Origin of the sequence: Chitinophaga sp. H8, from assembly GCF_040567655.1 — a bacterium.
Classification (GTDB): Bacteria; Bacteroidota; Bacteroidia; order Chitinophagales; family Chitinophagaceae; genus Chitinophaga; species Chitinophaga defluvii.
The window spans coordinates 2,803,920-2,861,590 of sequence record NZ_JBEXAC010000002.1 but is presented as its reverse complement, the minus strand read 5'-3'; the positions used below and the strand labels follow the sequence as shown (position 1 = coordinate 2,861,590).

The window sequence follows — 57,671 nt, the reverse complement described above, 5'->3', positions numbered from 1 at the left end:
AATTACAAAAGTCGTACGATAAAAATAAATCCAATGTTATCAACGGCTACTTCCAGATAAAAATGAATATCCGGAAGTTTGATTTCTCCAGCCGGCTGGCCTTTGATTATAATGAGGACCTGCGCGATGTTTTTTATCCTTCTACTATATTGGTGGGTAACAACTACGTTTCCAATTATTTTGGGTTCAGCCAACGGGTCATTTTTGACAATACCCTTCACTTCCGGCAAAACTGGGATAATCAACACTTCCTCCATCTGGAAGGCGGGCAATCTTTCCAATCTGATGCTAATAAATATAATTACGGCTATGCTTACAGAGGCCCTAATGACCTGATTAAGCTCAATGTACTTAAATCAGATCCTACCAAAACAGATTATCTGGAGCCCAAAGGGTTTAGCCGGTTTATGATATATAAATTCCTGGATAAAGAAAGACATCGCCTGCTTTCGTTCCATGGAAAAGCAGATTATAGTTACCAGCATAAACTGGACTTCTCTGTATTGCTACGTGCAGATGGCTCCTCCAATTCCCAACCCGACAACTGGTGGTTCGTATCCCCTACCTTCTCTGCAGGCTGGAATATCAAAAACAGCCTCCTGGAAGATAACAACACCTTTAGCGCGCTCAGGCTCCGTGCCAGCTGGGGACGCTTACCCAGACTCAACGCTTACGACCGCTTTGCCCAGGGTCCGCAATATACCGTAGACATGGGATGGAGTACGGAACCAGCTATCTCTTCCTACAATGCCATGCCGGGATTAAGCAGGCCCTATAACCTGGGTTATATCGGATATGGGCTTACCTGGGCTTATGCCGACCAGTTAAATGCCGGTGTTGAGATGGCCCTGCTGAAGAACCGTGTTCAGATTGGACTGGATGTATACAGTAAAACGGATAAAAATATGCTGCTGGCGGTTCCTGCTTATGCCGAATATGGTTATAGCCAACAATATCTCAATGGTATGACCGTACGGAACACCGGAGTAGATGCCACTATCAGTGCAAGTATACTGAATGAAAAAAGTGCATTGCAATGGATCCCCGCCCTGAATTTTAACTACAATAAAAACCAGTTGGTAGCCTTACCGGAAGGTAGAAGTGAATTAACCATCGGCAACCGTCATCTGCAGGTAGGTAAATCCATAGACCAATACTGGCTGTTGCAAAATGAAGGCATCTATAATACAGATGCAGAAATACCTAAAAACCCCAATAACGGTATGCCATTGAGTTATAAAGGATTGGCATTGAAAGGAGGAGATCCAAAATGGAAAGACACAAATGGCGATTTTGTGATAGATGATAAAGACAAAGTGATGACAGGGCATACTTTGCCCCTGATGTCGGGAGGTTTCAATAACGATTTTACCTACCGGAATTTTACCCTTAGTGTAAACCTCTATTATGCCTTAGGCCGTAAAATTCTCAACCAGGAGATAGCCAACCGGTTTGACTTTATAAACAGGGAAGCCACACTGGATATGAATGGTGTGAAAGAAATTACTTTCTGGGCCAAAAATGGTGACTATTCAAAATATCCTGTTTATAACCCCTGGAGTGATGTAGTACCTTATCAGCTCAACCAGGACCTTTTCCTCGAAAATGGTTCCTTCCTGAAGCTCCGGACCCTGTCTATCGGTTATGATTTTGCAGGAGCAGACAGCTGGAAAAAAAGTAAAACCAAAAAGACTTTCACCCGCCTGTATGTATATGTTACTGCTAACAATCTCTTCACTATAACACCATATACTGGCGGAGATCCTGAACTGGTAGATTTTAACGGGTATGATACCGGCTATGGTTTTCCTATTCCTAAAACATATACCGTAGGGGTGAAACTGGATCTTTAATACTGAACTAACTGTTATGTATAAACTCAATATTATGAAGAAAGCAATATTATGTGCTGGATTCTTTGTGATGACAGTATTATCTGGTTGTCAGAAAATGCTGGATATCAATTCTACTAAAACAGTAGGTGAACAAAACTTCTGGCAATCCTATAAAGATACCCGTGCCGCGCTTATCGGAGCATATGGCCTTACCCGTGCAGCATTGTGTGACAATACCGCACACTGGATGTATGGCGACCTGAGAATGGGAGATTTTAAATCTGTTATGCGTCCGGACCTGGGAGCTTTAATAGACAATAAGCTGAATGCGTCTTATCCATTATTCAACACGTTAAGTAACTGGCGCAGGTTCTATGCTGTTGTAAATGCTACGACTATTTTCATGGAAAATGCAGGTGTAGTAAGAGAAAGAGACCCTAAATATTCTGAACAGAATTACAAAGTGGATATGGCACAAATGCGTTTTTTAAGAGCATTCGCCTATTTCTATATGGTACGGTTATGGGGTGATGTTCCATTTACTTCCAGCTCTCATGATGGCAGCTTTGAAAACAAGCCCCGGGAAGATCAGCACAAAATACTGGACTTTGTAGAAGATGAAATGGTGAAGGCCGCGAATGACCTTCCCTATAATTACAGCAGTGGGGATCCTCAGCAGGACGGGCCTTATTACAATGAAGATGCAGGACGCTGGAATAGTGCGCTGGTAAGAAAGCTGGCCGCCTATGCGGTGCTGGCACATGTGGCCGCCTGGAAAGGCAACTATGCCAACTCTGCTGTGTACTCAAAATTTGTGCTGGATAATTATTCAAAATCCGGGATGTATTATGAACCGGATACCTACTGGATTTCTGCTCCCAATGGCATGTTTCAGGGCCGTAAAACCAATCAGATATTTGCTTTGAACTTCCTGTATGAGCACGTGGAAGCTACTTTTACCGGCCATATTGAAGAGCTTACGCTTGCAGAACCGATCGTACGTAAAGCACTACCAGACATCTATGTGCCCAGAGACTCCATTCTGTCAATATTCAATCAATATAATGATGGTCGCTTTTATCTCGATACCATTACCGGCCAGCCTAACTATAATGACCGCTGGTTTGCCAATTTTAACAGCAGCATTCCCATCTTCTGTAAGATAAAAGTGATCCAGGGAGGTAACTCAGAACCTGAATTCCGGCAGTATTCCAGTTGCATGGTATTTACCAGACTGGAAGACGTACAGCTGATGCAGGCGGAGGCACAAGCTGCATTAGGCAATACGGATGAGGCCATCGCCAACCTCAACAATATCAAGTCGCTCAGAAAGGTGGAATTATTTGATCCAGCAGATGGTAAAGACCTGGTCACTGAAATTTTTGAAGAAAGAAGGCGGGAATTAATAGGAGAAGGTCACCGCTGGTATGATCTGGTGCGCTATAATAAGATTAAGCAGAACAACCCTGCTTTCATGAAAATGATCAAGGAGGGGGGCATTTACTGGCCGGTATCACAGGACATTATTGCCCAGAATAGCTTGATTACGCAAAACCCTTATTGGAAATAATTTAAAACAGATTTATATGCGCTGTTTCAAAATAAAACATGCTGTCTGCCTGCTGGGTATTGCTGGCCTTATGCTGGGGATAGGCTGCAAAAAAGACTCCGGATACTATGATTTTAAAAATGAGGCCCAGGTATTTAACGGTAGTACTTACGAATACCTCCAATCCAAAAAGGGCATGTTTGATTCCCTGCTGAAGGTACTGGATATTACCCCACTGGGCGATAGTCTTAAAAAAGGCAATAATACTCTTTTTGCGCCCACTGATCTGTGTTTTAAAGCTATGATGGAAAATCTGAACGCTATCAGACAAGTACAGGGCAAAGAGGCATTGCATCTGGGCACGGTAGACCGGGACGAGCTGGACTCCCTGCTTGAAAAATATATTATCCGTGGCGTAATTCCCTCCGACAGCATGACCTATGCTGACGGGCTGATGATATACAGCATGCAAACCGGCTATCCTATGCATGGCAAACAACGTGCTACTGATGCCACCGGATACGTAGGAGGAGGTCCACATTACATCAACTTCAGCGATACTAAACGTACCCAGTATATCATTTCGTGGGTTACCACAGTGACCAGTTCCATTAACCTGAAAACGAAGAACGGCGTGGTGCATGTATTAAAAGATGATCACGTAATAGGATTTAATGAATTCATGACCCGTTTAAATAACTAATGCAATGATAAAAATCACCAGATATCACCTGCTACCGCTGGCATTAGCTTTACCATTATTATGGGTAGGAGGATGTAAAAAAATGCTGCCGACAGATGTGGACCCGTTTAGTCCAAAGGCTACTTATACTACTACTACTTTTATGCCGATATTAGGAAGAACCACAGTATTCACGGGTATATTCAATCCGGATAATTCTGGCCTTCCCTTTAATTTCAAAATTGTAAATGTAAGAACTGCCGACGGTCATCCTTCAGATGCGCCCACTAAAAAAATGCCCGTGCTGGTATGGAAAAAAGGATATACCGGTCAGGAAAAAACAGTGGCCGAAATAGAAGCCAAACGCGAAATGGAAGAACATCCGCTCTGGGAAGTGCGGCCTAAATCCGGTGAGTTTATATTGTGGCAAATGGCAGATAGCCTGCTACTGAAACAACAACCCGACTCCGGTTACCTGTTTGATGTAGAGGTCCGGAATTCAGGCGGCGGAAAAGATTTTAAGAATCTCCGGTTAATGCCCTACCGCATGCAGGCATATAGCCCCTATGAGTTTGATCAGGTTACAGGCATACAAAAAACAGAGACCGACGGGAATATTACACAATTATTCTACAATCATCCCGGGTTATCAAATGTAATAAGTGCTGCCACTGAAAAAGGTATCAGGCCTATTGATACCAGGGTTTATTTCCACAAGGTTGGAGATGGCAACACACTTTCCTTCAAATTCCTGGACAAGGATTCAGCCGTAATAGATCCTGCAAAATTCAATCTTACCAAATGGGATGAGCTATTACATGGCTTTAACAAAAAGCAAACACCCGAAAAAGTAACCTATGATGTTGCCTTTCCTATCCCGCTGGTAAAGCTCATCACAAAATATACCACAGGCGACGGTGCAAGTGCACAGGTAGTATTTGGATATAACAGAATAGGATATGGCGGTATACGGCAGGATGCATACATCAGTTATGCCTTTAACCTGTACCAGAAAGGAGATTGGGAGATGGTCATCCATTTTACCAAAGACAATCCAAAATTCGAGAACGACTGATCCGGTTTCTTAAAACTAAAAAATGATCTTCTGATATGAAAAAAGTACTTGCATTATTTTGGATCTGTTGCAGTTTGCTACTGCCGCCATATCTGGCACATGCACAAAATAAAGTAGTAATAAAGGGAGTAGTACGGGATGCAGAGAGCAATGAACGTATGATCGGTGTGAGTATCATGGGCGGCACTCCTCCCAAAGCCATCGGGGTAACAGATGCCAACGGGGTATTCTCTGTTACTGTGGATGCCGGCAGTATACTTGTATTCCGCTTTATAGGATATACAGACAACAAGATAAAGCTTACCGGCAAGAACGATATTTCTATCCGTATGCGGGTAAACGAAAACAAACTCAATGAAACAGTGGTGATCGGTTACCAGAAAAAGACAAGGGAAGTGGTAACCGGCTCTGCTATTATTGTAAGTGGAAAAGAGCTGCAGGATATTCCGGTGAGCAATGTGGAGCAATTATTACAGGGTAAGGTACCAGGGCTGAATATCCAGAACAATACAGGGGCTCCCGGTTTCAGGGGTTCTGTATTTATCCGTGGTATTTCTTCAATTGGTGTTTCCGGTGCGGGTAATGATGCCTTCCTGACACCAACTTCACCATTGTATGTCATTGACGGGGTACCTATCGACGCTACTACCAGTTTTGAATATGGCTTCCAGTCGGCCGGACCCAGTGTAAGCCCGCTTTCTTTAATCCCGCCGGAAGATGTGGAAAGCCTGGAGGTATTAAAAGATGCACAGGCTACTTCCTTGTACGGCTCCCGTGGTGCATATGGGGTAATTCTCATCACTACTAAAAGAGGTAATTCCCCCGTTCCCCTGGTACGGTATACAGGCAATTTTTTCATGAATACACCTCCTAAATTACGCCCAACTATCGGAGGAAGAATGGAGCGGGACGTAAGGCTGTCGCAGATCTTTGCAGGAGGCCGTATCAATGATATATACCGGATTTCCAACACACCCTTCCTGGCAGACAGCCTGAACCCTTATTACAATAATTCTACCAACTGGCAGGATATATTTTTCCGTACCACTTACAATCAGACGCATAACGTATCTATCAGCGGAGGTGATCCTACCTTTAACTATAAGGCAAACCTCGGCTACTACCATGAAAATGGGGTGATCCGTAACACGGGTTTCGACAGGTACTCCCTGGGGATGAACATGGAGTATAAACCCAGCAAGCGCCTGCGTGTATTTGGTACTATGAATGCAGGATTAGGGCAGAAAAGCAAAGGAGCGGGTAACGGGCTGACGCAGTCGGGCGTAGCAGAAAATGGGAAAACCTCCTCTCTCCTCCCCGCACCTTCATTCTTCCTCAGTAGTAATAGTGTACTGGCATCACTGAATACCAAAAATGATAATAAGGCAGCTAACCTGCGTACCAGTCTGGATGCAACGTTTGAGATCACCAAAGGCTTCAGTGCAGCTTCCAGTGTGAGTTACGAATATTCTTCCAATACGGAAGATAACTTCACGCCTGCAGCGGCTAATAAAGACTTTTCCCGTGTGTATGCTTATAGCGACCGTAATTACACGCTGTACAACAGGAACAGCCTTTCCTACTTCCAGTCCATCAAAGAAAAACATAATTTCTTTATATCCGTATTCAATGAAATCTATTCCAAAGGATTTCAGGCCAATGTGGTAAGGCAGGAAAAAACGCCGAATGATCAGTTTCAGGGCCCACTGGGATTTGATGGCTGGTATTCACGTGGCGGAGGGGTACTGGATAACTACAGTAATGGCAGGATCGCGTCTTTCGCCGGTACATTCTCCTACGACTATAAAAAGAAGTATATCCTGGATGTAAGTTATCGTATGGACGGTTCTTCTACCAGCGGGTTTGAAGATCCCTATGCCAGAAATCCTTCTATTGGATTGAGATGGAATTTCAGCAAGGAAAATGCGCTGGCAGAGAAACACTGGCTCACCTATGGTTCCCTTCGTAGCAGCTGGGGCCGGAACATTGTTCCTACAGGCGACTTATTCTCCATCTACGGTCAGTACAACATCAATGGTACTTACAACAATATTCAACGTATAGGGCTTGATTTTGGACAACTGCCCAATCCTTTCCTGAAACCTTCTACTACTACCCAATATAACCTGGGTTTTGAAGCGGGTTTCTTTGACAGCCGGGTAGAAGTGATATTTGATACTTACTATAAGGATGTTTCCAATCTGTTAAAATCCAAACCGCTTCCGGACATTTCCGGTTTTGACAATTTCAATTCCAATGAGGTAAGTCTGATCAACTACGGTTATGAACTGATGCTTACTTTCCGGCCATTGTCTAAGAAAAGTGCTTTTCAATGGACTATCAGCCTGAATGCAGCCATCAACAAAGATATCCTCACCAGGCTGCCGGATGCAGAAAATCAATTTACATATGTGGATGGTGGCACTAACCAATATATTCTGTTCCGCAGAGGACGTAATAGTTTCAGCAACTACATCTTTAAGAATAATGGCGCCTTCCCTACCAATGATGACGTGCCACTGGATCCTGCTACCGGCAGATATTACAGTACTGCCTGGGGCATTCCCTATCAAGCAGGAGACCCTTATTATGAAGATGTAGATGGTGATTTTGTAACAACGGACAGAGACCGTATGCCGGTTGGTAACTCTATGCCTACCATTACAGGTGGTATCAGTTCCTACCTCAGCTATAAAAACTTTTCTCTGAATATTCAGGGTTCATTTACCATTCTGCGTGATATCCTGAATAATGCACTGGCAGAGCGCATGCAACTGATCGCTAATCCTTTTGATGAGAAGTCTATGATTATCTATGATAATCTGGATTACTGGAAAAAATCCGGGGATGTAGCCAAGTACGCGAATCTCTTTGATTACTATCGCGCAGCACAAACCTATCCATTCCGTTTTGATCAGACTACTTTCCAGGAAACAGGTACCTACTATAAACTCAATACAATCTCTTTATCCTATAACCTGGACCGGAAATTTGTGAAACAATTCGGGATGAATTCTGTGCGGCTTTATTTATCCGGCAATAACCTGATCACATTATCCAAATATTCCGGACCTAATCCTGAAAACGTGACAGACCTTGGTAAAGACCGTTCAGATGGTTATCCGGTACCACGCACTTATAATTTTGGTCTTAATGTAGAATTCTAATGCAATATCACAGACATATAAAATGCACTATCATGAATCGTCAGTTTTTTTGTTTTGTTGCCTTATTGCTATGCACCACTTTATCAGGATGTAAGAAATTCCTGAATATAAAGCCATTGGATAGGTTGGCAGGAAATGCCTTCTGGCAATCACGTGGGGATGTGGAGTCATATGTAAGTAACATATACGGGCAGTTCCGGGACAAAATTCAATCTACCTCCTTTATCCCCGGTGCAGGTGAATTACGTTCAGGCATGTTAAAAATGTCAGAAAACACAAATACTTCCGCCAGGCGCTATATAGATCTGCTGGGACAAAATCTGGTAAAAGAAGTGATGCCGGAAGGGGAAGTATGGAATCAATGGGGATTTAATTTTCCCAGTATGACCCAATGGAAGGAATTTTACCGTGTTATCCAATCAGCCAATGTATGTGTGTTTGAATTAGGTAAACGTACTATACCCGGGCTGTCGTCCAGCGATGTAAAAAGATATCAGGCGGAAGCGGTTTTTATGCGTTGCCTTACCTATCTGTTTATGGTAAGGGTTTGGGGAGATGTGCCTTATTACACAGACGCCTATGAAAACCAGGCCCTTGGGAGAGAAGATATGAAAAAAGTAATCAGCAACTGTATTGCAGACCTTGCTGCTGTTAAAGATGATCTTCCATGGACGTACGGTGATCCTGCTTTCAGAGCAGTAAGAGCTTCCCGGGGTAGTGCCATTGCCTTACTGATGTATATGAATTTATGGAATGCCGGCTTTGACAAAGCTAATAAAGAAGCCTACTATACACATGCGGCTACGCTTGGTAAAGAACTGGTAGAAAGTGGGGTACATCATTTATTACCACTAAAAGATTTTAATATCCTGTTTAAAGGCCGTTCTCCCGAAGGATTACTGGAAGTAGCGCAAAGCTCCAACTATGGAGAAACCCTGAGCGCAGTATCACCATTTTCTGATCTGGTATTACGGTATCCCAACAAAAGACCATTGGCAGGTCATGAAGTAAGCTATGGTTATTTCCGCGCAGAATTCCTGCGGGTGTTATACCCTGACGGGCAGTCTGATTTGCGAAAAGACTATTGGTTTGATCAGTATATGTATTCCAATAGCGGGATGTTCCAATTCCTCAAGTTTACCAATATCTATGCAATAGGCGAGCAGGATGTAAACCCGGATGACAACGTGATCATTTTCCGTTATGCAGGTGCTATCCTGTGGATGGCAGAAGCACTGGCAGAACTGGGCAAAGATGGAGAAGCGAAGACAGCGTTGAACATGGTACGTGAAAGAGCAGGTGTACAGCCATACAGCGGTGTTGGCGGCCCTGCATTAAAAGAGGCCATCTTTATTGAAGAAGCAAAAGAACTGATGGGCGAAGGGCTGTATTATTACGACCTCTTAAGGACCGGCCGTGTGCTGGATTCCAAATGGTGCAACAAACCACTTACTCCCGACCAATTTAATCGTGGAGGCTGGACCTGGCCATTATCTCCCAGCGTACAAAACAACAACGCAAAAATCAAACTGAACGAGTACTGGATACAGTAAAAAATATGTTTATGAACACACTAAGAAAAATATATAACAACCGTTGCTGGATAACAGGCATCTTCCTTGTTATACTGCTGGCAACCTCCTGCAAAAAAGATGATTATTATCTTGATACAGGTACCATTGATCCGCACTATAAAGGTACTATACTGGATTACCTGAAGGAAAAGCCCTTTTACTTTGACAGCCTGGTAACAATTATCCAGCTGGCAGGTATGAACGATGTATTTACGAAAGACACCGTTACCTTCTTTGCACCTACAGATCATAGTATTCAGAATACGGTAGAAATCCTGAATGTGAACCTGTATGCACTGGGAAAAGATACGATCAAAACACTGGAAGATGTGCCACCGGAAGTCTGGAAAAAGTATCTGTCCATTTATCTTTTCAAAGGCGCCAATGAGCTGAAGGATTATCCACAGATAGACTTCGATCTGCTACGCACTTATCCCGGGCAAAACTACCTGTCTTACAACAACACCGTAATGAATATCGGCGTAGTATACGGCAATGCCAACGATGTGAAATATGTAGGCTACCGGCAACTGCATCTCACTTACATTGACAAGCCTGCCCAGATCATGAAGGCATATACGAAAGCACCTGTTGCATCCAGCAATATCAAACCACTAAATGGGGTTATTCATGTGTTGAGCGATATGCACTTCTTCTTTGGATTTTCGCCTTTTGATTTCGTCAATGATTACCAGATATACAAAGGAGAATAACGCACCGCCCATACATTAATAAGTTCCATACTAATCGTTGTAACATGAAAAATTCTGTTAAAATAATATACACCTTATTGTCCGCTTTGCTGCTTTTCAGCTGCCGGGAGAAGGAAGCGATATTTGCGGATCCTTATGCAGGAGGTAAGGTACCCCTGGGTGTAAAATTTGAAGATGCAGCCCCTTCCCCTGCCCAGGGATTTCCCGGTACCAATGTCAGCTTTCAGGTAACTGGGTTATTACCGTATAAGGATAAACTGATTTTTACTTTTAATGGAGAGAAAGCCAGTGTAACTTCCCTGGATGATAAGGAAATCAAACTGAAAGTACCTGAACAGGCCAGTTCCGGTGTGGTTGCCATACAAATCGGCGATCAGGTATTTTATGGCCCTGAATTCAGGGTAAGAGGGAAACTGGAATTTGATGCTACCTATAAAGCACTTATTGGCAGTAATGGTAGTATAATAGATCAGCTGGAGCTGTCGAGCAGCCGTAAAATCATTACGGGCAGCTTCACAGATTTTGAAGCTAAAGGTATTGTAAAACCTATCAACCGCATTGTACTCACTTCCAGAGATGGTGAAGTAGATCGGTCCTTCCAGTCCGGGAAAGCCGCCAATGGTACCATCGCAAGTATAGTAGAATTGAACAACGGAAAATTCATCATAGGAGGATCTTTTGGAGCATTTGATACCCATAGTGGCGGCAACAGTGCTATTTTTTCGATGACACAGTTAAACTCCAACGGGTCACTGGATACCACTGAAATCAATACTTTCCTCAAGAAGGATACCGTTCCTACCTTCAATGGCGGTACTGATCAGCCGGTTGACAAGCTGCTGATTTACAACAACAGGGTTACCGCTATTGGCAGCTTCCGGTACTATATCAAAAAGCTATACAATATTCCGACTTATGACCAGCAGCGCGACTCTCTTGTGCTGGACAGCATCGAAATGCGGCAGTTAGCGAGGTTTTACCCCAATGGCGCATTGGATACTTCCTTCAACTATGATCTCCAGGCCCGGAAAAGTTATCCCGGACCTAATGGTTTTATCCTGGATGCACTCATGCAAAATGATGGCAAAATCATTATTGTAGGCAAGTTCACCAAATACAATAATACCGAAGTAAATAACATTGCCCGCATTAATCCGGACGGCAGCCTGGATCCCAGCTTTAATACCGGCAGTGGAACAGATGCTGTTATTTCAAGTATCAAGTATAACAGCACTACGCAAAAATTCTTACTGTCCGGCACTTTTTCCAAAGTAAATGGTGTACCCTGCTACAACATCGCTATGCTAAATGCCAATGGCACACTGGATGCCAGCTTCAGCCCCCGTCAGGTTACAGATGGCTTTGTCACCTTTGCCAAACAATTATCCAACGGGCTTATTGTAGCGGCAGGCTCATTTAAGCGTTATGATAATGTAACCAGGGGTGGTTTTATGATTCTGAACCCAAATGGTTCACTGGCAAAAGATTATAATGCCACCGGTAGTTTGAATAACGGTGACTATTCAAGCGGATATATTAATAACATACAGGAATCCATTACCTCTTCCAATGAAACAGCCATTACGGTATACGGTTCGTTCAGCAAATTTGATGGTACAGTAGTAGGTAATATCATGCGGTTAACGCTGAAGAAGTAGTAAGGCTATTCTTGGATCCACATTTATTCATTTACAAATTCAGGTTAAAATGAGCAATATTAAAAAAGGAAAATGGAAAGGGTACCTGCTTTTGCTGGCAGGGCTGCCTTGCATATGGAGTGCCTGCAATAAAGGATTTGACTATGTAAAAGCACCGGTAAACCTGGAGGATAGTATCGGCAACGATGGCCGCCCTCCCAAGATTATTTACCTCATAGTGGATGGTGCGCGGGGAGAGGCCGTAAGAGATGCTTATGTGCCCAACATTACTACCCTTACGGATAACGCCCTATACTGCTGGAATACTCTTACCGATTCATTAAATACACAGGCCTCCTCCTGGGCTGATATGCTGACAGGTGTAAGCAAAACAAAACATGGAGTGGTGAGCGACGACTATAATGGCAATCACCTGGACCAGTACCCTTCCATTTTCAAATATGTAAAAGCAGCTTATCCTACTTACCGGATTACAGCTTATACTGCCAGTGCAGGACTTTCTGAGAAATTACTGACCGGTGCAGATGAGAAAAAAGTGCTGAACAATGATGATGCGGTAACCACTTCGGTGGTAAATGAATTGAAGCAAGACAGTGTAGGGCTTATTATGGGGCAGTTTCATGCGGTAGAAACAGCCGGGGTACAAGCAGGATTTGATATATCCCGTGCTGCTTACAAACAGGCTATTGAGCATTTTGATAAGCAGGTTGGGGATATCATTACGGCCATGCAGACACGTAAAAACTTCAAAAATGAACGGTGGCTGGTAGTAATTGCATCTTCCAAAGGAGGTAAATATCCTATTGATCCTGCCAAGGATGATAAAACTATTTTCAGCGATCCGGCCTTAAACACTTTTACGATCTATTACTCTCCCAATTACAGGCTCAATTATATTGACCGCCCCTTTGGAGGTACCCGGTTTGCCGGAAAATCGGTGAGATTATTTGGCCGGGACGCGGACGCGGTGAATGCCACAGTGCCTAATACCACAGGAGTAGATGATTACAATTTTGGAGATACCACCTCCTTTACAGTAGAGATGAAAGTAAAAGTAAATCCAGGACCTAATGGCGATTATTATTTCACCTACCCTTCTATTTTGGGCAAGCGTGCTTCTTTTGACGGGGGGGTTACCGGTTGGGTAATGTTTCTGGAGAGCAGGTACTGGATGATCAACTTTGGAAAAACAGGTCGTGGTAATATTCAGGCAAAAGGTGCTGATATCAGTGATGGTACCTGGCATAGTATAGCAGCTACCATATATAGGCGGGACGGCCGGAGATATACCAAAACATTTACGGATGGAAAGCCAGGTGAGGAAAAAGACATTACTGATCATGGTGATATCAACACTACAGCTCCATTAACCATGGGCTTCTTACCCGGATCAGTAAACCAGGCAGCAGATGTAAACATTGCAGATGTACATATATGGAGAACACCTTTAGACGAAAACACGATAAAAAGTAATGCCTGTACGATAGGCATACCGGATGATCACCCTTATATAAATTATCTGATCGGGTACTGGCCCTGTACTGACGGCAGTGGGAGTATTTTCAGAGATAACGGCCAGCTGGCGCATGATTTTGAAATACATGCACCTGGCGCTTATACCTGGGATGCTTTTAGTACACTGATTTGTCCTCCGGCCTCTTCCTTCCTGGAAGTACTGGTACCTAGCGGCCGTGATATCCCTCAGCAAATATTCAGCTGGCTGCGTATTTTACCAAACGAGGCCTGGCAACTGGATGGTCATGTATGGGTGCCCAGCTTAATTACTACCAAATAATATTGTTTCATCACCATAAAAAAAGACGGGATAGTTTGAAACACTATCCCGTCTTTTTTTATCATAAGTTGATCTATCTTATGCAGCCTCTGCATCCTTTTCAGGTGTAGCGTCTTTAACCGCCTGATTATCGCGGGTATTTTTCTGTACAGCAATGGCACCAAAGATGCTCAACAGAAATGCAAATGCATAAAATCCTTTTTCACTAGGTAAAAGTGTAGCATTCCATAAACCTACTATCAGCAAAATGATAGTCAGTAGTGTGGATACCCAGCTAAGACCATAGTAAATATCCGTTACCATAATCCCTTCCAAACGGTCACGTACACACTTCTGTACCGAAACGGCAGCAAATAACCCATACATTAAAACGGTAAAATAATAACCCTTTTCATTGAGTTGCATTTCGGCATTCCAAAGCCCTACATTAAAGCCTATCACGCCAATAAACAATGCAATCCAGGACGCTGCGACAAAAGCACTTGACGTTTTTTGTTTCATTTACTTTTTATTTTAGAACTGATTAAAAGGAAACAGGTTTATTTTCAACAAACATTTATACAGTACATCACAACAGTTAACACAACACCCGCCAAATATATATAATTTATTTTTTCCAATAAATAAACTTAAAGCCATTACTATCTATGGGAATTATATTAGTCTTGTTATATTGTGTATACAAATCTTTCCCATGACCACTGCTTTTTTACAGGTAATGCTATCATTAGCAGCAGGTATTGCATTGATTGTGCTGCTGACTGCGAAATATCGTGTACACGCTTTTTTTGCGCTGTTTCTGGCTTGTTTTGTAGTAGGGCTAGGCGTTCAGTTGCCGGTGAACGATATCATCACTGCCATGAAAGAAGGGTTCGGCAATATCCTGAAATCCCTTGGATTCATTATCGTGTTAGGCACTATGCTTGGTGTAATACTGGAGCATACCGGCAGCACACAGGTGATGGCCGCTTTTATTCTCCGGCTGGTAGGCGAACGGTTTGCTGCTGCCGCTATGGGCATTACCGGCTTTATAGTAGGACTTCCCATTTTCTGCGACTCCGGTTATATTGTATTAAGTGGTTTAAATAAATCTGTAGCCCGTCGTACAGGCATTTCCATTATTACAATGTCTGTATCACTGGCCGCTGGCTTATATGCCGTACATTGCCTGATTCCGCCACATCCCGGCGCTACCGCTGCTGCCGGTATCCTGGGTGCTGACCTGGGTAAATTAATCCTCACCGGGATAACAGTCGCTATTCTGCCTACTATCGTAGGCTGCTGGTGGGCACATTATGCAGGGAGTAAAATCCAGGCAGGAGATAATGATGAGGTCCATACATCCCGGGAAATACCGGACATGCCCGTATGGAAAGCTTTTCTACCCGTATTGGTACCTATTGTGCTGATTGCTATAGGTGCATTCAGTGATATGGAAAAATCTGCCTCCGGCGCAGGTACACTTTTCCATTTGCTGGGCAATCCGGTCATTGCTTTACTGATTGGCGTAATACTGGCCTTCTTAAGTGCACCTGCATGGGACCGTCATACCACCGGACAACTGATGACAGAAGCGGTAGAAAAAGCCGGCAGTATATTAGTGATTATAGGTGCAGGTGGGGCATTTGGGGCAGTATTGGCCGGCACCAGGATTGGAGAACACTTTAGCGAAGCACTGCACCTGGGTAGTCTGGGGATAATATTTCCTTTTTTACTGGCTTCCCTGCTAAAAACAGCGCAGGGGTCTTCCACGGTAGCAATCATTACTGCGGCCTCCGTTATCCAGCCACTGCTGCCTGCCTTAGGCCTGGATAGCGAAACCGGCAGATTGCTTTGCATGCTGGCATTAGGAGGTGGTTCTATGATGATATCCCATGCTAATGATGCCTATTTCTGGGTGATTTCCAAATTCTCCGGCCTGGAAATGAAAGCTATGTTAAAAGTATACTCTGTAGCAACGGTACTGATGGGGATTACCACGCTAGTAATCGTATATGTGTTATCTCTTTTCCTGTTATGATATCTCTCCACCAGTAACTCCCGGTTATGGTTTATCTGAACAATTGGGAAGGGCTTTCTGAAACTGGGAATAACCGCACGCTTTACCGCTTTATTCTTCAAGATGCATACTTTCCAAAAGCACTTCCTGGCTGATTGCAAAAGCAGTCCTTTATAGGTAACCAGGAAATTACTATCTTATGCTGGTTGATTTTTCAATAAAAAAACCCACTCAAAGAGTGGGTCTTCTGCATGTTGCCCGACCTGGATTCGAACCAAGACAAACAGTACCAAAAACTGTCGTACTACCTTTATACTATCGGGCAATCATTATTTGGGACGGCGAAATTATACATTTTTTTTAAACGTCCAAAAAAAACCGGTGATTTTCCGCCAGCAAGCGATTATTTTTCCGCCGCTGGCTCATTCATTGCTGTGAACAGCTAAATCTTACCTTCATATTATATCCCGTTCCTGCAACTTTACCAGAAGTTTCCCAAAAGCCGGTACTATCCAAAAAGCATTAACTGTCTGATCAATAGCTACATTGTTTACGATCTGATTATACTACACACTTAAAAAAACTGATATGAAAGCATACCTTTTGCCTTTACTACTATTCGTTTTTATGGCATGTAAAAAAGGAGATCCTGGACCTGCCGGGTTGCAAGGGCCAGCAGGACCTACCGGTGCCAATGGTGCAAATGGAGCAACGGGTCCACAAGGTCCTCAGGGTATTGCCGGTAATGCCAATGTAAAACAATATACCTATGGTGTACAAAATCTGGCTGCCGGATTTGTTAATTTACAGGTAACCACTACTCTGGACACGATGAACAGATCACAATGGTTCGTATATCTTTACTATCAACCGTTGGAGCGCTGGTATTTTCTTCCCGGCTCAGGTATAGGTGGTGCAACACAATACCGTGTCAGCATGGGATATGTCAGTAATAAAGTCAATTTCTATATTGACAAAACAGGTCCCGGAGAAAGCTATGCACAAGCTAAGGTGATCCGGATTTATGCAAATAGCGTAGTTCCTGGTGGCAGGTTAGCTAATGTCCTCCCTCCTATTGATTTTACTGATTACGAAGCAGTAAGGAAGTATTATCAGCTGGCTAAGTAAGGTAGCACAATGAATATCCGGGTATCCGTTGCTTTTAACTGTATTCGTTGTAATTTAATATAAAAGTTGCTGCTTGAATTGCCTATCCAGATACTCCCTGGTTTTCCTTACCTTATTGAGTTATCAGTTATTGACAGCTCAATCAAAGGACTTGTTTTTTGAAAACTACACCTCTCAAAATGGTCTTTCGCAAAACAGTTGCTTTGCTATCACACAAGATGCCGCAGGTTTTATGTGGTTTGGAACACAGGATGGACTTAACAGGTATGATGGGAAACAATTCAAAGTTTTTTTACCGCAGCATCCGACCGGTAAAAAACTTCCTTCCAATTATATCACCTCCCTGTTTTTCGACACTTACGAAAAATTGTTATGGGTAGGTACCATCCGTGGTGCATGTATCTATCATCCGGAAAAAGATGCCTTAATAAAGATCAGTGAATTGTATCCTGCTGCCAGCCCGCTGGAAACAGTGCCTATTAAAACTATTGTCAGCTTTAAAGCACATGAATACTGGTTTATTACTTATAACAAAGGATTGCTGCAGCTGAATACGCGGACAGGCACCCTGCAAACCTTCTTTAATAATGCAGCAACCAATGCAGGCGTAAGCAGTATTGTGCTGCATAAAGGGAAGATCCTTGTATCTGTATCACAGCATTTATTTCACCTGATTCCGGAAAAAGAAAACTATCAGATACAGCCCCTGCTGCCACAACATGCTTTTCCTGAAATAAAAACATTGTTTTCTTATGATAGTACGCTCTGGATTGGCACTTTAACAGCAGGATGCTATTATATTACGGAGCCTGTAACAGATGCTGCCAACATTCATCTGTTTAAGGCAACCAGCAGCGGTGTTGGATCCTTTGCAAGAGATGCTGCCGGTAATTTATGGATAGGTACCCGGGGAGATGGCATCATACAATACAACCCTCACTCGGGTGCGATACAAACTGCCCGGCACAACAAATATGATAACCGTACTCCCGGAAAAAACTTTGTACTCAATCTGTTCCTGGACAGACAACGATTGATGTGGTGTGGACTTAGCGGCGGAGGTATTGCGAAATATGATCCACTGAAATACCAGTTCAGTTCTTTGAGCAATGAGCCATTAAATACAGCATCCTTACCGGACAATATGGTTTTTACCCTTTTTAAAACCAAGGATGGACACCATTTCATTGGCACACAGAACAAAGGGCTTATAAAATGGGAAGTGGATTCCTCCCGATTTCACAGTTATCCCGGCATTGCCAGATTTGGGGCAGCTAATAATACGGTTTACAGTATTGCAGAGGATGACGACCGTAATCTCTGGATAGCCAGTTGGGGAGGGTTGATGCAGCTGGATAATCAGTATCAGCAATTCCGCTACTTCGAAGAGAAAAATCTGTTGACCACCAAAAAGCTCTATACAGTGCATAAATTGAAATATGCAGACAGTCTTTTTATCACAGGTGAAAACGGCCCCGTATTTTTTTCCCTGAAAGAAAAAAGATGGTATTCCTGTAAGGATACACTACTTCAATCGTATGCGTATATAGGCAGGTATACTTATGAAGATGAATCAAAAAACCTGTGGATCTGTACTGAGGGAGGCGGGCTTATAAAGTATGATTATGTCAGGGGAAAATTCAAAGTAATTGAATCTGTGAAAAAGCTGGCTGCTTATACCAGGTATCTGCTACGCGATGGGACTTTATTCTGGCTGGCAACAGATAATGGAATTGTGGTGTACGATTTTGAAAAAGAAAAAGTAAAAAAACACATCAGCATTAATCAGGCAAATGCTTCCAATGTATGTTATGCAATCCAGAAAGACAGCTCCGGATTATTTTGGGTGAGTACCAACACCGGATTGTACCGGATTAATCCTGCCAATTATGTTATGCAGCACTACGATCAGGATAACGGACTATCCTTTCTTGAATACAACACTGCCTGTACACTTACCGAAACAGACGGTTCCTTTTTGTTCGGTGGCGTAGGTGGCATTACCCAATTCAAGCCATCACTTTTGAAGGAAAATACCTTTAGTCCTGACCCGCTTATAACTGCAATACTGGTAAATGGTATCCCCTGGACTTTAAATAAAGCGCCTTCTCAAATCAACACGCTTACACTAAACCATCATCAAAATTCCATCACCATACAGTTTGCAGTAAACAATTTTTCCAATCATAATAAAAACCAGTTTGCCTACCGGCTGCAAGGACTTAATGATAGCTGGGTAAATTATAAAAATAATAATACCGCCAGCTACAACAGTCTTCCACCAGGCAGGTACCACTTTCAATTACAATCCGCCAATAGTGACGGCAAGTGGAGCAATGGGACAACCATGCTCGCAATTATCATTCAGCCTCCCTGGTGGCAAACATGGTGGTTCCGCATCGGTGTATTGCTGATTGTAGCAGGTATTACCTTTTGGATCATAAGAAAAAGGATCGGTAATATCCGTTACAAAGCTGCACTGAAACAGAAAATCACAGAAACAGAAATGATGGCACTCAGAGCGCAGATGAATCCACATTTTATTTTTAACTGCATTAATAGTATTGATGCACTTATCCAGAGTAACGATAAATATCACGCCACCGTATACCTGAATAAATTTGCCAAGCTGCTCCGTAATATCCTTGACAGCTCAAAACAGCATACCGTTACACTGGCAAAAGACCTGGACACATTACAACTGTATATAGACCTGGAAAAGCTCAGGTATGAAAATAAATTTACGGCCACCATACAGGCTGATGAATTATTGTTGCAGGATGATTATAAAGTGCCTCCGCTGATTGTACAGCCTTATGTTGAAAATGCTATCTTACATGGGCTAAAAAACCGGCTTGATAATAAGGGTACCCTGTTGATTAAAGTTTCAAAATTTCCCGGATACATTGAATATATCATTGAAGATAATGGGGTGGGCAGACAAGCACAAAAGCCTACCTCCATGAACGGAAATTCCTATGGTATGCAAATGAGCCAGGACAGGGTCCGGTTTTTCAACAAAGAGGCTAATGCCTCAGTGGTGGTCACTGATCTGAAAGAAAATGGCATAGCAACGGGTACAAAAATACAGGTACGTTTAAACATACAATAATGCTGACAGCTGTAATCATAGATGATGAACAAAAAGGGCGTATTGCCCTGCGTGAAAAACTGCACGACTATTGCCCCGAAGTACAGTTAAGTGGTGAAGCCGCAGATGGGGAAACAGGCATGAAACTGATTAAAGATTTAAAACCCCAAATCGTTTTCCTGGATATTGAAATGCCGCGCATGGGTGGTTTTGAAATGCTGAACCAGCTACAGGATAAACGCTTCCACCTTATTTTCACTACGGCTTATGACCAATATGCCATTAAAGCGATTAAATATGCGGCATTTGATTATTTGCTAAAGCCGGTAGACATAGAAGAATTGAGATCGGCTATTGAAAGGGTAAAAAAAGAAGCCCAGGAACCAACAGAAAAAAAGCTGGAGATCCTGCAGCAAAACTTATTATCCAGGTATCACCTCAGTAAAATCGCCATTCCTTCCATGGATGGGTTGCTTTTTTTCAATACCGCCGACATCATTCATCTGGAAGCCCAAAGCAACTATACTTTCATTCACTTTGTGAATCATCCGCCTTTTTTAGCCAGCCGTACCCTCAAAGATTTTGAGGAATTATTACCTGCGCTGACTTTTTTCCGTACCCACCATTCTCATATTATCAATCTCAATTACATCAAGCGTTATATCCGTGGGGATGGCGGGCAGATTGAGATGCAAAATGGAAACTATGTTACTGTGGCCAGGCGCAAGAAAGAGGAGTTTCTGAAAGCCTTCGGATATATATCCTGATAACAGAAAATACCTGAATGCTTTAAATACCAAAAGCCCACTCAATACATTGAGTGGGCTTTTATCTTTTGTTGTCCCAACTGTACAAAATTCGAACCTTTTCCTTTTAGATTTGAGGAGGTTAGCGAACGCTAAATACTGATTTTGAACACATTAGACAAATAAAACGGAGATTCTAATCTATATAGGAGAGGTATTTTCTTGAAATTCCTCTCCTATTTAATACTTTTAATCTTCATTATCCTTAACAAATTGAATAATTCGTTTGGGAAAAGGTTGGTCCTCAACTCCACATTCAACTAATGTTTTAGAAAGCCTCTCTAAGTGTTCTTTTAGTTTGATACTGTAGAAGGTATTTAACTTTTGCACAAATACTGATTTTAGCTCTGACTTTTCATCTATTGATAAAATTCTTTGATGTAATAACCAAAAAGATTCAAGAATAATCATTATCTGCGGCGCCTCCTGAAACGCGTGAAATCCAAAACTTTCATTTATAATAATATCTCTGTAGCCTGGTTCGGTACAACGATGGCAAAAAATTCTTAGACCAACCAATCCAACATTCGTATCATGAATTTGATTTGGCTTGAAGCCTGTGGATTCTGTAGTTGAAAAAGAGTTTATTTCCTGATCAAGTTGATTAAACAGCACAATTACTATGTCACTCTCGTTTTTCAACCTTTGTTCTATGTTGGCCTCAGTTTGTTTAGTAAGAGCCAAATACAATAAAATTGTGGAAATCAAACCTATAACTGGTCCGCTAAGGCCACTAATCGCGGTAGCAATTTTGTCACTATCTGATAGATCAAATTCTCGTATTAAAGCTGGCATTTTCAGTAAATAAACCGATATAATTATAGCAAGTCCCGATATAAGACATATACGGATTATTAAATATGCTTCCTTTTTCATTATATAAATAATTATATATTAGGTATTTTAAGAAATTAACCACCTTTTACGTTCTTGAAGATATACGTAATATTTTATTGGGCTATCTACTTTCCAATTCTAAAATCCTCTTCAATTCTATAAGGCGATCATAATCCCCCTTAGCTGTGGGCGAATTTGGATTGTTGTCAATAGAGATCAAATGACTCTGGACAAATTTGGGTACATCAGTAATTTTAGTTGCTTTGTTTAAAAAGATAGGCCCTTCAGGTAATTCTATATTATTAAAATATTCGCAAAGTTCTTCATACGTCATGTGGCAAATATATTCCTTAATTTACTCATATAAATAAATTAAGAATTTTTAAAATCACTTTGGTTAAATTGCAATATTCCACATCTTATAAGTTTCTCTGGAATAAATTCCTAGCCCATATCCGTTTGGAAGATTGTTATGGTTAAACTGGCGAACTGCGGAATAAATTGGAGTTTTCCTAAAAGGTATATGAATTGCGTGAGCTGTACCTTCATCAATTCTTTTTTTTAATGATGGAGGCCATTTTGCCGATAAGTCCGATGCGTTTTGGATACCGAGTTCAATTCCAACATAGGTGACGATTAAAGGAATTTTACAAACATCAACTGCGTATTCAATTTCAAATGGAACCCAATCGTCGTCAAACTTCGTTGTTTCACCAATTATTAGCACTAAGTTTTTGCTATTCCTAAGCCGCTCTTTTAGCCTATTTCTTAATGTTTCCTTTGAACTTGAGTCTCTGACGGCAGCCGTTTTATCATGACTATTAATAATTGTAAATTCATCGTCGCTTTTTTCTGACCAAGCCTTAATCATATTATAATACTTGATATCTGAATGTATTGGATAATTTGTGCCGTTCGCATGAAATGCGACATATGTGCCATTTCTATATGCCATAATTATAAATTGGAATTAAATATAGTTTGATTGATTAATCGTTAAGGACAATAATGCCTTAAAAGATCCGACACCTCAAATAGGTTAATTTCAAAATTTTCCGCGTCTGATGGATGAATCATAATTAACAATTTGTTACTGAAGACCTGATCTTCGGAAGCTTTCACAAATGATTGGGCGATTCGGGCAATAACCCTTTTACTGTTTGTAGATAGCCTACCCCGACCTTTACCGATCATAGGTACTATAATAGTTGTATTTTCACCTTTTGCAGCAATAAACTTCCAGAGTTCTTCTACAGAAAATAAAACATTTTCCAATGTAGTACTTGCTGTGTTGTCATAATTTAAATCGGACATAGCTAACCAGTAAAAGACTTCGGTTCCAATGTTGATCCTAACAACGGTACCCATTGGATATTTACGATTTTTACCTGCTGCTTTATTAAATTCAGTCGATTCAATATTTGTTAATCCTGCATCTAAAAGTTGATTTAATGGAACTATACTTTGAGGGTAGTAAAGATCTGTGAATTGCCCTTGTAGACTATTCTTCGCAATAACACCATTTGCTATATCTGTATCAAAAGTTGTATTGGTACTTATTACCTTTTGTCCTTTTTCCTCGAATAAATTCCCAATTTTTACTTCCACTGTTAAATCTTTCCCAGCGTGCCTGTACTTGATTTTGGTTACTGGACGACGAGAAATTAAAACAATAATGATGGATATTATGAATAGGCACATTAGAAGTGGAGGAGGAACTGTATCCAGGTTATATTTTTTTGAAGCCCTGACCATCTCAAGTATAAGCCAAAAAGCACCTAAAACCGCGAAAAATGTTTTGATGGCGTCTTTACTGAACAAGGCATATTTCCAATATGACAATGTTTTAATGGATTGAAAAAAATAATTCATTATAAGAGGTTAATACTTTGTGTGGTGAATTGATTCGTAATATAAGTTTTTTATTAAATAATTTCAAAACTCTATAGGATATATTCAATTGACAGTAAATAATTTGTAATGTCTGGTAAACCATTTGCACCCGGCACTGAAATTTGGTATATTTAATAGACCTAAATTTTAACATAATTCATAATATAATGGAAGCAGATAAAGAATCATTCACTATACAGATTGATTTGATAGAAAATGGTAACATAGTAGATGTTTTGGTAATTCCTTCTGAGGTAGAAGATGACAATTCGCATGTTTATAGTTCCTTTGCAACAGTTTTAGATGGAGTGACACTTGCCATACTGAAGCATGAAAATGACTCAAACTGGTCACAGATTGAAGGAAGTCTGGATCAACAAACCATAGATAAAATTGGACGGGAAATTGATAGTCACTTTCTTTAATTGGAAGGTATTGGCATGTGCCCATCGAAAGAAATTAATATTGTCTATTATAAGACCAAACGGTGAATGATCTCAAAGATCGTTCACCGTTTCCATTTATTAGCACCACACTTTTTACATTTCAATGCAACCATTCAATTGGTACCTTTTATAAGAATCCAGTGTAGATTAATTGTAATGACGACAAACCCGTGATTTTTTCCATACCAAATTAAATCTATGGTTTCAATAATGAGAAACAAGCCATCTAAATATCGCTCACAATGGCATTGCAAACATATTGTACGATTTTTCTTCTTATGATGTGTTCGGTGCGATACCGGCCCTTCTCATTTTGTCATTATAACCAGTTTCAGTTATACCTGGGCTGGTTATTGTAATTTTTTTAAAAGGGGTTTATCATAACTAAATTTGACAACCAAGCCAGCCCTGTCATCAGGGTTGGTTTTTTATCACATTTTGTATTTACAATGAACAGGATGTACGGCATTATTTCGTCAGGAATTTAGGGTTATTTAGATCGAAAAGACAGTATCTTGATATTAATTTGTCCAAAACAGCTAATTTTTAAAATGTATAATCATGGATGATCATTTGCTAAAAAAGTCATCTTACCTCTTTGTTCAACCAATTACACATCTATGGTATGTCCCTCTGAGAGAAGTTCAGACAAAAAAAGAGTTTTCAGGCCCTCCTATTGAACTGATCCACGGTTTTTTCATAAAGGAAAGATTGGATGGTGATATAATTAAGGTATTGGCAATGAATCCTAGAATAGAAATTAAAATGATGCCCTTGCAAGTCGGCTGGTTCAAAATAGAGAACCATTCTTCTGATGAATGTACATTCTCAAGTATCGAGCACATAATTTTACCGAAATTTAAGGAGATAATTAACAGCCTTGAAGAAGGGAAAGCAACTGCATGGTGTGTAAATGCACCACCAGGAACTAATAATACCATCCTTTTTGACGTTATGCCATAAACTAATTTCCCCTAAAACATATCACATGCAGCAAGCCATAAATAGAACAAATTTTCATGCTTTACTTAATGACAATAGTAAATATGCAGAAGAATGCGGGCAAACATTGGAAGAATATCATTTGGTGAGTTTTGACAATTATCCGGAGGGATGGAACGGCATCTTTTATGGCGATAGTTGGGATCTTTTATCCGACGACCAAAAAACAGAACGAAGGTCAATATTGGTCCAGGAACTATCCGAGTATGCTCAAATCTCTAAGATAATTTGAAGATGATTCTATTCTACCATAGGCTATTGGGGAATATTGACAAGTAGGCTACACCTATTCTTCATAGGTATCCGAACCTTTGTAAAGTTTTACCACTCTTCTCCACCTGATCCGGTGTTCTCCAGCGCCTTCTGCTCTAAGAATATCTTTCAACATATTATACGATATTTCTCCATATTCAAGTGGATGAATAGTGTCTTCATTAAATGGAAGTAGCCAAATTGGCAAAACTTCATCCGTGTCGTCTGCCAGTAAGCTGGTGAATCCCAAACCGTTTAGTGTAGCAACAACTTCCACGAAAGTATCATTACCACAGGGCAATCCAACCCTAACCACGTCATTTAATTTGAATTCTGTTCTAACGTTTTGAGAAGGCGTCATTTATAAAATTTTACCTATCGAAATTACTGAATTTTTAAATTCGATGTCCACCTCACCCAAAAAAAGGATGACCGAAGTCTATTTCCAAACCACAGGAATATTCTCTATTAAATACATTTTATCTCCAATATGCTCATAGTCTAAAGAAAGGATACACCGGATATGAAAATTACCAATAGACTTTACCCCATTCTCAGACTTCATCCTTAAAGTCAAAGTCCGGCTCTCACCTGCTGACATTTCCTGTTTAACGGTTGCAACCCAGTTAAACTTTTTATCCCCAAATTGCACAAAAGATATATTCTGAAAACCCTTGTTAGTATTTACTGCATTTTTTTGCGTAAACACTTTGTATTTTATGCCCTTTGAATCTGTTATGCCCAGGTCATCAAAGCCACCTATTGCCAGTGAAACACCGGCACTTTTGGAATAATTATTTTTGAAACTCATGGTTATTTCCACGATTCCAGTTTTTTGATTGCCCGACGCTTTCACATCCGATAATGGTAAGGAAGGATACGGACTTGATATTTTTATTTCATGTGCATCCTGTGCTGTAACCGTAAAAACGGTTGCCACTAAAAGGATACAGGTTACAAAAATTGTTATTGAGAATTTATTTTTCATCGTAAAAGGTTTTAATTTAAGGTAGTAAAAATTCAGCAATCATCTGCATTTTTAACGTTTTTGTTGCAGGCTATCTCTTGATTCTTTTCCTCACTTTTTTTTTATTCATATCTTCAATTATTCTTTCACCAGGTAAATCTAGATTTTGTTTAAATGCCGGTTTATTCACGGACATAGTGACCAGTTCCCCCTGCCTAGAAAGAATTGCTCTTCGGTTTCCATTATAAAAATTCAATTTTCCAGATGCTGGATTAGCCTCCACTTTCAATCGCACTCTTGCACCAATGGCTAAAACAACATTGATTTCCTCCACATTTCCACGGTCTAAAGAACGACACAATTCCCCGATCGATTTATGTTTACCATAATCTGCTAAAGGGTATGAGGCAATAGCCTGTTCAGTAGAAAATAGCCTATCCTTGCCCATTAGTTGAAGGCGGTAGTTACCCGAAACATTAACCATTGTAAAATCATAGCTCTGCCAATCTTTATAATAGATCCCATCAGGATAAAGCACATCCTTTTTCACCCATTTACCCTTTAAAAGGTTATAGGACTCTTCTAAAGAAAGACTTCTATTGGCACAATCGTAGTATTCAACAGGAATTGTCTGCTTTTTGAAAGGTAAGTTTGTGTTTTGTTCGGTGCCCAGCAAGCGAACAGTATATTGGTTAAAAAAATAATTGTTATTCGTTGACCTGGTAAACTGGAGTTCACATGCTACAGTATCCTCCCCGATCAATGTCCGGTAAGGGAGATTTATTTTTGTCGCTCCATCTCTCATTTGTTGCCATAAACTCTCACCAAGGACATCGCCAAATCCTAATGACTCGATCTGCCTTTTCAGTATGACAAAATTTGACGTCCTGGGATCAATTATATAACGTTCCTTTTCTGCATATGAAAGTGGGGCTAATCCCAGTTCATATAATGCAACGGAAATTTCCTGTAAATTATTTTTCATTCTAAAATGGGTTAATAACTATGCACATTAATGGCCTCCAGATCCACCTGACTCGCTTTCTTGCGATAAAATGACGGGTGATATTTCAAATAACCATATTCATCAAGTTGTTTCATGATCGTATAATACGTCCCGCTGGTAGATATTTTAGCCATCGGCAGGATCTGCCAACTATAGACCGACAGAAATCCTTTGTACTGCTGTTTGCTCCACAAGTAAAAAAGAGCCATATATACAGCCATATGTGCTTTATTAATCCTGGGATCGCTAACTACCTTACAAAAAAAAGTGAGCAGGTTTTGCTGGTGGTCCATAATTAAGTTTCTAATGTGATAATCTGGATTTAGTTTTTCTTGCTTTCACAGCATTATTCTTAGGCGCTTGTTTTTTGCTCCCTGTTAACCTGGATGCGGCTTTGGTTGCATCAGTTTTTTCAGTTTTAGAAACCCGTTTTTTTTGAGGAACCGAAGCCTGGTTTACCTTATGATACTGCGCCCGGACAGTTTCTGCCTTAGTGCTACTTTGCGGCGCTAATGAATTATTTTGTCTTGTTTGATAATGCAAGGTTGATACGGATTCGGGCTTCTGGTTTGCATAGAGTTTTTTAAGGTCAATAGGTTTTCCTTTCTCATCATTAAGTTTCACACGGGATTGTTCTGGATCAGCTTCTATATATATCGATAAGGGTTTTCCCTGACGTTCGATATTTACCGCAGCCCGTTGACCTGAAATAAGGGAGCCAACTATGCGTAACTGATCATACAGATTGAGTTCTTTCCAAAAAGGTAGTTTTCGGCAGTGTTCATTGGTATCGAAGTTTTTAACGGACACATATTTGGTCAAATAATTCCCGCGCTCGTCCTGGATGTTATCCAGTTTGGTCCAGCGTTGTACCACCTTGCCGTTTTCAGTAACCGTATCTAACATAGCCCTTCCACTGATCAGGTTTTCAGCACGTTTAACATGGGTTAAACCATCATCACCAATTTGAAAAGTATGCTGACGAACTTCTCCAGGATTGAGCTGGTTGCGATACACGGCCTGGTAACTGTCAAAACGATGTCCTAACTGCTGATCAAAGGAAAATTTAAGGTTGAAATGTACCTGGTCATTCTGCTTTGTGACTACATTGGTAGGGATGGAGAAAGTATTTTCTCCATCCCTGATCTTTTTGAATACCTGGGCCACATACGCACCAAAGCCTGCCTTTTGCATTTGGGTTTGAATATCTGCAAGTCTCTGGTCCTGTTTACGTAGTTCAATATGTTGAACAAATGCAAATCGTAATGGCCTGGTCAAATAAGTAAAAAACCTTTGGAAGCCTTTGCCTTTTGGATATGCTGTACGTAGAAGAGCCTTGCGCTCAATGGCCAGTATTTTAAGACTATCCCTTTCATCAGGGGTAGCTGTTAAAGATAATTTAGCAGCTACTTCATCTAATCTCTTTAACCTGAATTTCGCAAATTCTGTGCTTGCCATAACAGATGGCGGAAACAAATTGACATTATTTTCCTCCATCTGTTTCCAGGCCGCAAGGGCTTGATGTACCCTATTGATTCTTTGTTCCATAGCTAAACTTTATGTGCGGCTTTTTTATTTTTGGCCGGAGTTGTTTTATTGGATTTCACACCCTTATTGCTCAGCTGCTTCACCGGGCGCGCCACTTTATCGGCGGCTTTACGTGAGGTGCTTCCCTTTTTTTCTCCCGTAACAATATCCGTTTGATTAACATCAGCCACCGGCTGACCATTTTTAGGCGGTTCAATACCAACGGGAGGACCATCGGGGTAGAGTTGAACCACTTTGGTTTCTTTGTTGGCTTCCGGTTCTACATTCGGGTTAGGCAGCGGGGAAAGACCAAGTTCAATTTTTTCCTTTTCAGCGGCATTTTGACGCGCAGCTGCCTCCAGCTTTTTTGCCTCTTTCTCCTGATTGGAGATGTAAACACGCGGGTTTGTGTCATAAATCCCGATCTTTTTAAATTCCGCATCAACAGCAATCCAGCGCACAATTTCTGTTTCTCCATTTTTTAGGGTGACCCTCTGAACGTTGCCCTTTTTCATTGACCTGATTAGTCCATCGGCCAATTGCGGATCTTTAAGCATTTTAATTGCATGGGAATCACGCAATTGTTTTTCCATTAAAGGCCAGGAGAAGTTTTTCTTTGGATAGGATTTATACTTACTCAACTCCCTGTGATCCCCCTTTTTAAAACCAGTAAAACTTACCTCAGACTCCTCACCGGTAGCCGAATTTTTTTTCAGGTAGGTGATTTCCTTTTCCACCGATCCACCCAATTTCAGGTTGTACATTTCCTTTAAGGTGTAAGTGTTCTTTTTGAATTTGTGGTCGATATTAACCGATTCCCAAGTGGAGGCCGCAATGTCATCAGGACGGTTGATGATCCGGGTGTCATACGAGTTAAAATGATACCAGCCTTCCTTCCCCTTATTGAAATGCAGGATTGATTCGGTTGTATCCCTGGTGTCCTGATCACCAAAATCACGTTTAATGTTGATGGTGAAACTATCCATCCCTTTGCCGATGTTTTCTCTGATTTCGGCTTCATAGATTTCACCAAAACCGGTCATTTTCACTCTGTCGTGCAAATACTTCACATTTTTCTCGATTACCATGTTCTTAAATTTTTGAGTTAACATTCTCCTTCTACCAGCTCGACAATGCTGCTGGGCAGAAGTCCTATTTTATTATTGGGGTAGCGTTAAAGCTGTACTACATTCATTAAATGACGGTTCCGGATTCGGATGAGCAGGTTTCTTCCCCCGTCCCTTTCCATCATTTCGATCACCAGTACTTTCTGGTCAGGTATAGTGAATTTGGGAACAGCGACAACAATATTCTGCGAGGATCGCGAACCGATCACCGTAGAATTTCCAGATACATACAAAGGGGTAATCTGTAACTGTTGAGAGGCTGTACGTTTGGCTTTCTTTAGATCCTGGATGTAGAAACGGAGTTGGTCTACGTTATATCCAATAGTGCTGTTATTATCCAATTCAAGTTGCAGGTACATTACATCGTCCTTAATGTAAAGACCAATGCAGCGTAAAGCAATGTCACTGGCAGAAGCGCGGATATTTTTGATTATCGGCTGCTTATGTCCCAGGGAGGTTGCCAAATCGTTTACCTTAGCCTCATTGTTGTCCCCGGAGGAAAAAAGTGCCCAGGGAGTTTGAGCAATCACCTTACCCAAACTAAAATTCAACTGGGCCGGGTTGGCTAGATAATGGACAATGAAAGAATACAGTGTTCCATCAGAACAAACCACTGTCAGGTTGGTTTCTTTCAGTGTATCACTTGCAGCTTTCACCTGAAGGATATTTTCTACCCCTTTTGCCTTTTGCACCATCACATCCTGCTGTCCCCTGTCCACCGATTTTATGGCATAAGGAAAAATTAAATTGGTGGTTTTCCATTTGGAAATTTCCAGGTGCATTGGGATGACTTTTGCTTTTACTTCAGTCACTAAATTTTGGGCACGCACCATCTGCCCGGTTAACAACATGATCACACACAGGACCACTCTTCCACACTCTTTCATGTTCTACAATGTTTATAATGAATACTTAATTGATTTGCTCCTGTTTGTCGTCCTTTAGCAGTAGTTTATAACCTGCCTTTAAGGTGATCTTCACCAGTTTGACTTTCTTTTTAATCAGGTTTTTGCTTAATTCAATACCAGCCGAAGCCGCCTGGGTGGCCAGGTTGGGGTCAAAACTATTTATACCCAGGCCCTGTAAAGCATCCGTCCCGTTTTCCTTCGCTATATCCCGGGTGATCGCGCCAGGGATGTGTATACCCTGCATCCCGTCCATATCACAGACAGATAGATTCACCGGATAAATGGAACCATTGTGGCGGATACTGTTAATCTCTATGGTTAACCGCTCCCCATTAATCTGAGCCTGTCCAAAAACAAAGTTGTCCTTAGGAACAAGTTCACCGCGGATCATGATATCACTGGTCAGGCGCATTTTCACAATAGACCCGGAAACTATGGTCTGATTGTCATGCACCACTGCTGAAATCGTGTTGGCCTGTTCAGCAATGGCAGATTCGGGGAGACTATAAAAATCTGCCTGCGTAGGCTGTTTTGATTTTTTTGCTACCGGAGCATTCATCACTGTGACAACATTATCGTCATTCTTTGCCGTCACTGCATAGATCTTACCTTTTGTCTGTTCGGAAGCATTCTTCAGTTTGTCCTTTGCCAGTTCAGGGTGCTGGATGTCAACTATCTTTTCAAGCATGGAGTTGATCTGCTGCATTTCCGGATCACCCGAGGCCGATCCTTGTTGCATCATCGCCATCATGTTTTCCAATCTGTCCAAATCACTTTTACTCACCGAGGAGGCACCGTTAGATGATTGCGGAAAACCAAATGGGTTAGCTGCAACCGGGGAAGGTTGATTTAATGCAGTGTTCAACTCCGACAGTTTACGGTACATCTGTGCCTCCCGAGGATCAGTATAACCAGGCATGGTAGATAATGATGGGTTCATACCCTGTGGCCCGTAAGGATTAAAATTTGTTGATCCGCCAGCAATTGGTGCAGAATTTAGATAGGGATCATTTTTATTCTGTTCGCTGCGACGGTTACTGTCAGCTTCCGCTTTGGCATAAAAACTCATTTTATCCTGTGGCCTGTCACCATCAAATGTGGCGTCGGGCAAGGCCATGTTCACTTTACTATCTTCTGGTTTGTGTTTTTCCTCTTTGGGGCTACTGCTAAAGGCCCAGGCAATCAACAGGATAAAGGGTACAGTCAACAGAGGCAAGAACAGTAAAAACTTACGTTGTTTTTCTTCAGGGTTATTTTCTAACGTTTTCATATCAATTATTTTTTGGGGTTGTTTCATTTCTTTGTTGCTCCTTTGCAGCCGGATTTTCTATGGGAAGCATCTTTTGATACAGTAGTAGGCTATCCATCAGCCCAGGTCGTTGGGAAAGTATCCGTTCATACGCACCACGACCATTTGGGCTTTGAGCAAGGCTGTCCATATATGCCTTAAATGCCATGATCTTTGCATGGGATACCTGGTCGATATCCGTATCAAACCATTTGTTTTCAAAAGGATTGTTGCTAAGTGGAGTAGAGATCTGCTTGATGTTCAGGCTTTGCTCAGCCGGAGCATAGAAACATCTAACGATCAGCCAGATGTTATAACTACTTAAAGCGATAATCAGGGAGACAATTAAAAGCACATTTTTCCTATTGCCTTTATCCTTACCACCACTGTGGATATGCCCGGAAATTGTGGAACCAATGGAAACTCTTTCCGATAGTCCGGATTTTTTTGTCTGAATGGATTTCATTTTAATTGGGTTATTCATTAGCCAGCAATAGGCTAACGAGGGTTAACACTGAGGTCTTTATTTTCCAGGATGTTCCAACGTTCTATCAAAAGGCCATGACTGTTGTTTTCACTACGCGAAACTTCGCGCAATTGACCGGATGTGACCAGGCTTCGCGTTAAAATCGATGAGGGCCTGGTCAGGGTTTGGACCGCAAAACAACGAAAGCTGATCGGACTGGTATTCATATCCAGCAGTACACTATCGACCTTAATGGTTTGATTGATATTCGAACTGATGATATTGGAATAATAATTCCCTTCCTTTAAGTCATCATACTGCCTCTTTGCAGATTCATCGGCCAGGTACAAGGCTTTGGAGATCGTCGATTCAATACCCTTATCATCAGGCGGAAGGTTAAAAAACAAACCATGAAACACCCTTACCTGATCTCGTGCCTCAACAGGCAAATTGTCCTTACGCTCGCTGGCATAGGCTTCCAGCGCCTTACCGTTCACCAGTACATAAACTTTTTCATTTTTACTCTTAATCAGATCATAACTCTTGTACACCGTAAACAGGCATAGTGTCGCTGAAGCAATGACCACCACTACGGCTAACATTCTGATGTAGCGGAAGGTGGTGTCAATATTTTGCATTTTCTTGAACATTTCATTTTCACTTTATCGTTTTCACATTGTTCTTGTCATCAAATGACAATAATTCTAAACTTAGCTGGCATCGGCCTTTTCTTACCTATATGCCTGGGAAATACACTTACTTTTTTTCCTTGCCACCTGAGATTTTGCTCATCATGTAAGCAGCGCTGTGTCCAATAGAACGACCCATTGCGCCTGCCACACCTGTACCGGATTCTTTGCCGCTTTTCCCCTCATTATAGTTTTGTCGCATATCGGCAATCTTATCCATTGCACCACCCACTTTTCCTGGTGTGGTCATGGCCAGGCTAGTGAGCTTCTGTACCATCGCACCTCCGCCTCCTGCATTTACCACAAAACCTGCAACGGATGGAACTGTGAAATAGCCCACAATCCCTATCAACAAGAACACCAAGTACCCCGTGTCTGAAGGACTGAAAAAAGTATCCCCGGTTTGCTGAATCTGACCGATGTCCATTTTAATTAGGTTCTCCTGGATCTTTCCGATGATTGCCCCGAATAGATTCGCAACCGGTAACCACAACGAAACATTAATATACTTTGCAATCCACGCCCCAAGGGTATGTCCAAGACCATCGAAGACCGAAAGCGCAAAGACCAGTGGGCCTAAGATGGACAGCACGATCAATTGAAAAGTCCGCAAAGCATTTATACAAAGTGCAGCGGCCTCGAACAGTACATGAAGGATCTCCGACATCCATTCCTTCACGGAGTTTTGAAACTTATAGGTTGCCTTTTCCAGGGCAAATTTCAAGCTGTTGCCTATACCTTCATACCATTTTTCTCCCTTCGGATCTTCTCCACCGTGAGTGTACCGGTACCACTGATCCCTATCGCCGGCATCATTCTGTCCTACATACATCTGGTATACCGGTGATTCTTTAATGGCAGCTTCTTTCTTTTGCAGCAACAGCTTTACGGTCTGATTTGATCCCTGAACCATCGCACCTGTGCCATCAGCAATAGGATCTAATATCCCGTTCATCACCCCTAAGACGAGTGGAAAAAAACTGATGCAAAACCCCAGCACAAAAGGTTTGAGTAAAGGGTGGAAATCAATGGCCTCAGCATTTAAAAGATGCTTCCATACCCGCGCAGCGATATAAAATAAGGCGGCAAATGCAGCTATGCCCCTGGATACGCCAATGAGTTTTTCGCATTCCAGCATCATTTCCTTGTACAGATCTTTCAATACATCCTGCATACTGTGCAGGTTATCGGCAACCCCACCATCTGCATAGCTCATCAGTGGCACTAATGAAAAGAGTAGTACCATGCTCAATAACATAGACTTTTTCATCAGCGTAAATTTTGAATGCCATACAATCGCTCCATACCAGTGACCTGATTTTTCGCCTTACTCCGGCTGAGTGCCATCAGAGAACAGCTCGAACCAAATTCGCGCACGAAAGTGAGCCGGTCCTCCATGTCCGCATAGATCTTATCAATACTGCTGAGCCGCTCATCGTCACTCATTCTTAGTGATCCTGCCGTGACCACATTGACAAGTTCATCGAGGTTTTTTAAACTACCGGTTGCAACGTTATCGAACACGCCGACCATATAACTGATCTCCGATGAACCAAAAAGATCTGGCGCGGTAAAACGCCTGGCGGCGATCTTACATTCTTTGATCAATTGAATTTGATATTCAATGATGGTGGCTACCTTCTTGTATTTTTTTACCGCAGGAGAAACCTGCATTAAACCATCCAAAAAAACCTTATGAAGGCTGAAATTTCCTTCGGTTAAAGATTTAACCGTTCCATATCCTTTGGAAACAATCACGTATCCTTTTTCCAGGGTGGTAAGGATGCTTTTTAGCTGCGCAAGTTTTTCGATGTTCAGCGCCAGTTGGGCGGCCTCTGCGGCCTGGGCATTCGCCCGAAGAGGAAGCTGGCTGCCTGACAGGCATACCAGTATTACTAACAAAATCTTTTTCATCACTACACATTTTCACGTTCACTAATCTTGTCTTAAAGCCTTTAAGCACAGGTGGCTAAGGTTGCTCTATACCGTTTAAGAACTCGCTTCCACGGATCTCAGCCTGTTTTTTCTTTTTCATCTGCACCAGCAGTTCCAACTGGTCATCAAACTCCGAGGCAAAGGAACACTGCTCTTGCGCCTGGATATATATTTTATCAATCCTGGCTATTCTTTCATCATCTTTCATCTCCAGTTGGTTATCGGTTATAATGGCAATCAGTTCATCAATTGTCCCAGCCAATATTTCAAGGAGATGATCTATTACCTGAAGTAAAAATTGCCTTTGCGCGCTACCAATTAATTCGGAACGGGCAAGTTTACCCGCCTGCTTCAAACGGGTCACCGCTTCCACATTCATCACCATCACCTGGGTTACCTTTGCATATTTTTTGATCTTAGGGTTGACGATTTTTAAGGCGCCAAAGAAATCGCGGTGAAGGTTAAAATCTCCAGTTTTGATTTTGTTGATGATACCTACACCATTGCTGATGATGTCATACCCTTTTTTGATGTAACTTTTATAAACTTCAAGGGCCGCAATCTGAAGGCCCAACAGTTTCCGGTTTTCTTTTTTCTGCGAAAAAAAACCACCGAGAAACTGTGCCCTGGCTGGTAAAACCATGAGGGTCACCAGACATAATATACTTATGATAATTTTCATGTTCACGGGGTTAACTCTATACTTAATTTTCCATTCGGCTAAACAGCATGATATTGGGGTTAAACGGAATAGGGATCAATATTTCAATATCAATGGCTTACCATTTAAGCCCTCTTCTTTTGCGTTCTGTCTTTTGATTTTTAAGCGCTAAGGCATTTGCTTTTTGCGCTGTTGGCATATCATTAATTGATTTTAATAGAATCGGTACCACTTCATTGATCGAGACACCTTTGCGGATGTCAAAACGTATCACCCTTAACTGATCGGGAAAAAATCCCTTATTTGGGTCATACTGTACTTTCATCATACAAACCGTTCGTTGATCAGTGATCAAGCTGCCCTGAGTTATGGTTTGCAGCCACACGGGGAAAGCGTTTTTATTGTCAATACCTACCGGTCTTTCCTTCAGGTAAGCCAGCATTGTATGGGCCAGTTGGTTATACGGGACATCAGGAGCCATGAACTTTCCCGTATACCCTTTCTCATCTAGTATCCGGATAAATGTGTCCAAATGTTCAGCGCTGATTACAGGCAACTGAGGCAGTTTATCAAACAGCTTTTCAGGCAGATAAGCCATGTGCTGTAATTCACTTTTATATGGAATTGCATTAACCGGACAGGGCTGCGAGATCATATGAGCTACCTTCATTTTATGATCTGATAGCTGATAGACTTTCATGGAAGAGATATGCAAGCCACCCACCTGGTCATAATCCACTCCGAATACACAAAGGCTATATCGGGATCGGGGGTTATGTTCATTCACATCAACATAACTACATAAGGTCATTGGAAAGGCATTCTTGTAACCTTCAGTCCCAGAAAAAAACTTCAGGTAGGCATTCATACACCTCTTCAAATCCGTTTCCTCCACGTTCAATGCAAAAAATTTTCCATCGTAACCTTTTTCAACAAACTGTTTACTAAAGTTTTCTACATGTCTTTCATCAATCATTATTTATCCTATTAGGGTTAACTCCATTTGTATTCTACTAGATCCGGTAACGCGATTTTTTGACCCTCATATTAGGACCATTGATCCGCTCAACAACAGAAGGCTTATTGGGTATATCTGACAGGCGATTAATATTAATGGTATGTGCGACCAGTAATTTTGCCTGATTTGTGTTACGTTGTTCAACTGTGAACTGTCTAAGACGAATTCCATGCAGCCGCGTGTTTTCAAAGTTAAATTTGCATAGAAGGGCCTTTGTATCCGATTCTTCAAACTGCACAAAGGTTTGCAACTGTAAGGATGAAAATCCCCGTATACAAACATTAGTCAGCGCTTCGGAAAGATCTACAATTCTACCTTTCTCCCAAAACCATCCAACGTAGCCCTTTGCTTTAATTCCCTTTACAATTGCATCAATTTGCTGTTCACTGTTCCTAAGCATTTTATTACCTTTTTTGAATCTTTCCCTATGCTGACAAGCGAACTAATACCTATACCTCTTTTTGCTTCGGGTGATGGATTTGGCGACCATCTTGATCCCATTCGTTTTTTCTGGTATTTCGGAGCGGTGTTTTATTTCATGCACATGCCGGAAAACAGGGTACTTTTCACCCTCACCAATCAACTGGAGTTCATAGAATTTCACATGAACTTTATCCCTGGAATTATAATCTATCTCCAGTACACACCGGTTATACTTACCATTTTGATCTGCCAGTGAGGTAATCGAATATACATTTACAGGAAGCGCAACCGTCATCGGGTCAGCAATAGCCATATCCATATAGCCTTTCAGCAAATCCTCCAATTTCTCTGGCCCTTTTCCCTGTAAGAAAAATAAGCCATCATAGCCTTTACGCTGTAAAAACCGCACAAGTTCATCAATAGATTGATAGATCTTTTTCATCGTTCTTGTTCTCTATAACTTTTTCTTCTCCAGGGTTAAACGTTCACTTCAGGGTAACTCTTGCAGCTCATTTTCTTAAAGGCGCCACGGCTTTTTTCTGACTGCAACCGTAGGCTTAATGTTATTTTGGGGTGATTCCGTGAAGCCCGGTTTCACATATTGGTCAGGCTTAAATCCAGCCTGAAGGATCAGCGCTTCAGGAACATTGGTATTTAACAATTTGTCCCCCTTTTTTAATTCCGGCAATACCTCTTCCCTTAACTTTTGTAGCAGGACTTCTGGTCCATTAGAAGAAGCAAGGATCTCTTGCATCGAATATTTAAACCTTATAATTTCGCAAGTCCCCTCTTTATTACCATACACCAAACCATTGAGCATCCTTATTTTAATCTCCTTGTCCATCTTCTGGTCATTCTTTCGGTTTAAATGCTCCAGCATTAAGGCATCTACGTATTGTTCCAGGTACAGGTAGGCGGTAAGATCTTGCTCTGCAGGTTGTCTTTGCCCATAATGACTGGCACAAAATTTCTCCGCCTGTTTTAAGACTGCAACCGATTCAGGTTTTATTGGTTCAATCGTATTGACCATATCCCTCCCACGGTTACTTACATCAGCGATATATTTTCCATCTATGTAAATTTTCGCAGCAAAAGCATATGCCGATTCGCTCAGGGATTTATTATAATCAATGCTTTTCAATTCAATTTTCATGACTTTGATTTATCCGATTTAAAGTTTATCTACTGTAATATCAATTTAAAGCCCATGTCCTTTACTCCTTCTGACTTTAATTTTTTCCTCCGGCTTTTCATTTTGTTCTTGCGCAGGCAGGTATTGTCCTGGACTAAGCCCGGCCATTTTATAGATGTCTTCCGGAAGATTGGTATTGAGCATTTTAGCGCCATCAGCCAGATCGTCCATTGCGTAGGTCTTAATCGCATACACTAGCAGCTCCCGGTCAGCAGCATTGTTCAACATTTCAGTCACGGGCTTTTCAAACGGGACATTCCAGAACCTTTCTTCCAGATTGCCCCATACGATACTGTTGACCATTTTTTTATCAACCTTTCTTTGCGCCCGCTGAATATCAAGTTTGTTCATATGCCCAACCATGAGCATACTGGTATAAATTGCCAGATTATAAAAGCCTTTAAAGTCAGGTTCTGCCTGCCGCGCAGGCGTCATTGCAGCACATTCTGTTTCTGCCTTTTTAATGCTTTGCAGATCCTGGTCACTTTTCGCCTTGATCTTACACTGCACATTCAGGCCATTATTGCTTACATCCGCTACATATTTGTCATCCAGATAAAGCCTTGCCTCAAAGGCATAACACTTGCGCGTCAGCGCAGCATTATACTTGACATTTTTCAACTCCATTTTCATATCCTGTAATAATTTTCAGATTGATGTATGTTCCTTTGGCATTGAATTATAGCTGGCCTAGATCACTCTACTGTTGAATGCCATACAAAACCCTTAGCTGCCGGGCCTCTATTTCATTTTTTGAACGGGATAAAGAAAGAAGATAATTCTCCGAATTAAACCGTTTCAAATCAGCGTAATTCTGATCCACCTGGTCACCTGCTGCGCCGATAATAGCCAGCCTTTTTGCATCGCTCATGGTGGTCGAAAATGAATTGACCACCATCGTCAGCTGCTCTACATTATTGACTGTTTCCTCCAGTATACCCTGATAGACGCGGGCGATATAACTGATTTCCTCCGGCCTGAAATGTTTATCATCACGAATCAGGCTCCATGCCCTTTTATATTCGTTCACCAATTGAAGCTGTTTTTCACCAATCTCTTTGATGCGTTTGTAATAGGTAATAATGGTCTTTACCTTGTTTAATTCTTCGAAGTAGTTTTTATACAAACTCCGCTGCTTTTCTGTCCAGTCCGAAATTTCCTCCAATTTGAGCTTTGACATGGCATTCTCAATGGTTTTCTGCGCGTTCTGCAACCATATCACCTTATTTTGCTGGCGCTGGATCGCAAGGTCGGCAGCAAGGATTGCTTTTTTTACCGCTGCTTTGACCACCACCCACCAGATCGCGTGTGCTTTTTGAGTGGGCATAGTAATTAGTCCCACAAGGAGCATCATCATCACAATTATCTTTTTCACATTCACCTCCTTTTTCAATATATATTTCCTCACTTCAGCAATTCACTGCTGATATCATACTCTAATTTTATGTCGGGGTTTTACCGCTCTTATGGGATCAATTAACCTTAATGCCTGACGGCAGGTCGGAATATCTTTTTCGGTTATTGGCACGATCATCACCCGGTCCAACACAGACCGGAATTGGTCAATTTTAAGGATCTCCATACTTTTCACCAGGAGTTTATATTGACCCTCAAGGCCAACTTTAAAATAGACCTCTACCGATTCCTTTTGATCCCCTTCCCAGCTGAGGTAAGTTCTAAGGGAAAGCCCCTTAGCCACTCCAGGTTCCTCACCCATCATCGATGCAAAAAGATATTGCTTCAGGCTTCCTGCAAGTCGGTCCGGATAAGCGCCATTGGTCATAAAAAACCGGATGTATCCTTTTTTTACCAGGCTTGCGGCAAAATCATTCACACCCCTCAAAAATTCTTCTGCATCGTTTTCCATCTTCTTCCTCTTCTCCTTCCCATTCCCAGCGCATGTTCCAGGCGCCGTCTGCACGGATACCAATTAGTTACCTGCCCATCCCATTTCTTTTCTTAAGGGCGGGGTTCGTGTTTATTTCAAAGCATTTTTCCATGACCTGTTCTCCCTTTTTACGCCGCAAATCATCCGTCTGGGACAACTTTACCTTCACCCAGTCAAAAGGGACCAGCTCACCCGAATTAAGAGCCACATGCACCGCAGCATAGTCCAGCGAGTCATACATTCTGATCAGGCTGACCTGGCTTACAGATACCCCCTGGTGGTGTGAATAATCAAGCAACAGGACAGCCACTTCATGATAGGATGTGCCTTTGATATCATAATTCTTCCGGCTAACCTCCAGGGGGAATTTACCTGCATCACAAGACCGATCGCGCCCAAGATCACTGAAGTATTTCAAGGCCAGCCTTTGGTCCTGGCCGTCCAGCGGCAAACCACAATTCGTCTCAAATCCGGTATATCCGTGAGCAGCAAGCCGTTCAGCGATTTCTTTTAATTGAACATCGGCAGTGCCCTGCCGGGCGGGCACCTGCTGTTGCTTGACAAGCCGGGTAGGTTTAAATGGATCTGGTTTCACACATGGATTCATTGTCTGGGTTAACTGCTTTCTGCTTTGCTAATTGTCCATCTGTTCGCGGGCAAGGATTTCAATGCCTCGCTGGATGCTGCCAAACCGTTCAGCATATTCCTGAACTTTTACTTTTTCCGTTTGTTCGGTTGTATAACTCAAGTACTCCTCCGGACTCACTTCTGTACGATATACTTTGGACATCACCCCGCCTAAAGAGATAAATACCTCTTTGTATTTTTTGGTCGGGTCGTTGGCCTTATTCACCGATAACACCAGGGCTTTTTCTTTCTCCGTTAGCCCCAGCAGATCCTGTATCTGATCAAATTTGTTTTGATATTTACTTTGGTCAAGCAGGATCTTACAGTCGCTATTGTTAATGATCGCCTGTTTGACAATCGGTGAAGAGATGATATCTTCCACTTCCTGCGTCACCACAATGGCCTCCCCAAAAAACTTTCTGACAGTCTTAAACAAGTACTTAATGTATTCTGCGAAACCTTCCTTCATCAGCGCTTTCCATGCCTCTTCGATCAAAATCATTTTTCTGATCCCTTTAAGTTTGCGCATCTTGTTGATGAACACCTGCATACAAATAATCGTGCAAACCGGAAACAAAATGGGATGATCCTTGATCGCATCAATTTCAAAAATCACCAGCCTTTCCTGCAACAAGTTTAAATTCTCCGTTGCATTGAGTAAAAAATCATACTCCCCACCGGCATAGTATGGCCGTAACACGTAAAGGAAGTTGTTGATATCAAAGTCCTTCTCTTTGACTTTTTGCGATTCTAATAGCGGTGCAAAATCATCTCTCACATACTCATAGAAGGTGTTGAAAGAAGGGAATATTTCTGCATGGACATCCAGATTTTCATAATAACCGGTGATCGCATTACTCAGCGCCACATATTCCGAACGTTTATAGTCCTCCGTATCCGACTTCCAAAGCGCTACCAAAAGGGTTTTAATCGATTCTTTGGTTTCCGTATCCAGGTAATCTCCCTCCCCAATAAAGAATGGGTTGAACTTAATCGGATTTTGCTCTGAATAACTGAAATAATAACCATTCACCATATCGCAAAGTCCCCTGTAGGAATGCCCCACGTCCACGAGCACAATATGTGTTCCCTGCTCGTAATAACTCCTGCACAGGTGATTGGTGAAAAAACTTTTTCCTGATCCAATGTTCAAGGGTGACCGGGCCATTTAATTAAAAATGACCCGGTCACCCCCGGAAGGCCCGAGGATAAAACGGTTACGCGAAGTGATCCAACCCCTTTTCATAGGCTCATCACTCAGGTCTACATGTACAGGCCGTCCGGTCAATCGGTCGCCCAAACGAATGCCGAAGGGACTGACCGAATTGCGGTAGCTGGTTTCCAGGTTCAGAAAGCAGGTGCTTTGTTCTAAAAATGTATCAAAACAATCGTTCGATGGAAAACCTGCGCCGTTTCCCGGAATGCCCGCCCAAAAGATCTGCGGGGCACCCGCTGTTTCCAGTTTCGCCACCGCATCCATTTGTGCAAGGGCAGAACTGACCAGGTTTTTGAGGTCTTTCAACTCTTCCTTATTCGAAGTCCACACCATGATGTTGAAGTGCGCACGAACCGGCAGACGACCTTCTGAAATCGCCTCATTTAAAAAATCATTCGTAGAATCGCGTGAGATCAGATTTTCGCGCGAGTAAGCGGACAAGGATTGTAAACGAAGCCTTTTTGTTTCCAGCTTTTGGATGGTTTTAGCTGCATCCTCTATAAATATGAACTGGTTATAAATATGGGAGCAGGCCAGCAGTTGACCCAGTGTAGAGGCAAAACCAACACTGAATTTTGTACGATCACTACTATAGCGGTCATAATTGATCCGTGAACCACACAACGCAGGAAGATCAATGGCATCCCCCAGGGTATAAATCTGTACATGTTGATCTCCAACCTGGATACCATCATCAAACCTGATGTCCTTGACCAAAAGATCATTTTCGTTCTCTGCCAGAGAACAATACCGCTCAATCAGTCCCATCTTTCTGCTGTGACTCACCAGATCATCTCCGCCAACCCTGTTTATCTTCACAAAACCACTGTCTTCCAGAATCCTTTTAAACTGTCCGCAGCAATCCAGAAAATCCTGCAAGGCTCCGGCTTTTACCGTCTGATCAGGCACAATGGACGGGCGCAGTAGGTTTGAAAACACAGAACTGCTTAACTTGCGACCCTGGGGCTTTTTAGTCAGGTACAGGTAACAGGTATGGTCCAGAAACGGACGCTCATTAAAAAACCTGTTACTGGAATGATTTAAAAAGCTACTGGGTTCATGATCGTTTTTGCCTTCAAATTCCGGATCAAATTTTTTATCCAGAAACCAATCCTGTTTATGGAATACCGAAAACTTAGGAAGTACCTTAATTGCTTTCACCCAGTTCTGATGAAAGGCTTCATAGTCCTCATTACTCAAAGTAAAGAGTTCAGGTAGTTCGGCTTTGTATACCAGGGTCACATCTCCCTGTTTGGACACGATCAGGTCGTGTTCCACGCCCATTATGGGCATCATTTCATTCATCCACTTATCTTCCATCACTTATCATTTTCACTTAGTGGCACAATTGCCGTTGTTAGTTATCGCCTCATTTGCGACCTTTTTGAATTTGGCTTTTCCAAACTTTTGATCTCCTTCAGATCACCGTTAAACTTCTGACAATAACTGACCGTTTCCGGTGAGTTTAAATACATGTCCAGATCTGGTAGCCGCGAGATGCTGATGTCATATTTTTTTGCCATGCCCAAAGGGTCACAGTTTACCATTTGATCAAAGAATATGAGTTTTGAGGTATTAGCCACAGGGTCGCCTGTATCTATATTTTTATTCCCAGGATCATACATCAGCTCATAACCGCTGATCGGCGCACAGGGCATTTCTAATAAGTCTATGACATTTTGCTCATTGTCCTTTTGGATCAAGCAGCCGCGTTTCACATCTAACCTGAAAATCGTCCCTTCCAAATCATATTCCACCGGCCTTCCCTGGTAACATTCTATGAGGTAAGCATCTGCCAGATGAACCCCGTAGCCCAGTTCTTTAAATACCTGGTTCGTGCGATTCAGTTCCCACAGATCGGAAATCTGTGCCTTTAGCTGCGCGATAAAAAAAGGCACGGTAATTTGCTCATACCCTTCCTTTACCTCAACAGGATCTTCGACCAATCTTCCCTGTTTGCGGTCAAACACAAATACATATTTGTCCCCACGGCGCCTGAGTTGCCGTTGATCTATGATATTCTCACGACGACCAAATTCTACGAACTTCTTTTTCCGGTCATGAATTTCAAACGGGGTATTGCCGAAGAAAACAACCTGATGGGGATAACCCCTTTCCAATTTGGAAAATGGTGCTTTGCCGTTGATCTTACGCATCTGTTTTATGGTTTACAATCCCCGTTTAAATTTCTTAAATGCTTTGTTTTGCCTCGAAATATTTTCCTTATTGCTCCCGCGCCCCTGGAGTTCCTGTTCAATCTGATTACGCCTTATCAGTTCAGGGATACGGGTCTGTCCCAGTGCCTTCCATCTCATATTTAGGTGTATTGGATTCCATTGAAATTTACAAACCAGCCATGACGGTGGATAGCCGCTGGCCAGGCAATAACCAATAGGGTCAAGGTTTTTAAATGGTGGAAAGCTGAAACAAACCACATGCTCTGGAAATTCAGCGATCCTGGAGGTCAGATAAACCGGTTGCTTGGTCTGCGTGTTATAAAATTTCTCTGTTGCCTGGTACATCGCCTCCGGGCCAAAGGTGAATTTCTTTTCAGGGTCATCCTTCTGCCGGATTTCCATTTTCCCTAAATCCAGATCATAGATCAATCCGTCTATTCTCATCTCCGCGTACACGCCCTTAAACCGATCCCGCAATTCATCAGTCACATATTGAAAGCCACTGTCACTCATCCTGGATTTTTCATTATAAACAAACAAGAGGTTCTGAGGAAGTTCTGCCCCCCTTTGCAACAGGAGCGCCGGAAAGTCCACCTTATAAAACTCATTGCTCAAAGCCTCAGCGTAGCTGATCGAATCCATCGGTAGTAAGGATTTCGCCATCCTGTCATACCAAAATGAAACCGTTTCTTCTCCTTTTTTGATGCTTCCGATGGCCTGTACATTTTCCGGATGGCCCACTTCCATGAGTTCTGTTCTGCTAGAATTAAATTCAAACAGATCACCATGAATAACCATCATTTCTTTCTCACCGTTGTTCATAAACTTAGGGTTAACTTAATTTTCCATTACTCTATTAATTCAATCGCAAGCCCTTCCTATGCGCCGTCTTCACTTTCTTATCCTGTTCAGCAGCTTCTTTAAGTAGTCCCTGGAGCAACTCTTTTGCGTTTTCAGACAAGGGTTCCAGTTTAGCCTCCATCTGCATCTGGAGGGGATGGCACCATAAAAGATCAGTATCTGCAAATCCGCGTTCCCTGGCAACTCCAACCGGATCGAGATCTTCTTCTCTGGGAATCACCAGCAACGCCACCTCGTTGGTATTACTGATCGTCTGATATCTCTCGAATCTTCTTTCGCTTAAATTCCAATAACCATAAAAGCATTCCTGATGGTCTTGTTGAAGATTAAGCTGACCGAAATAGATATCTGCATCGGGTTTAGTAATGCAGTCCAACATATGCGCCTTTATGTTCACTTTAAATTTATCCACCCCGATTTTAATTACCGGTAATATGCCCCGTAGTCTATCTTCAAGTACCTGTGAACGCAGTTGCGGCTTACCTTGTTCTGCCTGCTTTTTTCTGAGTTCTGGTAAGCCTTCAAAAAACTGCCGGTCGTTCTTTCCTTCAATGTCCTGAACATACACACCATACAGCCAGGCCATATCAATAGGACACATCTCCGTGAGGCTTTCCACTTTTACCAGATAATTGTTCGCCCGTTTACCCAATCGCGCATTTGCAGGCAACGCCTTACGCAGCACGGGATCATATTGAAATTCATAGTGGCTTCCATTATACATTTCAAAGGTTAAGGGGATCACGTTACGTTCATCCAGATCATCTCTTAGCTGCCGCTTTAAAAAATCAACAAAAAAAATAGAGTCGTCCTTCATACGGATTGCGCTAAGTTCGCTTTGCATAATTTTTGTTTTAGGGTCAATGGATTTTTCATTTACTATAACTTTGCAGTGTTGGAATTAGGGCTTTCTTTTGTGCTGCTTAGGGTTCTTTTTCTCCAGATTATTTTTCACCAGTGTGGCGAGTTCGGTTTTCTCTAAAGGGATCAGTTCAGCCTTACGGTACATCACCAGGGGATAGCGCTTTAAATAAGTTTCCGGTGAAACCCTATGCTTCCTTGCCAACCACACGGGGTCCAACCGCGCAGGGCCGGGAATGGTGATCTGGTAAACATCTTTAGGTAGAACTTTTATATTGGGCTTAGGAAAATATTGCTGCAAGGTCTTCACGTTGTAATAAAAGGTGTAGCGCAACTGTTCTTCGGGCACGTGGAGCAGCGAAATCCCTAAATCCCACCTATCTCCCTGTAGATGGATTCGGCCTATTTCCAGATGTACATCATGTGCAACCCCATCAATATCCAGCATGGGATACCAGTTCATCTCGATACGCTGCCTTTCTCCGTGAACACCCAACCATAATTCATAATCACATTTCCCTTTCACCTGCTCGATGCTCAAACCGTACATTTCAGCGACACCAACCGGATCTAGTTCACACATTTGAGGAACAAGCAAAAAACCTTTTTGCCGTTCCTTACTTGGAGGGCTATAGTCTTTGGGCCTGGAATTTTTTATCACTGGATCATAATCCAGGATATAGTAAGTTCTATAATCATACATCGCTCCAAAGGAAAGTACGTTTGATAGGTTCTCTTTTTCGCGGAGTTCCATTTTCACTACATCCACGATAAAAGTTGTCCCTTTGATATCATATTCTGGAAGTGTTCTTTTCATCATTTCGGTGTTAGCAGTTAAATAATGATCAATTGCAGAATACAATCTGCTACAGTACTCTTCTGATCTTTCTGATTTTTTTTGTAAAAAATCAGAAAGATCAGGTATTGATTCCACGCCTCATTTTTCTCGCATTCAATCTTTGGGTCTGCTCAAACTGTTGGCGCAATTCATTGTTAACATTAGATTTAACGATCGCAGGAATATTAGTCTGACTAAGGGGTATGACCCTTGCTTTCTGTCCGGTTAATATCGGATTGGACAGCAGGTAGGTTTTTAGGTCAGGCTCCCTGTTTTTCCCTACGTAATAAGCATCAAGGCGATCGTTTGACGGGATCACAATTTTAACTACCCGCTCAGGGGGCATTTCTTTAATTGTAGTTATATCAATTTTAACCAATTGATGCGTACCACTATCAATGTAAGCGTAACGGTCACCATAAGGGTCTGAAACGGGCTTGAATCCGTTCAACGGTATTTTATGATCGCCCCTTTTGAAGCTATAATCTTCCAGGTCCACATTGTAGTTTTTCCCAAAAATCTCAAACACCGGAAGCAAGTCTTTTTCTCTGGCAGCCAGGGCCTTCAAATCAACCATAAGATCAAAATCACTCAGGTTTTTCAGTTCATAAGCCGGCACCTGGTACTTCTCTGACATCTCCTGTAAAGCAATGGTCACCAGTTGAGGAATCTTTGTGATCACCACATCTTCATGGTTTAAATCGCCAGGTTTAGGGGGCTTTTCCAGAAACAGATCAAAAGGCATTTCATAGTGAGAACCTTTATAAACCATATGATCAAATGAAATGGTATGATCTGGTACCCCAACTTTGATAAATCTCCGGTTATCAATATCGACATGAAAAAATGTACGCTCCATTTTATACACCGAAAGGATTTTTGTTTCAGGCTGTAATTCCCCACTCTTGCCCTCTGGTAACGCATGACCGGTAGAACGAACCACTTGCGGGTGTGCCCCGCTTATGGTTTTTCCGTCGTACCTCGCAGCCGCGAAAGTGTCCAAACTCTTTGGGGGTATTACGGTAATCTTTGCAATATCTTTTTCCATTGTTAATTTGATAAATCCAAAAAACACGATAGGTTCTACAGGTGCATATGTGTGCAGAGGTTTGGGTTAACTCATTCTGCAAATGCTGGTATTCCGGGCTTCCTTAATTTTTATCTGGGCAGACTATCACAGCCCTTTTCCTTTTTTTCTTGATGCCTTTTGTTCAGGCGTCCAGTTAGGATCTATGGCCTTCATACACTTAAAATAAAAATCCAGTTTATCCCTCTGTTCCGCGATATTCTTATCATATACAGCCTTCATCTCATCACTAATGGGTTCAATAGGTGACCCTGGATTATACCGACCTGATTTTTTGCGTTCACATACACGGATGATGGATTCTGATTCTTTAATTCTGCGAAGCAGAAAACGTTCGTCCTTATACTGCTCGCCTTTAGCGGTAGCCTTTGCTGTTTGTGCTTTACGGGAATAGTAAGTCGCCTTCTTCGATTCCTGTACCATTTTTTCAATATTGGTGCTACCGGACAGATGGTCTGAATTCTTTTCCGCTTTTTCCGCCCTTTTCTCCGCCCGCTCTGCCCTGTGCTTTGCACTTTCCATTTGCCGTTGGACCTGCTCTTCAAATGAAATCTTTTCTCCGACTGCCGGCTTTTCAATAAAACCGAGTTCATTCAACTTATCAGTCAGATATCCACAGTTTTGGAATTTTCCTTTAGAAATCCAACAATCCTGATGCCTGCTAAAAAGACAATAATCCCTGAATACTTTCTGAACGCAACTATCCAGCCCTGTGTAATACTCCTTGCTGGTATAGATATTCAGTTTACCTGTTTCCAGATTATTTTGATAATAATTTTCCATTGCCCACATTCCTCCTTCACTATCTTTTTACTTTTCTCGCCTGATTTGGTTTTGCGCCTGTTAACTAGTTTATGCTTTAAAGTTTTTTCCCTTTACTTCTCACCCTTAAAGTTTTCTCTCTGGGCTTCCAGTCTGGATGAATCGCCTTCATACATTTTTGATAATAGTCCAGTTTCTCTTTTTCCTCCTCCAGCTTTGACTGATACAACGTTCGCTGCTCCTGGGTTACCGGCTCCGGTGGAAACCCGAAAAAGAATTTCCCATTGAGCCTTCGCTCACAAGCCAGGATATGCTTTTGAATGGTTTTAATTTTACCTTCCACATAAACCGGATCTTTACATTTGACCAAATGATTTTGATCTTTGCTCACCTTCTCTTCATAAGTGGGCTTTCTCCCTACCGGCCCCTGTTCTAAAAAACCAAGCCTCAATAAGTTTTGCTTTAGAAAATAGCACTTGTCTGCCATCTCTTTAGAAACCCAACACCTTAACGTTCTATCCCTGTAGCAGTAGCGAGAAAAAAGTTGTTTCATCGGCGCCCGCAAGGATTGGTAATACTCTTTAGGGGTATGAATATTCAGTTTTCCAGTTTCAAGATTAAGCTGGAAATAATTTTCAACACTCATAGCAGAAAGATTAAGGTTTACCTTTTTGACTTACCCCCAGCTCCCTGAATACCTTCCTGCTGTTACACCTCACCAGTTTGGGTATGCCCCGTTTTGCCAGTTCCTTCATCAGGCCAAATTCACCATACTTATTACTCATTGCATATATTTTCATGACCATCAAGGCCCCAAGCGCCAGAACAATAAACATGGTGACATAAGTATTGATTCCGATCAGATACAGAATGGCAAACACAATCAACAGTCCCATCACGCCGGCGCCCAGGTACCAGATGTACTGGCTCTTTAATCGTAGGATAGAAACCCAGCGCCTTACCATATTACTATGGCAGGTTTCTAAGAATCCTCCCCCGAACCGTACGTACATGTTCCCACGTATACGGCTCTCCATGAATGTCATCAATCTAACCTCCATTGTGAATTTTAGTATGACATGGCTTACAAACTGCCATTGTCTTCCTCCGTCTTGCAATCATGTGTATTTTCCAGGGTTCTTTACCTTGAAGGTCTTTCAGCCTGCGCACATGGTGCATTTCTAAAGTTTCCGTATTGCCACATAATTCACACTTTTGGGCTTTCAATCTGTCAATCAGACTTGTGCCGGATGTGTTAAAAATGCTACTTGGCATCACATCACTTAAATTCGCAAACGCTACACGTTTTTTCTTGAATCCGTTGTTATAGAATACTCTGGTCTTCTGTTCACCCTTTTTGTTCACAAAACGCACTGCGAAGTCCTTGTTTACCCGGTATCTCGCAATAATTTGCCGTACAGAGGATTTATACTTCTTTGCAAAAGTCTTGTACATACTGTACTGCATAATGTGGCTGAAGTCGTGAACAGCAGCGGCATTGAAGGCAATTGAGAAGTAGTTGTAGAAACCCCTGATTTCAGCGTTATACGTTTCCAATATTTCCAGATCGTCATTATTGACCAGCTTTATTCTACTTTGTGGTTTCCACTTTTCAACGTTGTTGTGTTTGGTAAACCGTAACACCTCATAGTCGTTTAGTTTTTTCCTCATCGTATCTGTAGGCAGGCATAACACAACCCTTCCATTATAGCAACGACTGAGATTTCCGAGTACATTCCTTTTGGTGTCTGTTGTGGATTTTCGCACATAGATTTCATATCCCAGGAATTTAGCACGCTCACTTGCATGGGTGATCAGTGTCTTTTCGTTTGACAGTTCAAGGTTCAGCTTCTCCTTAAGAAAGTTGCTGATGTCCTGTTTAATAAACTGACAATCTTCTTTGCTTCCAATCACTCCAATTAAGAAGTCGTCTGCGTACCTGATGTACTTCAACCTACGGAACGATTCATCCATTGAATCACCAGCGGATAACAATGCACGTTCTTTAAGGATCTCCTTCACTTTTTCTCTCCTCAACGTCCGTTGAGATTCTTCAACTTGTTCAAGTTTGTAGTTTAGCTTAGCAATCTTCCTACTTAGTCTGAAATAGTCAGGATTATCCGTTCTTCTTGCTCCCTTGTCAAATTTTGCTGCATATTCACGTATAAACTTGTCCAGCTTGTCCAGATATATGTTTGCCATAATCGGACTGATAATACCGCCTTGCGGTGTACCACTGTACGTTTTGTGAAATACCCAATCTTCAACGTATCCGGCATTCAGGAATTTTCTAATCAGGCGGATAAAACGGTCGTCATCAATGCGTTCTCTTAGTATTCCGATCAACACCTCATGACTGATGTTGTCAAAAAATCCCTTGATATCGCCTTCGACAAACCACTTAACACCTGAGTAGTTCCTGTTGACATTAATCAGTGCAGTGTGACAGCTACGATGCGGCCGGAACCCATGCGATGTAGGCTCAAAACTTGCTTCATAAATAGATTCCAAAATCATCTTCACTGTCTGTTGAACTAATTTGTCATTAAATGATGGTATACCTAAAGGCCGATTTTTGCCGTCCTTTTTTGGTATATACACCCTTCTTGCCGGTTGGGGCTGGTAGGTTTCATCTCTGAGGCTACCGATTAATTTATCAATGCGTTTCAGGCTCATTTCGTCAATTGTTTGACCATCTGTCCCTGGTGTCATGTTACCTTCCTTAGCATACAACTGCTGGTAGGCGACATAAAACATTTCCTCATTGAAAAGAACACGATAAAGCTTTTCAAACCTGTAGTTAGGCTTCATGCTTTGCTTCGTTAGATTGTTTAATACAACTTCTGGATTTCTCATAATGTCTCTCACATTTTCCGTTAATAATATTAAAAACACTCACTGCTTCCCTTCGCCATGTACAAGGCTTTCCCTTGCTCGGACTACTACGAAAGCTCCGTTACCATATCGGGTTTTCAGAGGCACTCCTCATAGCCGCGCCAGCGGCATCCCGGGTTAGGTAATCCCCATTTAGCTGTAAAGCAACCGTGGCTTAACAGATTGTCGGATAAGACTTCCACCATTTACTACTTACCGTAGTTGCGTTGTAACCTGTTCTGCAATCCCTCCTCAAAGGCCGAAGGGAAAGTGTTACAATGTGACGAGTTTAGCTATCTTACGTCACAGGCTCGAGACGACCCGCTCTGGTTATCTTTCAATCAGTATGGATTTTATCCTCATATCTGTATTTCAACTCCTTACTCAGCCGCAATCCTGATAGCTGATTGACTTGTAAGTTCATCGGCATGCTACACTCCCTGTCCAGTTTCCCTTTCAGATAAGCCGATTGTTGACAGGCTTTCGAACACTCGCCTGGTACCTTGCCATAGGTACATTTGCTTTACAACCTTATGGGCGCACCCTTGAACTCAATACTTCGATTGATACCCTTATTAATAATGTATACGCTGTTTTCCATTTTTTTAAACCTTGCTTCTTTATTGAACTTATAATGATCACTTTCGATTATAGCTTAGGGGCTTTTCTTTTGCTGGTATTAAATGGCAGATCATCTTTAACATTGCCAGCCATCCGCTTTAAACTTGCACTATTGGACATTTTGACCTCCATATGTAAGGGGACTATATTTTTGACTATGGGATACAGGGTTAAATAGTGGTATGGTCTTTTACCTTCCATCTCAGCCACACCATAAGGGTCCATTGCACGGAGTGAAGGGAACTGGATAAAATAGCTGCCCACTGGCGCCTTTTGGAGATCCACCGCTAAGAACGATCTTTGATCTTTGTCATACACCCCTTCAAGCCAGGAACCTTTTTGGTCATGTTTTTCGACCAGATTTTCTAAACTGACGGTGGAAGTGTTCAATACCGAACCAAGAGCGTTTTTCTGCACATGCAAATAATAGGTCCACTCAGGCAGTTCAATCCTAGGTCTGATACCAATATCACGCTCCACGTAATCTTCTCCAAGCTTCTGAAATCCGTAACCGTGGTAACGGCTAAGTCTATTGATGTTGTCATACACCTTTAAACTTTGTTCATGTTGCAGATGAGCCACTTCAAAAGGCAGAACAATATCATGCACATGTTCTTTTTTTTGCCCCGCTCGCTCACTACTTTTTTCAATACATCTTCGCTCGCTATTGTACATAAATTTCAACTGGCCCTTAGCATTTTCCATTTGGGCATACTCCAGAAAATTTCCACGCTGCTCCAGGTCTTCCAGCACATTCCCCGCCGCGTTAATCCCATAGAGATGGGAACCCAGCAAGACTTTATCAAAATATTCAACACTGTATCCCATAACCATTAATTTTGTGACCGGGAAATCAGGTAATCATGTATTTCAGCAATAACCATATGCCTCATAAAATGATCGTCCAAAGTGGTTTCTGAAAACTCGAACGCATCAAAGGCGTTGTTGCAGGCCACGATCATATTGGTCAGTTCTGATCTTAAAACACCGACCTGTTCAAACTGCTGGTATTCCTGGGGAAATTCATCGTCAAGCACTCCTTTTAAATAATTGTATTTGGATGGCCCAAAAGAGGAGGTCAGTTGTTCTATGCAAAGCTGAGTAATATGCTGCTCAGAATCGCCTTGCTCCAACAGTTCATCAACGAGTGGTTCCACCAGGTCTAACCGGTCATCCAGGTACTGTGATAGTGTGCCCCGCTGTGCAAAAAGCAAAATGATCTCAGGATAATTTTCCTGTAAAAAGCCAAGTAGGCTTTCTTTAATTTTCTCTCTCATTGCACACCGAAAAAACTACGTAATATTGCAGCTACCACTACCAGGAAAATACAAGCTCCGAACCACGCGGCGGCGACTTTGCTGGTATCCTGATCACCGCCTGACCATTTCTGATACACCTTTACAGCGCCAATAAGTCCAATGACCGCACCCACGGCGTACATTAATTTTTCACCGGCGCCGAAATATCCACCGATCTCAGAAGTGGCTTTGTCAATCCCTGCTTTTCCGCTCTGCGCCTGCACTGCAAGCTGTTGTAAAACCAGCATAGTACATAAAGTCACTGCTGTTAATTGTTGTCGGGAAACCCCCTTAATTTTCATTCTGCACATCATCTATTCTCACTTTTAAAGGTTAATCCATTACTTATCCAATGACCATCCGGGCAAAGGATTATAACAATAAGGCCACCGCATACCATTGCTCACGCACCATCACCAATCACCAAAATGCACCGGCAGCGGCGGCCTGTATTGTTGTGTCTATTTTCACTGTTCAAATCACTACTTCATCTCAGTAGCTACGCTATTTCTTTTTATGTCTTTCCCATTCTTGCTGCCCGGACGGGCAGCAAGGGGAAAGATGATCGGCATACCAGCACTCTTTATCACTCTCACATTTCGCTTTCACAGCAGGGAGGTGGTAGCGGATCAGTTTTTTGGGGTTACATCTTTTTGATTGCCTTTGCTCCCCCGCAATGGCCAGACGGGGGATCGCCGGCAAATGGTCCATTAGCCCAGCGCTACCTTCCACAATCCATCTACCTCACTTCGGCTGGGACCAATGAAACCATGTATCTTCATTTCTGAAATAATCATCTCTGAAATTCCTGCACGCAGGATCTCATCTTTAAGGGTGGGATATTCCTGCACCAACAACTGAAGTGTGCTGAGTACTTCTGCCTCTTCTGTCTGCTGATCACCGGCATCCAGGATCGCTTCTTTAATGCGCAGAATCAGTTCTTCAGCGAGGATATAATTTTCATTCTCAATTGGCTGCTCCGTAACTGGCTTATAGTAGCGTTCAAAAGGATCAATCACCTCTACTTCCTCCTCCTGATCATCCGCATGACTGGGCGCCTTGCCTTTGAAAAAAGCGCTCAGTTCTTCTCTGTAATATCTAAGGATCACATAACCGTAGTAGATCACCAGTAGCACCGCTACGGTAAGTAAAATGTCTTTAAATGAATATGGTAGCTCAATCATAATTTGGGGTTTTAAATGTCAAATTCGTTTTCGTTTGCTTTCAATTACGATACAAAAGAACCCCATCTTTAAATTCTCATCAAGCACAACTTACGGACAAACCAAAGTTGTTCCTTTGTATAAAACGGCCACCAGAGTGCCACAAAGGCCGTTTTATATTTATTTTCTGGTGCTTGTTTTTTCATTTAAAATAGATGCAGCACAAAAAAAAAGCAGCCCCAAAAGGACTGCTCATTTGCATTTCATATTTCAACCAGTCAGTTAATAATGCTTAATGATCCCAATTAATTTTTCCAGTGCATCAACCGCCAGAACCACCTCACGCCGCTCAGGATTATAAGAACGGCTTCGCATATTTTCCCACGACGGGTCGTCTTTTCGCGGGGTGGACAAATGCGGAACAATAGACTTATACACCAGGCTAAGGCTCCGTGATACAATAATTCTGGATTCATCTGCTGCCCTGAGAATTAGCCCGATCTGATCTGCTGATAGGTCCACCATTACCTTAATCGGCTTTTCGCCGGACCGGCTGCCGCTAAAGCCATCAACCAGCGTATCTACCCCGTCCTTCTTCTGTTCCAGATAATCAATCTCGTTTTTCAACCAACCAGTGAAATAGGATTTCATGGATGGGAAATTCTTGTCGTAGATCTGCTTATTCATAACTGGGATATGCAATAACCGTTTAAACTGCAAACGCATAAACTCTAGCTTATCCGTGTGTGTTTCCTTTGCTTTGGCCAGTTCCTCCAGACCGGTACGGAAATATTTCAGGGAATCCTCACTATTGAAGTTCCAAAAAAACAGCAATTCGTGTAAAGTCGGGCAGTCCTGCAAAATCATCGGCTCACTTCCCCTGGTGATCAGATCGTTCAGGAAAAGTTTATGGTAATCATATTCTTTAATGGTAATGGCTTCCTGGTTGTCCACCCTATCTATAAAGGCATGGAATGCCAGTAGCACTATATTGATTGCATTTTCATTATTCTTTCCGGCAATCAGTATATCAGGCAGTAAAGGCAGCTTTTCTTCGATTTCCTTTTTCAACAGAACCATTTCAGGCAGGCCCACACGCTTCTCTGGATCAAGAAATGCAGGATAACTCAGCTCTAAAAACTGCTGTATTTCTTCCAGGGTGATCAGCAAATATTCCAGGATCTCCGTGCTGCTGATATGGGGCTTTTGAATGTCCTTTTGCAGGTTAAAAGCCTGATTGATCAGCAGGATAAGCGCATGGTGATATTTCTGTACCATCAGGCGCGTGCGGTCCTCATGGGTAAGGTTAAAGATCTTTGTTTTAAGATAACCATAGACCTTTCCTTTTTCCTCTGAAATAGTTTGGATCAAATGGGCAGTTTGATCCTCTGTACGCTCTAGCTGCGGGTCATTTGCGATGGCATGAAGTAACGATTCTAACGGTTGCAGCACATAATTCTTTTTCATTTTCATTTTCATGTTAGGGTTAGGTAATAAAGAGTTATTAATTATTATCCAATAGAATGATAATGCACATAGACTCTGCCTTCGCTGTAAGCGTGAAACCTTGTTGACCGGACGTTAAGTAGACTTATTATGGAGTGAAGGCGCTGTCTTTAATGGTTACTATATTTAGGTTAACGGAAATAGGTTTTCTTTACGATATAATTTTAAAATTGTCAACAAGACAATAATACATGTGGGCATTAGGTTTTGTTTTGATTATTTATTCTAATGCTCATCCATATGGCTTTGCGGCAGGCACATAAACTGGTGACCCCGCACTTTCAAAGTTGGGTAAACTATTGGAGAATTGCCTTGATACAGATCAAGAAATCAGCGGAAGGAAGACCGCATACGTGAGAGTGTTTCGGGAGTAATAGACAGATAGGTAGCCAGGTCTTTTAACGGTACCCGATTGATTAGGTTGGTTTTCTTATTCATTAAAAATTCATACTTCCCCATCGCATCATTGAACCGCAGTGCTTTAAGTCGTTCTTCAGCGAGGCAAAAATAAGATTCGGTAAGTTGCCTTCCAATGGTATTAAACTCCTGGTAGGTTTTATACAGATAATTTAAGTCATCGTAATGGAAGCCGCACAGTTCCACCTCTTCAATAGCCTCAATAAATTCATAGCTGGGCACCCTTTTATAATAAGACAACACAGAGATCACAAAATCACCTTCCTCCATAAACATGGAATTGACTTCCTGCTTCTGATGATAATAATAGGATCTGAGCAGACCTTTGGTGACAAAGAAAAGATGATTGCAAATTTCTCCTTCTCTTAATATCAGGTCTTTCTTTTTATAACTTACATACTTTAACCTGCTGTCAATATCCAGTAGAAGATCTTCTGATAGATTCCCAAAATTCGAAATGGCTGCAATAAGCGGATTCATTCTGACAATACTTTGAGGGTTAATATTGGGTTACACTTCAATATACTAAAAATCAGTGAATTAAAACACAGATTAGCCCACTTCATCCGGGGTTGAAAATTTGTCCGTTTTAGCTTTTTCCGCCCTCCACATTTTGTGGAATTAAATTAAACCGTATTTTTATTATTGGAGTTCCACGAAGTTAACCGGGCAATTAATGTTAGAAGTAACGCTATTCTTGAACCCTCAAACATTTTAACGCCATGACCCTTACCCAAAAACAAGAAAGGCTCATCCATGAAGTAAA

At 41.9% G+C, this 57,671-nt stretch carries 58 protein-coding genes, 1 tRNA gene and 1 pseudogene (2 of these 60 cut by a window edge); 17 read left to right on the top strand and 43 right to left on the bottom strand.

What is annotated here, in order from left to right; all coding sequences use genetic code 11:
• The 9 genes in view from ABR189_RS25465 to ABR189_RS25425 are tightly spaced (at most 49 nt apart) and all read left to right on the top strand, a layout consistent with a single transcriptional unit that may run on beyond the window.
• Positions 1 to 1,853 carry the 3' portion of a SusC/RagA family TonB-linked outer membrane protein gene (locus ABR189_RS25465; RefSeq protein ID WP_354663310.1) on the top strand. 1,135 nt of this gene lie to the left of the window's left edge, so 1,853 of the gene's 2,988 nt are visible here — the last part of the coding sequence; its start codon lies beyond the left edge, outside the window; the stop codon is at positions 1,851 to 1,853.
• Positions 1,854 to 1,887: 34 nt separating this feature from the next.
• Positions 1,888 to 3,405 carry a RagB/SusD family nutrient uptake outer membrane protein gene (locus ABR189_RS25460; RefSeq protein WP_354663309.1) on the top strand — a complete coding sequence of 506 codons (1,518 nt, stop codon included), beginning with the start codon at positions 1,888 to 1,890 and terminating at the stop codon, positions 3,403 to 3,405.
• Between the two features lie 16 nt (positions 3,406 to 3,421).
• A complete protein-coding gene (locus ABR189_RS25455) occupies positions 3,422 to 4,087 on the top strand; it encodes a fasciclin domain-containing protein (RefSeq protein ID WP_354663308.1) in 666 nt (221 codons plus the stop codon).
• Between the two features lie 4 nt (positions 4,088 to 4,091).
• On the top strand, positions 4,092 to 5,141 hold the full coding sequence (locus tag ABR189_RS25450; RefSeq protein WP_354663307.1) for a DUF5007 domain-containing protein: 1,050 nt from the start codon (positions 4,092 to 4,094) through the stop codon (positions 5,139 to 5,141).
• Between the two features lie 35 nt (positions 5,142 to 5,176).
• Complete coding sequence (locus ABR189_RS25445) at positions 5,177 to 8,308, top strand: SusC/RagA family TonB-linked outer membrane protein (RefSeq protein ID WP_354663306.1); 3,132 nt, start codon at positions 5,177 to 5,179, stop codon at positions 8,306 to 8,308.
• A gap of 32 nt (positions 8,309 to 8,340) precedes the next feature.
• Positions 8,341 to 9,861, top strand: coding sequence for a RagB/SusD family nutrient uptake outer membrane protein (locus ABR189_RS25440; protein ID WP_354663305.1), 1,521 nt, complete (start codon positions 8,341 to 8,343; stop codon positions 9,859 to 9,861).
• An 11-nt stretch (positions 9,862 to 9,872) separates the two neighbouring features.
• Positions 9,873 to 10,595: a fasciclin domain-containing protein gene (locus ABR189_RS25435; RefSeq protein ID WP_354663304.1), complete on the top strand. Its 723-nt coding sequence runs from the start codon at positions 9,873 to 9,875 to the stop codon at positions 10,593 to 10,595.
• A gap of 44 nt (positions 10,596 to 10,639) precedes the next feature.
• Positions 10,640 to 12,253, top strand: a complete 1,614-nt coding sequence (locus ABR189_RS25430; RefSeq protein ID WP_354663303.1) for a DUF5008 domain-containing protein — start codon at positions 10,640 to 10,642, stop codon at positions 12,251 to 12,253.
• Positions 12,254 to 12,302: 49 nt separating this feature from the next.
• Positions 12,303 to 14,048 (top strand): LamG-like jellyroll fold domain-containing protein, encoded by a 1,746-nt coding sequence (locus ABR189_RS25425; protein WP_354663302.1) that lies wholly within the window; start codon positions 12,303 to 12,305, stop codon positions 14,046 to 14,048.
• Between the two features lie 78 nt (positions 14,049 to 14,126).
• Here the strand turns inward: ABR189_RS25425 and yiaA are convergent, their stop codons facing one another.
• Complete coding sequence (yiaA, locus tag ABR189_RS25420; protein ID WP_354663301.1) at positions 14,127 to 14,549, bottom strand: inner membrane protein YiaA; 423 nt, start codon at positions 14,547 to 14,549, stop codon at positions 14,127 to 14,129.
• A gap of 193 nt (positions 14,550 to 14,742) precedes the next feature.
• Between yiaA and ABR189_RS25415 the strand changes: the two genes are divergently transcribed.
• Positions 14,743 to 16,068 (top strand): GntP family permease, encoded by a 1,326-nt coding sequence (locus tag ABR189_RS25415; protein WP_354663300.1) that lies wholly within the window; start codon positions 14,743 to 14,745, stop codon positions 16,066 to 16,068.
• A 233-nt stretch (positions 16,069 to 16,301) separates the two neighbouring features.
• On the opposite strand, the gene ABR189_RS25410 is transcribed toward ABR189_RS25415, so the two are convergent.
• Positions 16,302 to 16,372: transfer RNA gene (locus ABR189_RS25410), tRNA-Gln, on the bottom strand.
• Positions 16,373 to 16,635: 263 nt separating this feature from the next.
• Here ABR189_RS25410 and ABR189_RS25405 point away from each other — a divergent pair.
• The 3 genes from ABR189_RS25405 (at position 16,636) to ABR189_RS25395 (ending at position 21,033) form a co-directional block, all read left to right on the top strand.
• Positions 16,636 to 17,175, top strand: coding sequence for a hypothetical protein (locus ABR189_RS25405; RefSeq protein ID WP_354663299.1), 540 nt, complete (start codon positions 16,636 to 16,638; stop codon positions 17,173 to 17,175).
• A gap of 73 nt (positions 17,176 to 17,248) precedes the next feature.
• Positions 17,249 to 20,287, top strand: coding sequence for a ligand-binding sensor domain-containing protein (locus ABR189_RS25400; RefSeq protein WP_354663298.1), 3,039 nt, complete (start codon positions 17,249 to 17,251; stop codon positions 20,285 to 20,287).
• Positions 20,287 to 21,033 carry a LytR/AlgR family response regulator transcription factor gene (locus ABR189_RS25395; RefSeq protein ID WP_354663297.1) on the top strand — a complete coding sequence of 249 codons (747 nt, stop codon included), beginning with the start codon at positions 20,287 to 20,289 and terminating at the stop codon, positions 21,031 to 21,033. The genes ABR189_RS25400 and ABR189_RS25395 overlap by 1 nt, the downstream gene beginning before the upstream one ends.
• Positions 21,034 to 21,261: 228 nt before the next feature.
• Here ABR189_RS25395 and ABR189_RS25390 read toward each other — a convergent pair whose 3' ends face one another.
• The 4 genes from ABR189_RS25390 to ABR189_RS25380 form a co-directional block, all read right to left on the bottom strand.
• Positions 21,262 to 21,948, bottom strand: a complete 687-nt coding sequence (locus ABR189_RS25390; RefSeq protein WP_354663296.1) for a hypothetical protein — start codon at positions 21,946 to 21,948, stop codon at positions 21,262 to 21,264.
• 82 nt (positions 21,949 to 22,030) lie between these two features.
• Positions 22,031 to 22,243 (bottom strand): DUF6965 family protein, encoded by a 213-nt coding sequence (locus ABR189_RS30070; RefSeq protein WP_435575338.1) that lies wholly within the window; start codon positions 22,241 to 22,243, stop codon positions 22,031 to 22,033.
• 63 nt (positions 22,244 to 22,306) lie between these two features.
• Entirely contained in the window at positions 22,307 to 22,864 is a 558-nt protein-coding gene (locus tag ABR189_RS25385; protein WP_354663295.1) for a TIR domain-containing protein, read from the bottom strand.
• A gap of 41 nt (positions 22,865 to 22,905) precedes the next feature.
• Positions 22,906 to 23,781 (bottom strand): macro domain-containing protein, encoded by an 876-nt coding sequence (locus tag ABR189_RS25380; protein WP_354663294.1) that lies wholly within the window; start codon positions 23,779 to 23,781, stop codon positions 22,906 to 22,908.
• Between the two features lie 188 nt (positions 23,782 to 23,969).
• Between ABR189_RS25380 and ABR189_RS25375 the strand changes: the two genes are divergently transcribed.
• The 3 genes from ABR189_RS25375 to ABR189_RS25365 all read left to right on the top strand — a co-directional run bounded on the left by ABR189_RS25375 (position 23,970) and on the right by ABR189_RS25365 (position 25,482).
• Positions 23,970 to 24,227, top strand: coding sequence for a hypothetical protein (locus ABR189_RS25375; protein WP_354663293.1), 258 nt, complete (start codon positions 23,970 to 23,972; stop codon positions 24,225 to 24,227).
• 582 nt (positions 24,228 to 24,809) lie between these two features.
• Positions 24,810 to 25,211 carry a hypothetical protein gene (locus ABR189_RS25370; protein WP_354663292.1) on the top strand — a complete coding sequence of 134 codons (402 nt, stop codon included), beginning with the start codon at positions 24,810 to 24,812 and terminating at the stop codon, positions 25,209 to 25,211.
• Between the two features lie 25 nt (positions 25,212 to 25,236).
• Positions 25,237 to 25,482, top strand: a complete 246-nt coding sequence (locus ABR189_RS25365) for a hypothetical protein (protein WP_354663291.1) — start codon at positions 25,237 to 25,239, stop codon at positions 25,480 to 25,482.
• A gap of 54 nt (positions 25,483 to 25,536) precedes the next feature.
• Here ABR189_RS25365 and ABR189_RS25360 read toward each other — a convergent pair whose 3' ends face one another.
• From ABR189_RS25360 to ABR189_RS25180, 37 genes and pseudogenes are all read right to left on the bottom strand, one after another.
• A complete protein-coding gene (locus ABR189_RS25360) occupies positions 25,537 to 25,863 on the bottom strand; it encodes a hypothetical protein (RefSeq protein WP_354663290.1) in 327 nt (108 codons plus the stop codon).
• Positions 25,864 to 25,941: 78 nt separating this feature from the next.
• Positions 25,942 to 26,490, bottom strand: coding sequence for a hypothetical protein (locus ABR189_RS25355; protein WP_354663289.1), 549 nt, complete (start codon positions 26,488 to 26,490; stop codon positions 25,942 to 25,944).
• Between the two features lie 70 nt (positions 26,491 to 26,560).
• A complete protein-coding gene (locus ABR189_RS25350) occupies positions 26,561 to 27,454 on the bottom strand; it encodes a hypothetical protein (RefSeq protein WP_354663288.1) in 894 nt (297 codons plus the stop codon).
• A gap of 11 nt (positions 27,455 to 27,465) precedes the next feature.
• Complete coding sequence (locus ABR189_RS25345) at positions 27,466 to 27,696, bottom strand: hypothetical protein (RefSeq protein ID WP_354663287.1); 231 nt, start codon at positions 27,694 to 27,696, stop codon at positions 27,466 to 27,468.
• Positions 27,697 to 27,778: 82 nt separating this feature from the next.
• On the bottom strand, positions 27,779 to 29,023 hold the full coding sequence (locus ABR189_RS25340) for a hypothetical protein (RefSeq protein WP_354663285.1): 1,245 nt from the start codon (positions 29,021 to 29,023) through the stop codon (positions 27,779 to 27,781).
• Positions 29,024 to 29,025: 2 nt separating this feature from the next.
• Positions 29,026 to 30,090: a hypothetical protein gene (locus tag ABR189_RS25335; RefSeq protein ID WP_354663284.1), complete on the bottom strand. Its 1,065-nt coding sequence runs from the start codon at positions 30,088 to 30,090 to the stop codon at positions 29,026 to 29,028.
• A gap of 86 nt (positions 30,091 to 30,176) precedes the next feature.
• Positions 30,177 to 31,016: a conjugative transposon protein TraN gene (traN, locus tag ABR189_RS25330; RefSeq protein ID WP_354663283.1), complete on the bottom strand. Its 840-nt coding sequence runs from the start codon at positions 31,014 to 31,016 to the stop codon at positions 30,177 to 30,179.
• Between the two features lie 25 nt (positions 31,017 to 31,041).
• Positions 31,042 to 32,307, bottom strand: coding sequence for a conjugative transposon protein TraM (traM, locus tag ABR189_RS25325; protein ID WP_354663282.1), 1,266 nt, complete (start codon positions 32,305 to 32,307; stop codon positions 31,042 to 31,044).
• A 1-nt stretch (position 32,308) separates the two neighbouring features.
• Positions 32,309 to 32,791 carry a hypothetical protein gene (locus ABR189_RS25320; protein ID WP_354663281.1) on the bottom strand — a complete coding sequence of 161 codons (483 nt, stop codon included), beginning with the start codon at positions 32,789 to 32,791 and terminating at the stop codon, positions 32,309 to 32,311.
• Positions 32,792 to 32,823: 32 nt separating this feature from the next.
• On the bottom strand, positions 32,824 to 33,441 hold the full coding sequence (gene traK / locus ABR189_RS25315; RefSeq protein ID WP_354663280.1) for a conjugative transposon protein TraK: 618 nt from the start codon (positions 33,439 to 33,441) through the stop codon (positions 32,824 to 32,826).
• A 106-nt stretch (positions 33,442 to 33,547) separates the two neighbouring features.
• Positions 33,548 to 34,750 (bottom strand): conjugative transposon protein TraJ, encoded by a 1,203-nt coding sequence (traJ, locus tag ABR189_RS25310; RefSeq protein WP_354663279.1) that lies wholly within the window; start codon positions 34,748 to 34,750, stop codon positions 33,548 to 33,550.
• A complete protein-coding gene (locus ABR189_RS25305) occupies positions 34,750 to 35,394 on the bottom strand; it encodes a TerB family tellurite resistance protein (RefSeq protein WP_354663278.1) in 645 nt (214 codons plus the stop codon). The genes traJ and ABR189_RS25305 overlap by 1 nt, the downstream gene beginning before the upstream one ends.
• Positions 35,395 to 35,449: 55 nt before the next feature.
• Positions 35,450 to 36,097, bottom strand: coding sequence for a hypothetical protein (locus ABR189_RS25300; protein WP_354663277.1), 648 nt, complete (start codon positions 36,095 to 36,097; stop codon positions 35,450 to 35,452).
• 97 nt (positions 36,098 to 36,194) lie between these two features.
• Complete coding sequence (locus ABR189_RS25295; RefSeq protein ID WP_354663276.1) at positions 36,195 to 37,052, bottom strand: hypothetical protein; 858 nt, start codon at positions 37,050 to 37,052, stop codon at positions 36,195 to 36,197.
• A gap of 37 nt (positions 37,053 to 37,089) precedes the next feature.
• Positions 37,090 to 37,494, bottom strand: a complete 405-nt coding sequence (locus ABR189_RS25290) for a hypothetical protein (RefSeq protein ID WP_354663275.1) — start codon at positions 37,492 to 37,494, stop codon at positions 37,090 to 37,092.
• Positions 37,495 to 37,536: 42 nt separating this feature from the next.
• Positions 37,537 to 37,959, bottom strand: coding sequence for a hypothetical protein (locus tag ABR189_RS25285; protein WP_354663274.1), 423 nt, complete (start codon positions 37,957 to 37,959; stop codon positions 37,537 to 37,539).
• 75 nt (positions 37,960 to 38,034) lie between these two features.
• Entirely contained in the window at positions 38,035 to 38,670 is a 636-nt protein-coding gene (locus ABR189_RS25280) for a hypothetical protein (RefSeq protein ID WP_354663273.1), read from the bottom strand.
• Between the two features lie 45 nt (positions 38,671 to 38,715).
• Positions 38,716 to 39,342: a hypothetical protein gene (locus tag ABR189_RS25275; RefSeq protein ID WP_354663272.1), complete on the bottom strand. Its 627-nt coding sequence runs from the start codon at positions 39,340 to 39,342 to the stop codon at positions 38,716 to 38,718.
• Positions 39,343 to 39,409: 67 nt separating this feature from the next.
• Positions 39,410 to 40,084, bottom strand: coding sequence for a conjugal transfer protein TraI (locus ABR189_RS25270; protein ID WP_354663271.1), 675 nt, complete (start codon positions 40,082 to 40,084; stop codon positions 39,410 to 39,412).
• A gap of 54 nt (positions 40,085 to 40,138) precedes the next feature.
• Entirely contained in the window at positions 40,139 to 40,630 is a 492-nt protein-coding gene (locus ABR189_RS25265) for a hypothetical protein (RefSeq protein WP_354663270.1), read from the bottom strand.
• 13 nt (positions 40,631 to 40,643) lie between these two features.
• Positions 40,644 to 41,204, bottom strand: coding sequence for a hypothetical protein (locus ABR189_RS25260; RefSeq protein WP_354663269.1), 561 nt, complete (start codon positions 41,202 to 41,204; stop codon positions 40,644 to 40,646).
• A gap of 27 nt (positions 41,205 to 41,231) precedes the next feature.
• A pseudogene (locus ABR189_RS25255) lies at positions 41,232 to 43,736 on the bottom strand (TraG family conjugative transposon ATPase).
• 65 nt (positions 43,737 to 43,801) lie between these two features.
• Complete coding sequence (locus tag ABR189_RS25250) at positions 43,802 to 44,596, bottom strand: hypothetical protein (protein WP_354663268.1); 795 nt, start codon at positions 44,594 to 44,596, stop codon at positions 43,802 to 43,804.
• A 12-nt stretch (positions 44,597 to 44,608) separates the two neighbouring features.
• Positions 44,609 to 45,439: a hypothetical protein gene (locus ABR189_RS25245; RefSeq protein ID WP_354663267.1), complete on the bottom strand. Its 831-nt coding sequence runs from the start codon at positions 45,437 to 45,439 to the stop codon at positions 44,609 to 44,611.
• Positions 45,440 to 45,473: 34 nt separating this feature from the next.
• Positions 45,474 to 46,322 carry a hypothetical protein gene (locus ABR189_RS25240; RefSeq protein ID WP_354663266.1) on the bottom strand — a complete coding sequence of 283 codons (849 nt, stop codon included), beginning with the start codon at positions 46,320 to 46,322 and terminating at the stop codon, positions 45,474 to 45,476.
• A gap of 57 nt (positions 46,323 to 46,379) precedes the next feature.
• The gene (locus ABR189_RS25235) at positions 46,380 to 47,273 is read right to left on the bottom strand and encodes a hypothetical protein (protein ID WP_354663265.1); all 894 of its coding nucleotides are present in this window, start codon (positions 47,271 to 47,273) and stop codon (positions 46,380 to 46,382) included.
• Entirely contained in the window at positions 47,257 to 48,225 is a 969-nt protein-coding gene (locus ABR189_RS25230; RefSeq protein WP_354663264.1) for a hypothetical protein, read from the bottom strand. The genes ABR189_RS25235 and ABR189_RS25230 overlap by 17 nt, the downstream gene beginning before the upstream one ends.
• A gap of 126 nt (positions 48,226 to 48,351) precedes the next feature.
• Positions 48,352 to 49,056 carry a hypothetical protein gene (locus ABR189_RS25225; protein ID WP_354663263.1) on the bottom strand — a complete coding sequence of 235 codons (705 nt, stop codon included), beginning with the start codon at positions 49,054 to 49,056 and terminating at the stop codon, positions 48,352 to 48,354.
• A 67-nt stretch (positions 49,057 to 49,123) separates the two neighbouring features.
• Positions 49,124 to 49,672, bottom strand: a complete 549-nt coding sequence (locus ABR189_RS25220) for a hypothetical protein (protein ID WP_354663262.1) — start codon at positions 49,670 to 49,672, stop codon at positions 49,124 to 49,126.
• Between the two features lie 10 nt (positions 49,673 to 49,682).
• Positions 49,683 to 50,087: a DUF4133 domain-containing protein gene (locus ABR189_RS25215; RefSeq protein WP_354663261.1), complete on the bottom strand. Its 405-nt coding sequence runs from the start codon at positions 50,085 to 50,087 to the stop codon at positions 49,683 to 49,685.
• A complete protein-coding gene (gene ltrA / locus ABR189_RS25210; protein ID WP_354663260.1) occupies positions 50,077 to 51,882 on the bottom strand; it encodes a group II intron reverse transcriptase/maturase in 1,806 nt (601 codons plus the stop codon). The genes ABR189_RS25215 and ltrA overlap by 11 nt, the downstream gene beginning before the upstream one ends.
• Before the next feature lie 666 nt (positions 51,883 to 52,548).
• A complete protein-coding gene (locus ABR189_RS25205) occupies positions 52,549 to 53,349 on the bottom strand; it encodes a hypothetical protein (protein ID WP_354663259.1) in 801 nt (266 codons plus the stop codon).
• Between the two features lie 5 nt (positions 53,350 to 53,354).
• A complete protein-coding gene (locus ABR189_RS25200; RefSeq protein ID WP_354663258.1) occupies positions 53,355 to 53,798 on the bottom strand; it encodes a hypothetical protein in 444 nt (147 codons plus the stop codon).
• Positions 53,795 to 54,133: a DUF4134 domain-containing protein gene (locus ABR189_RS25195; protein ID WP_435575337.1), complete on the bottom strand. Its 339-nt coding sequence runs from the start codon at positions 54,131 to 54,133 to the stop codon at positions 53,795 to 53,797. Before ABR189_RS25195 ends, ABR189_RS25200 begins: the two co-directional genes overlap by 4 nt.
• Positions 54,134 to 54,529: 396 nt before the next feature.
• A complete protein-coding gene (locus ABR189_RS25190; protein ID WP_354663257.1) occupies positions 54,530 to 55,003 on the bottom strand; it encodes a hypothetical protein in 474 nt (157 codons plus the stop codon).
• Between the two features lie 261 nt (positions 55,004 to 55,264).
• On the bottom strand, positions 55,265 to 56,449 hold the full coding sequence (locus tag ABR189_RS25185; protein ID WP_354663256.1) for a hypothetical protein: 1,185 nt from the start codon (positions 56,447 to 56,449) through the stop codon (positions 55,265 to 55,267).
• A gap of 369 nt (positions 56,450 to 56,818) precedes the next feature.
• Positions 56,819 to 57,385 (bottom strand): Crp/Fnr family transcriptional regulator, encoded by a 567-nt coding sequence (locus ABR189_RS25180; RefSeq protein ID WP_354663255.1) that lies wholly within the window; start codon positions 57,383 to 57,385, stop codon positions 56,819 to 56,821.
• 242 nt (positions 57,386 to 57,627) lie between these two features.
• Between ABR189_RS25180 and ABR189_RS25175 the strand changes: the two genes are divergently transcribed.
• A protein-coding gene (locus ABR189_RS25175; RefSeq protein ID WP_354663254.1) for a helix-turn-helix domain-containing protein crosses the window boundary here: on the top strand, positions 57,628 to 57,671 show its beginning. It continues 298 nt past the right edge of the window; 44 of the gene's 342 nt are visible here — the first part of the coding sequence; it begins with the start codon at positions 57,628 to 57,630; its stop codon lies beyond the right edge, outside the window.

What these genes read in the sequence shown, in the direction of transcription:
- ABR189_RS25435 (WP_354663304.1), top strand. Translation starts at nt 9,873, where the DNA reads ATGAACACACTAAGAAAAATATATAACAACCGTTGCTGGATAACAGGC.
- ABR189_RS25320 (WP_354663281.1), bottom strand. Translation starts at nt 32,791, where the DNA reads ATGAAATCCATTCAGACAAAAAAATCCGGACTATCGGAAAGAGTTTCC.
- ABR189_RS25275 (WP_354663272.1), bottom strand. Translation starts at nt 39,342, where the DNA reads ATGAAAATGGAGTTGAAAAATGTCAAGTATAATGCTGCGCTGACGCGC.
- ABR189_RS25300 (WP_354663277.1), bottom strand. Translation starts at nt 36,097, where the DNA reads ATGAAAATTATCATAAGTATATTATGTCTGGTGACCCTCATGGTTTTA.
- ABR189_RS25280 (WP_354663273.1), bottom strand. Translation starts at nt 38,670, where the DNA reads ATGAAAATTGAATTGAAAAGCATTGATTATAATAAATCCCTGAGCGAA.
- ABR189_RS25225 (WP_354663263.1), bottom strand. Translation starts at nt 49,056, where the DNA reads ATGTGGGCAATGGAAAATTATTATCAAAATAATCTGGAAACAGGTAAA.
- ABR189_RS25220 (WP_354663262.1), bottom strand. Translation starts at nt 49,672, where the DNA reads ATGAGTGTTGAAAATTATTTCCAGCTTAATCTTGAAACTGGAAAACTG.
- ltrA (WP_354663260.1), bottom strand. Translation starts at nt 51,882, where the DNA reads ATGAGAAATCCAGAAGTTGTATTAAACAATCTAACGAAGCAAAGCATG.
- ABR189_RS25205 (WP_354663259.1), bottom strand. Translation starts at nt 53,349, where the DNA reads ATGGGATACAGTGTTGAATATTTTGATAAAGTCTTGCTGGGTTCCCAT.
- ABR189_RS25445 (WP_354663306.1), top strand. Translation starts at nt 5,177, where the DNA reads ATGAAAAAAGTACTTGCATTATTTTGGATCTGTTGCAGTTTGCTACTG.
- ABR189_RS30070 (WP_435575338.1), bottom strand. Translation starts at nt 22,243, where the DNA reads ATGACGTATGAAGAACTTTGCGAATATTTTAATAATATAGAATTACCT.
- ABR189_RS25385 (WP_354663295.1), bottom strand. Translation starts at nt 22,864, where the DNA reads ATGGCATATAGAAATGGCACATATGTCGCATTTCATGCGAACGGCACA.
- ABR189_RS25230 (WP_354663264.1), bottom strand. Translation starts at nt 48,225, where the DNA reads ATGGAAAAAGATATTGCAAAGATTACCGTAATACCCCCAAAGAGTTTG.
- ABR189_RS25245 (WP_354663267.1), bottom strand. Translation starts at nt 45,439, where the DNA reads ATGAACAACGGTGAGAAAGAAATGATGGTTATTCATGGTGATCTGTTT.
- ABR189_RS25450 (WP_354663307.1), top strand. Translation starts at nt 4,092, where the DNA reads ATGATAAAAATCACCAGATATCACCTGCTACCGCTGGCATTAGCTTTA.
- traM (WP_354663282.1), bottom strand. Translation starts at nt 32,307, where the DNA reads ATGAAAACGTTAGAAAATAACCCTGAAGAAAAACAACGTAAGTTTTTA.
- ABR189_RS25195 (WP_435575337.1), bottom strand. Translation starts at nt 54,133, where the DNA reads ATGATGTGCAGAATGAAAATTAAGGGGGTTTCCCGACAACAATTAACA.
- traJ (WP_354663279.1), bottom strand. Translation starts at nt 34,750, where the DNA reads ATGAAAAAGTCTATGTTATTGAGCATGGTACTACTCTTTTCATTAGTG.
- yiaA (WP_354663301.1), bottom strand. Translation starts at nt 14,549, where the DNA reads ATGAAACAAAAAACGTCAAGTGCTTTTGTCGCAGCGTCCTGGATTGCA.
- ABR189_RS25455 (WP_354663308.1), top strand. Translation starts at nt 3,422, where the DNA reads ATGCGCTGTTTCAAAATAAAACATGCTGTCTGCCTGCTGGGTATTGCT.
- ABR189_RS25425 (WP_354663302.1), top strand. Translation starts at nt 12,303, where the DNA reads ATGAGCAATATTAAAAAAGGAAAATGGAAAGGGTACCTGCTTTTGCTG.
- ABR189_RS25305 (WP_354663278.1), bottom strand. Translation starts at nt 35,394, where the DNA reads ATGAAAAAGATTTTGTTAGTAATACTGGTATGCCTGTCAGGCAGCCAG.
- ABR189_RS25190 (WP_354663257.1), bottom strand. Translation starts at nt 55,003, where the DNA reads ATGATTGAGCTACCATATTCATTTAAAGACATTTTACTTACCGTAGCG.
- ABR189_RS25375 (WP_354663293.1), top strand. Translation starts at nt 23,970, where the DNA reads ATGGAAGCAGATAAAGAATCATTCACTATACAGATTGATTTGATAGAA.
- ABR189_RS25200 (WP_354663258.1), bottom strand. Translation starts at nt 53,798, where the DNA reads ATGAGAGAGAAAATTAAAGAAAGCCTACTTGGCTTTTTACAGGAAAAT.
- ABR189_RS25360 (WP_354663290.1), bottom strand. Translation starts at nt 25,863, where the DNA reads ATGACGCCTTCTCAAAACGTTAGAACAGAATTCAAATTAAATGACGTG.
- ABR189_RS25440 (WP_354663305.1), top strand. Translation starts at nt 8,341, where the DNA reads ATGAATCGTCAGTTTTTTTGTTTTGTTGCCTTATTGCTATGCACCACT.
- ABR189_RS25355 (WP_354663289.1), bottom strand. Translation starts at nt 26,490, where the DNA reads ATGAAAAATAAATTCTCAATAACAATTTTTGTAACCTGTATCCTTTTA.
- ABR189_RS25380 (WP_354663294.1), bottom strand. Translation starts at nt 23,781, where the DNA reads ATGAATTATTTTTTTCAATCCATTAAAACATTGTCATATTGGAAATAT.
- ABR189_RS25180 (WP_354663255.1), bottom strand. Translation starts at nt 57,385, where the DNA reads ATGAATCCGCTTATTGCAGCCATTTCGAATTTTGGGAATCTATCAGAA.
- ABR189_RS25350 (WP_354663288.1), bottom strand. Translation starts at nt 27,454, where the DNA reads ATGAAAAATAATTTACAGGAAATTTCCGTTGCATTATATGAACTGGGA.
- ABR189_RS25460 (WP_354663309.1), top strand. Translation starts at nt 1,888, where the DNA reads ATGAAGAAAGCAATATTATGTGCTGGATTCTTTGTGATGACAGTATTA.
- ABR189_RS25250 (WP_354663268.1), bottom strand. Translation starts at nt 44,596, where the DNA reads ATGCGTAAGATCAACGGCAAAGCACCATTTTCCAAATTGGAAAGGGGT.
- ABR189_RS25185 (WP_354663256.1), bottom strand. Translation starts at nt 56,449, where the DNA reads ATGAAAAAGAATTATGTGCTGCAACCGTTAGAATCGTTACTTCATGCC.
- ABR189_RS25370 (WP_354663292.1), top strand. Translation starts at nt 24,810, where the DNA reads ATGGATGATCATTTGCTAAAAAAGTCATCTTACCTCTTTGTTCAACCA.
- ABR189_RS25415 (WP_354663300.1), top strand. Translation starts at nt 14,743, where the DNA reads ATGACCACTGCTTTTTTACAGGTAATGCTATCATTAGCAGCAGGTATT.
- ABR189_RS25260 (WP_354663269.1), bottom strand. Translation starts at nt 41,204, where the DNA reads ATGAATCCATGTGTGAAACCAGATCCATTTAAACCTACCCGGCTTGTC.
- ABR189_RS25340 (WP_354663285.1), bottom strand. Translation starts at nt 29,023, where the DNA reads ATGGAACAAAGAATCAATAGGGTACATCAAGCCCTTGCGGCCTGGAAA.
- ABR189_RS25395 (WP_354663297.1), top strand. Translation starts at nt 20,287, where the DNA reads ATGCTGACAGCTGTAATCATAGATGATGAACAAAAAGGGCGTATTGCC.
- ABR189_RS25390 (WP_354663296.1), bottom strand. Translation starts at nt 21,948, where the DNA reads ATGAAAAAGGAAGCATATTTAATAATCCGTATATGTCTTATATCGGGA.
- ABR189_RS25430 (WP_354663303.1), top strand. Translation starts at nt 10,640, where the DNA reads ATGAAAAATTCTGTTAAAATAATATACACCTTATTGTCCGCTTTGCTG.
- ABR189_RS25335 (WP_354663284.1), bottom strand. Translation starts at nt 30,090, where the DNA reads ATGGTAATCGAGAAAAATGTGAAGTATTTGCACGACAGAGTGAAAATG.
- ABR189_RS25285 (WP_354663274.1), bottom strand. Translation starts at nt 37,959, where the DNA reads ATGAAAAAGATCTATCAATCTATTGATGAACTTGTGCGGTTTTTACAG.
- ABR189_RS25240 (WP_354663266.1), bottom strand. Translation starts at nt 46,322, where the DNA reads ATGCAAAGCGAACTTAGCGCAATCCGTATGAAGGACGACTCTATTTTT.
- traK (WP_354663280.1), bottom strand. Translation starts at nt 33,441, where the DNA reads ATGTTCAAGAAAATGCAAAATATTGACACCACCTTCCGCTACATCAGA.
- ABR189_RS25405 (WP_354663299.1), top strand. Translation starts at nt 16,636, where the DNA reads ATGAAAGCATACCTTTTGCCTTTACTACTATTCGTTTTTATGGCATGT.
- ABR189_RS25345 (WP_354663287.1), bottom strand. Translation starts at nt 27,696, where the DNA reads ATGGCTGTATATATGGCTCTTTTTTACTTGTGGAGCAAACAGCAGTAC.
- ABR189_RS25365 (WP_354663291.1), top strand. Translation starts at nt 25,237, where the DNA reads ATGCAGCAAGCCATAAATAGAACAAATTTTCATGCTTTACTTAATGAC.
- ABR189_RS25215 (WP_354663261.1), bottom strand. Translation starts at nt 50,087, where the DNA reads ATGGAGGTTAGATTGATGACATTCATGGAGAGCCGTATACGTGGGAAC.
- ABR189_RS25290 (WP_354663275.1), bottom strand. Translation starts at nt 37,494, where the DNA reads ATGCTTAGGAACAGTGAACAGCAAATTGATGCAATTGTAAAGGGAATT.
- ABR189_RS25295 (WP_354663276.1), bottom strand. Translation starts at nt 37,052, where the DNA reads ATGATTGATGAAAGACATGTAGAAAACTTTAGTAAACAGTTTGTTGAA.
- traN (WP_354663283.1), bottom strand. Translation starts at nt 31,016, where the DNA reads ATGAAAGAGTGTGGAAGAGTGGTCCTGTGTGTGATCATGTTGTTAACC.